General features: G+C 51.3%; 45 protein-coding genes and 1 tRNA gene. 20 read left to right on the top strand and 26 right to left on the bottom strand.

Translation table 11 applies throughout. From position 1 onward, the window contains the following. The first annotated feature begins 230 nt into the window (after positions 1–230). From SE18_RS15610 to SE18_RS15600, 3 genes are all read left to right on the top strand, one after another. A complete protein-coding gene (locus SE18_RS15610; RefSeq protein ID WP_054535403.1) occupies positions 231–1,397 on the top strand; it encodes a hypothetical protein in 1,167 nt (388 codons plus the stop codon). Positions 1,398–1,520: 123 nt separating this feature from the next. Beyond that, on the top strand, positions 1,521–2,972 hold the full coding sequence (gene gnd / locus SE18_RS15605; protein ID WP_054535402.1) for a decarboxylating NADP(+)-dependent phosphogluconate dehydrogenase: 1,452 nt from the start codon (positions 1,521–1,523) through the stop codon (positions 2,970–2,972). Between the two features lie 389 nt (positions 2,973–3,361). Then, the gene (locus tag SE18_RS15600; protein ID WP_054535401.1) at positions 3,362–4,153 is read left to right on the top strand and encodes an SDR family oxidoreductase; all 792 of its coding nucleotides are present in this window, start codon (positions 3,362–3,364) and stop codon (positions 4,151–4,153) included. A gap of 106 nt (positions 4,154–4,259) precedes the next feature. Here SE18_RS15600 and SE18_RS15595 read toward each other — a convergent pair whose 3' ends face one another. Both SE18_RS15595 and SE18_RS15590 read right to left on the bottom strand, forming a co-directional pair. Further along, a complete protein-coding gene (locus tag SE18_RS15595) occupies positions 4,260–5,435 on the bottom strand; it encodes an outer membrane lipoprotein-sorting protein (RefSeq protein WP_054535400.1) in 1,176 nt (391 codons plus the stop codon). Between the two features lie 95 nt (positions 5,436–5,530). Next, entirely contained in the window at positions 5,531–6,514 is a 984-nt protein-coding gene (locus SE18_RS15590) for a tetratricopeptide repeat protein (RefSeq protein WP_054535399.1), read from the bottom strand. 167 nt (positions 6,515–6,681) lie between these two features. Between SE18_RS15590 and SE18_RS15585 the strand changes: the two genes are divergently transcribed. Both SE18_RS15585 and SE18_RS15580 read left to right on the top strand, forming a co-directional pair. After that, positions 6,682–8,643, top strand: a complete 1,962-nt coding sequence (locus SE18_RS15585) for an acetyl-CoA carboxylase biotin carboxylase subunit (protein WP_054535398.1) — start codon at positions 6,682–6,684, stop codon at positions 8,641–8,643. A 195-nt stretch (positions 8,644–8,838) separates the two neighbouring features. Then, positions 8,839–10,338, top strand: coding sequence for a carbohydrate binding domain-containing protein (locus SE18_RS15580; RefSeq protein ID WP_054535397.1), 1,500 nt, complete (start codon positions 8,839–8,841; stop codon positions 10,336–10,338). A gap of 56 nt (positions 10,339–10,394) precedes the next feature. Here the strand turns inward: SE18_RS15580 and SE18_RS15575 are convergent, their stop codons facing one another. The 12 genes from SE18_RS15575 to SE18_RS15520 form a co-directional block, all read right to left on the bottom strand. Continuing rightward, entirely contained in the window at positions 10,395–11,108 is a 714-nt protein-coding gene (locus tag SE18_RS15575) for an HAD family hydrolase (RefSeq protein WP_054535396.1), read from the bottom strand. Then, the gene (locus tag SE18_RS15570; protein WP_054535395.1) at positions 11,090–12,100 is read right to left on the bottom strand and encodes an aminoglycoside phosphotransferase family protein; all 1,011 of its coding nucleotides are present in this window, start codon (positions 12,098–12,100) and stop codon (positions 11,090–11,092) included. Before SE18_RS15570 ends, SE18_RS15575 begins: the two co-directional genes overlap by 19 nt. A gap of 394 nt (positions 12,101–12,494) precedes the next feature. Continuing rightward, positions 12,495–14,855, bottom strand: a complete 2,361-nt coding sequence (locus SE18_RS15565) for a reverse transcriptase domain-containing protein (RefSeq protein WP_054535394.1) — start codon at positions 14,853–14,855, stop codon at positions 12,495–12,497. Positions 14,856–14,884: 29 nt separating this feature from the next. Continuing rightward, complete coding sequence (gene hisG / locus SE18_RS15560) at positions 14,885–15,886, bottom strand: ATP phosphoribosyltransferase (protein WP_083469936.1); 1,002 nt, start codon at positions 15,884–15,886, stop codon at positions 14,885–14,887. Next, positions 15,886–17,601, bottom strand: a complete 1,716-nt coding sequence (locus SE18_RS15555) for a copper resistance CopC/CopD family protein (RefSeq protein WP_054535392.1) — start codon at positions 17,599–17,601, stop codon at positions 15,886–15,888. The genes hisG and SE18_RS15555 overlap by 1 nt, the downstream gene beginning before the upstream one ends. Positions 17,602–17,864: 263 nt before the next feature. Further along, positions 17,865–18,389, bottom strand: coding sequence for a copper resistance protein CopC (locus SE18_RS15550; protein WP_054535391.1), 525 nt, complete (start codon positions 18,387–18,389; stop codon positions 17,865–17,867). A gap of 72 nt (positions 18,390–18,461) precedes the next feature. Further along, positions 18,462–18,863 carry a hypothetical protein gene (locus SE18_RS15545; protein ID WP_054535390.1) on the bottom strand — a complete coding sequence of 134 codons (402 nt, stop codon included), beginning with the start codon at positions 18,861–18,863 and terminating at the stop codon, positions 18,462–18,464. Positions 18,864–18,867: 4 nt separating this feature from the next. Then, entirely contained in the window at positions 18,868–19,326 is a 459-nt protein-coding gene (locus SE18_RS15540) for a c-type cytochrome (protein WP_054535389.1), read from the bottom strand. Next, on the bottom strand, positions 19,316–19,864 hold the full coding sequence (locus tag SE18_RS15535) for a hypothetical protein (protein WP_054535388.1): 549 nt from the start codon (positions 19,862–19,864) through the stop codon (positions 19,316–19,318). The genes SE18_RS15540 and SE18_RS15535 overlap by 11 nt, the downstream gene beginning before the upstream one ends. A 41-nt stretch (positions 19,865–19,905) precedes the next feature. After that, on the bottom strand, positions 19,906–23,484 hold the full coding sequence (smc, locus tag SE18_RS15530) for a chromosome segregation protein SMC (protein WP_054535387.1): 3,579 nt from the start codon (positions 23,482–23,484) through the stop codon (positions 19,906–19,908). Positions 23,485–23,499: 15 nt separating this feature from the next. Continuing rightward, complete coding sequence (locus SE18_RS15525; RefSeq protein ID WP_054535386.1) at positions 23,500–23,979, bottom strand: GNAT family N-acetyltransferase; 480 nt, start codon at positions 23,977–23,979, stop codon at positions 23,500–23,502. Between the two features lie 120 nt (positions 23,980–24,099). Then, a tRNA-Ala gene (locus SE18_RS15520) sits at positions 24,100–24,175 on the bottom strand. Between the two features lie 413 nt (positions 24,176–24,588). On the opposite strand from SE18_RS15520, the gene SE18_RS28355 reads away from it, so the two are divergent. Both SE18_RS28355 and SE18_RS15510 read left to right on the top strand, forming a co-directional pair. Beyond that, positions 24,589–24,813, top strand: a complete 225-nt coding sequence (locus SE18_RS28355; protein ID WP_054535385.1) for an aminopeptidase — start codon at positions 24,589–24,591, stop codon at positions 24,811–24,813. A gap of 27 nt (positions 24,814–24,840) precedes the next feature. Then, positions 24,841–25,689: an aminopeptidase gene (locus tag SE18_RS15510; RefSeq protein ID WP_407928482.1), complete on the top strand. Its 849-nt coding sequence runs from the start codon at positions 24,841–24,843 to the stop codon at positions 25,687–25,689. A 62-nt stretch (positions 25,690–25,751) separates the two neighbouring features. Here the strand turns inward: SE18_RS15510 and SE18_RS15505 are convergent, their stop codons facing one another. Together SE18_RS15505 and SE18_RS15500 are read right to left on the bottom strand one after the other, a co-directional pair. Continuing rightward, the gene (locus SE18_RS15505) at positions 25,752–28,169 is read right to left on the bottom strand and encodes a glycoside hydrolase family 9 protein (RefSeq protein ID WP_054535383.1); all 2,418 of its coding nucleotides are present in this window, start codon (positions 28,167–28,169) and stop codon (positions 25,752–25,754) included. A gap of 543 nt (positions 28,170–28,712) precedes the next feature. Next, positions 28,713–28,961: a hypothetical protein gene (locus tag SE18_RS15500; protein WP_054535382.1), complete on the bottom strand. Its 249-nt coding sequence runs from the start codon at positions 28,959–28,961 to the stop codon at positions 28,713–28,715. A gap of 126 nt (positions 28,962–29,087) precedes the next feature. On the opposite strand from SE18_RS15500, the gene SE18_RS28255 reads away from it, so the two are divergent. The 5 genes from SE18_RS28255 (at position 29,088) to aroF (ending at position 33,686) form a co-directional block, all read left to right on the top strand. Continuing rightward, positions 29,088–30,035 (top strand): lytic polysaccharide monooxygenase, encoded by a 948-nt coding sequence (locus tag SE18_RS28255; protein WP_054535381.1) that lies wholly within the window; start codon positions 29,088–29,090, stop codon positions 30,033–30,035. Between the two features lie 214 nt (positions 30,036–30,249). Then, on the top strand, positions 30,250–31,224 hold the full coding sequence (locus SE18_RS15490; protein ID WP_054535380.1) for an MBL fold metallo-hydrolase: 975 nt from the start codon (positions 30,250–30,252) through the stop codon (positions 31,222–31,224). Positions 31,225–31,254: 30 nt separating this feature from the next. After that, positions 31,255–31,941, top strand: coding sequence for an LppX_LprAFG lipoprotein (locus SE18_RS15485; RefSeq protein WP_054535379.1), 687 nt, complete (start codon positions 31,255–31,257; stop codon positions 31,939–31,941). Between the two features lie 128 nt (positions 31,942–32,069). Beyond that, positions 32,070–32,516, top strand: coding sequence for a hypothetical protein (locus tag SE18_RS15480; protein ID WP_152976668.1), 447 nt, complete (start codon positions 32,070–32,072; stop codon positions 32,514–32,516). 126 nt (positions 32,517–32,642) lie between these two features. After that, positions 32,643–33,686 carry a 3-deoxy-7-phosphoheptulonate synthase gene (gene aroF / locus SE18_RS15475; protein WP_054535377.1) on the top strand — a complete coding sequence of 348 codons (1,044 nt, stop codon included), beginning with the start codon at positions 32,643–32,645 and terminating at the stop codon, positions 33,684–33,686. A 192-nt stretch (positions 33,687–33,878) separates the two neighbouring features. On the opposite strand, the gene SE18_RS15470 is transcribed toward aroF, so the two are convergent. Then, entirely contained in the window at positions 33,879–34,604 is a 726-nt protein-coding gene (locus SE18_RS15470; RefSeq protein ID WP_054535376.1) for an SDR family oxidoreductase, read from the bottom strand. 71 nt (positions 34,605–34,675) lie between these two features. Next, complete coding sequence (locus tag SE18_RS15465) at positions 34,676–35,269, bottom strand: Crp/Fnr family transcriptional regulator (RefSeq protein ID WP_083469935.1); 594 nt, start codon at positions 35,267–35,269, stop codon at positions 34,676–34,678. 291 nt (positions 35,270–35,560) lie between these two features. On the opposite strand from SE18_RS15465, the gene mfd reads away from it, so the two are divergent. From mfd to SE18_RS15425, 8 genes are all read left to right on the top strand, one after another. Continuing rightward, positions 35,561–39,184, top strand: a complete 3,624-nt coding sequence (gene mfd, locus SE18_RS15460) for a transcription-repair coupling factor (protein ID WP_054535374.1) — start codon at positions 35,561–35,563, stop codon at positions 39,182–39,184. Positions 39,185–39,469: 285 nt separating this feature from the next. Then, positions 39,470–41,323: a peptide ABC transporter substrate-binding protein gene (locus SE18_RS15455; RefSeq protein WP_054535373.1), complete on the top strand. Its 1,854-nt coding sequence runs from the start codon at positions 39,470–39,472 to the stop codon at positions 41,321–41,323. A 505-nt stretch (positions 41,324–41,828) separates the two neighbouring features. Next, complete coding sequence (locus tag SE18_RS15450) at positions 41,829–43,085, top strand: metallophosphoesterase (RefSeq protein WP_054535372.1); 1,257 nt, start codon at positions 41,829–41,831, stop codon at positions 43,083–43,085. Positions 43,086–43,212: 127 nt separating this feature from the next. After that, positions 43,213–43,410 carry a 30S ribosomal protein S21 gene (gene rpsU / locus SE18_RS15445; RefSeq protein WP_012190199.1) on the top strand — a complete coding sequence of 66 codons (198 nt, stop codon included), beginning with the start codon at positions 43,213–43,215 and terminating at the stop codon, positions 43,408–43,410. A gap of 104 nt (positions 43,411–43,514) precedes the next feature. After that, a complete protein-coding gene (locus SE18_RS15440; RefSeq protein ID WP_054535371.1) occupies positions 43,515–43,961 on the top strand; it encodes a GatB/YqeY domain-containing protein in 447 nt (148 codons plus the stop codon). A gap of 3 nt (positions 43,962–43,964) precedes the next feature. Then, positions 43,965–46,118, top strand: a complete 2,154-nt coding sequence (locus SE18_RS15435; protein ID WP_054535370.1) for an HD family phosphohydrolase — start codon at positions 43,965–43,967, stop codon at positions 46,116–46,118. Between the two features lie 30 nt (positions 46,119–46,148). Next, positions 46,149–46,673, top strand: coding sequence for an rRNA maturation RNase YbeY (gene ybeY, locus SE18_RS15430; protein WP_054535369.1), 525 nt, complete (start codon positions 46,149–46,151; stop codon positions 46,671–46,673). A 100-nt stretch (positions 46,674–46,773) separates the two neighbouring features. Next, the gene (locus tag SE18_RS15425; RefSeq protein WP_054535368.1) at positions 46,774–47,148 is read left to right on the top strand and encodes a diacylglycerol kinase family protein; all 375 of its coding nucleotides are present in this window, start codon (positions 46,774–46,776) and stop codon (positions 47,146–47,148) included. On the opposite strand, the gene SE18_RS15420 is transcribed toward SE18_RS15425, so the two are convergent. From SE18_RS15420 to SE18_RS15385, 8 genes are all read right to left on the bottom strand, one after another. Continuing rightward, a complete protein-coding gene (locus SE18_RS15420; RefSeq protein ID WP_054535367.1) occupies positions 47,125–48,204 on the bottom strand; it encodes a M14 family metallopeptidase in 1,080 nt (359 codons plus the stop codon). The two genes, SE18_RS15425 and SE18_RS15420, sit on opposite strands and share 24 nt — an antisense overlap. Positions 48,205–48,221: 17 nt before the next feature. Then, positions 48,222–50,276: a VanW family protein gene (locus tag SE18_RS15415; RefSeq protein WP_054535366.1), complete on the bottom strand. Its 2,055-nt coding sequence runs from the start codon at positions 50,274–50,276 to the stop codon at positions 48,222–48,224. A gap of 233 nt (positions 50,277–50,509) precedes the next feature. Continuing rightward, positions 50,510–51,118 carry a phosphatase PAP2 family protein gene (locus tag SE18_RS15410; RefSeq protein ID WP_054535365.1) on the bottom strand — a complete coding sequence of 203 codons (609 nt, stop codon included), beginning with the start codon at positions 51,116–51,118 and terminating at the stop codon, positions 50,510–50,512. Positions 51,119–51,120: 2 nt separating this feature from the next. Next, the gene (locus tag SE18_RS15405; RefSeq protein WP_054535364.1) at positions 51,121–51,729 is read right to left on the bottom strand and encodes a thymidine kinase; all 609 of its coding nucleotides are present in this window, start codon (positions 51,727–51,729) and stop codon (positions 51,121–51,123) included. 111 nt (positions 51,730–51,840) lie between these two features. After that, a complete protein-coding gene (gene rpmE / locus SE18_RS15400) occupies positions 51,841–52,158 on the bottom strand; it encodes a 50S ribosomal protein L31 (protein ID WP_054535363.1) in 318 nt (105 codons plus the stop codon). A gap of 23 nt (positions 52,159–52,181) precedes the next feature. After that, positions 52,182–52,448, bottom strand: a complete 267-nt coding sequence (gene rpmA, locus SE18_RS15395; RefSeq protein ID WP_012190209.1) for a 50S ribosomal protein L27 — start codon at positions 52,446–52,448, stop codon at positions 52,182–52,184. A 41-nt stretch (positions 52,449–52,489) separates the two neighbouring features. Beyond that, positions 52,490–52,807, bottom strand: a complete 318-nt coding sequence (rplU, locus tag SE18_RS15390; RefSeq protein WP_054535362.1) for a 50S ribosomal protein L21 — start codon at positions 52,805–52,807, stop codon at positions 52,490–52,492. 352 nt (positions 52,808–53,159) lie between these two features. After that, positions 53,160–53,856 (bottom strand): IS982 family transposase (locus SE18_RS15385; RefSeq protein WP_054532803.1); only part of this gene is annotated, 697 nt, incomplete at its 5' end.

Raw genomic sequence — 53,856 nt, 5'->3', positions numbered from 1 at the left:
ATCAGGTCAGAAAATGCTATACTAGCCATGGACGGAACTCCTTCGGATGGTGGGTAAGCACTTCCATCGTGGGACTTCCGTCCTTGTTTGTCAAGCAATGCTTTCATCATAACTCACATCAAGCGTATGGTAATTAATATATTCCATCAAAAGTCGCTACATTAAGCTGCAAAGCAATGCTATACTAGGGCGATTATTGAGCAAAGGCTCCAACCATTGAGGGAAGAACAATGCACATCGCCGAATTATTAACCGAGGCTCGTAATGCCTTGCATGGAGGAGATCGCGCTAAAGCCAAGCAATTGGCTTCACAAGCTTTACGCCTTGATAGCAAACACGTCGAAACATGGCTGTTCTTAGCTGAAGTTGTCGAAGCTACAGAGCAAAAACGCGATTGTTTCCAACGCATCTTAGCGTTCGATCCAACCAATGCTGCGGCCAAACACGGTTTGCAATTGCTTGATGCTCCGACAGCACCGCCAGCAGTTGCCAGCGTTGAATTGCCAAAATCAACATGGTTTAGCAACAATGCAACTGAAGCAGCGCCGACTAGCAATCCAATTGCCACGCCACCACTCCCGACCAGTGCGCCGAACACAGGCATTCGGCCATTAGCTCCAAGCGCAACTCCATCGTTAGCAGAATTAAGCAATCTGTCAGCAGGCATATCAGCTGCGCCACCAAGTTATGTTCAGCCAATCCAAGCTAGCTACCCGCAAGCGCCAATGGGCTATGTCCAACCGATTCAAGCTGGCTATGCGCAGCCCAACCAAGCCTATGCGCCGCCAATGCATGGGCAAATCCAGCCCCAATATGGGCAAGTTGCCTATCCTCATGTGCAGCCAAGCAGGGCAGCCAAGGTTTTAAAATGGTTGGTTTTTGCTACACTTGGCTTAGTTGCGCTGTGTATTGGGCTTAGTTATTTAAGCAATGCAGTCAAAACGCCGCCCCCAACGCCAAAGGTCAGCGCCCAAGACCGCACCACGGCAATGCTCGATGATCTCTTTAAAATGCTCGTTAATCCACAAACCTATACCGCAAATGGGCATCAGATTACCGGAAAACCTTTAATCGAACGCTACTTTAGCCGCCAATATCGGAATAACTCAGAAGCATATGCTGATCAACTAATGGAAGGATTTAACGGCGAATTTAGCGGAGATATGGCAGCATTTGCCCCCATGATCACCAAAGCCTATGTTACTCCAATTGAATACGAAGTTATTTCAGAAGATAAAGATCGAAAAATTACGCTTAAAATTATTTCAGGCGAAATGGTATTGATTACGAAAGCAAATCGGATTGCCCGATCACCACTGATTAAACTGTATGAGTCAATCACCTTAGTTAATGAAGATGGTATCTGGTACGTTCACGATATTGAAGAATTAAACTAAACCATGTCTCAAATGCTAAGATTGGTATAGAATAGAATAAGCTGTTACTCCGCCCCAACGCTGTGGCTGGTATAGTTAAGCGAGAGAGTCGAAGGCCATTCTTTGTGCGGAGGCTTAGAACTCATGGATGCAACAGCCGATATTGGCTTAATCGGATTGGCCGTCATGGGCCAAAATTTGGTCTTGAACATGAACGATCACGGATTTGTGGTCGCTGTCTATAATCGTACCACCAGCAAGGTTGATCAGTTTCTGGCCAACGAAGCCCAAGGCACGAACGTGGTTGGAGCACACTCGTTGCAAGAGTTGGTTTCCAAGCTCAAACGCCCACGTCGGGTTATGTTGATGATTCAGGCTGGCAGCGCGGTCGATGCCACCATCGATCAATTGGTGCCATTGCTTGAGCCAGGCGATATTATCATCGATGGCGGCAACTCGTTATTTAGCGATAGCAACCGCCGCACCGCCGACCTCGAAGCCAAAGGCTTGTTATTCATCGGCACCGGGGTTTCTGGCGGCGAAGAAGGGGCGCGCCATGGCCCTTCAATTATGCCTGGTGGTTCGCCAGCAGCCTGGCCCCATGTCAAGCCCATTTTCCAAGCCATCGCTGCCAAAGTTGATGATGGCTCGCCATGTTGCGATTGGGTTGGCGAAGGCGGCGCAGGCCACTTCGTTAAAATGGTTCACAATGGCATCGAATATGGCGACATGCAATTAATTGGCGAAACCTACGATGTGATGCGTTCGCTCGGCCTCAGCGCCGATGAAATGAGCACCGTGTTTGGCCAATGGAACCAAGGCAAGCTCGATTCGTATCTGATCGAAATTACCAGCGATATTCTGGCCTTCCGCGATACTGATGGCGCGCCGCTGGTCAATAAGATTTTGGATAGCGCAGGCCAAAAAGGCACTGGCAAATGGACGGTTGTTTCAGCTTTGGATAATGGCATTCCGCTGACGTTGATTGGCGAAGCTGTGTTTAGCCGCTTCTTGTCGGCGCTCAAAGCCGAACGGGTCGAGGCAGCCAAGGTGCTCAACGGCCCCGCCGACCAACCAACTGCCGATCGCACGGCCTTGGTCAACGATCTGCGCGAAGCCTTGTATGCAGCCAAAATCGTTTCGTATACCCAAGGTTATATGCTGATGCGGGCCGCCGCCAATGAACAGGGCTGGAACCTGAATTATGGCGGCATTGCCTTGATGTGGCGAGGTGGCTGTATCATTCGCTCAGCCTTCTTGGGCAAAATCGAAGAAGCCTATCGCAATAATCCTGAATTGGTAAATTTATTGCTCGACCCCTATTTCAGCAACGAAGTGCAGCAATCGCAGGCAGCCTGGCGCCGCGTGATTGCCCACGCGGTCACTGCTGGGATTCCAGTTCCAGCCTTGTCGAGCGCATTGGCCTTCTTCGATGGCTATCGCACTGGCAATTTGCCAGCCAACTTGTTGCAAGCCCAACGCGATTACTTCGGCGCTCACACCTACGAACGGGTCGATGCAGAACGTGGCAAATTCTTCCACACCAACTGGACTGGTAAAGGCGGCACAACCACTGCCGGCACGTACCAAGCCTAAGCAATTATGAAGGATGAAGGATGAATTATGAGGGAGTCATTTCCTTTAATAACGATTCATCCTTCATTCCTTATTTTCGCCACAGATTACTGAACTATTGGCGTTTGGCTTGCATCCCTCATCCTTTCAACCATGTAACCTATTTGTTTAAATTGATCAATCCTTACTAAATTTCAGGACAATTTCATCCTTCATCCTCCATCCTTTTCAAATAGTATTTTTATCCTTCATCCCTCATCCTTTGTATCGTTCTTTCATCCTTCATCCTTTTCAGAGGGTTGGAACTTAGATGCTATGATTCGCTTCTATCGATAAAAATAGCTATCGCTAGCCAATAAAGTGTTCATCCTTCATCCCTCATCCTTCATCCTTTTCAAGGGGGGTTATCTATGGATTTAGGTTTAGCCGATAAAGTGGCATTCGTAGCGGCTGGTAGCCAAGGCTTGGGCCATGCAGCAGCCTTGGAATTGGCCCGCGAAGGAGCCAAGGTTGCAATTTGTGGCCGCAATCAGGCCACAATAAAGCAAACTGCCGCCGCAATTCAGGCCGCAACCAATAGCGACGTGCTCGCAGTTGTCGCCGATGTGACCGATCCAGCAGCAATTCAACACGCAATCGAACAAACCGTAGCCCATTTTGGCGGCTTGCACATTTTAGTGACCAACGCAGGCGGCCCGCCACCAGGCTATTTTGATAATCTCGATGATGCAGCGTGGGAGCAGGGCTGGAACCTAACATTTATGAGCGTTGTGCGGCTAATTCGGGTAGCCTTACCGCATTTAAAAACTGCTGGTTGGGGCCGAATTATCACCATCACTAGCGCCACCGTCAAGCAACCAATGGACGATCTGCTGATCTCCAGTGCGATTCGGCCTGGCGTGGTTGGCTTGGTACGTTCGTTGGCAACGCAGCTTGGGCCAAGCGGAATTACCGTCAACAACCTTGCCCCAGGCTTTACCTTAACCGAGCGAGTAAGCGAAATTTTTGCTGCACGCTCGGCCAACAAAGGCACAAGCTTCGAGCAAGAAGCTGCTGGCATTACCAACAACACCCCAGTTGGCCGTATGGGCCAGCCCGACGAAATTGGCGCCTTGATCGCCTTCATCGCCTCAACTCGCGCTGGCTATATCACGGGCCAAACGTTTTTAATTGATGGCGGAGCCTATCGCGGCTTAGCCTAATCAACCGTGCATTAGATGTTGGGAACTACCCAAATTCAGCCAACGATCAAAAAAGGCGTGCCCAACATATCGTTAGGCACGCCTTCGGTTTTAGAGTAATCGAGGTTTACTTGAGGCTTTCAGCAATCTTGGTGGCTTGTTCGCCATCGATGTTGCCAGTGATCACAAAGGTTACATCGGCTTCTTGCCAAGTCAAGACAACCCCAACATTACCACGGCCTTCAATCAAGGTGCCTTGAACGCCACGGACGGTTACTTGCGTGCCGCCACGTTCGATCTTAGCATCTGGATCATCGCCCTTGGCTTGAACCAAAGTCCATTCGAGGTCAGCGCCAGCGTAGGTTTGGATCACCGTGGTTGCTTTAGCAAGCTTCAGCAATTGAACATCGCTCAAGTTGGTGCCCAAGGTTTCGCTCGGAGCCAACAAGCTGAAGCCTGCTTGGGTCTTGGCTTGATCCAAGGTCAAATCGGTGGTTGGCGCAGCTTGTTCCATTTCCTTGATCATATCGGCAATTTTGACGACTTCAGCACCTGCTGGTGGCTGGGCGCTGAATACCGCTTTGTCGATGCCTTTGTTGACTTCGAGGGTTTCGGCAGCAAAGCTGACATTGCCCATATCTTTGGCATCAAGCACAAATTTGACAGGCATCCAGTTGCTATCTTCTAACCAAACATTGATATCAACCAAAAGATCGATTGGCAATTGTTGTTGGGTATCTGCCTTTGGGGCAATGCTTACTTTATAGGTATCAAAGCCAGCAACTTTTTCTTCGCCCAAGATGGTGATCGTCAAGGCATCCAAGCCTTTTTCAACCACACTTTGCAATTGACCAAGCATTGCGGTTTGGTCCATGCGACCGCGACCGCCTTGGCCTTGCTCTTGATCTGGTTGGCCCATTTGCGATTGGCTCAACTCAGCAGCGGTACCAACATACACTTTATTTTCAGCAGGCTCGTACAACCAGCCTTGGGTGCCATCGCTGACGACTTCAACGCCAACCATGTTGGCATCGTTGGCATCAAGGATTTTGGCGCGGAAGGCTTTGATTTCATTGCCATCAGCATCTTTGTTGCCGGTTTTGCTCGACCAAACTTCGGCCTTGATAAAGCCAGTCGCTTGATCCGAGCTGTAGTCGACGCGCATAACTGCATGAACATCGTTGGTATTGGCTTGGCCTTCTCGAATTTTGGTAACGATGTTTTCAGCAGTGATAGCTTCTTGACCACAGCCTGCTAACACCATTGTTAACGCGAGCATCAAGCTCCACATTCGCTTGAACATTGGGTCCTCCTAGCAGTATTGAACGGTTTTATAGTAGCACGGCCCCTGAGTACAAACTAGGTCAGCGATGTAATAAATTGATGAACAGCTATTAACTACCAAAGCCATGCCCCAATTAAGCTGACTGCCCAAACACAAAACCAAATCAAGGTGGCTTGGGTCATTTTGGCTGTAGCAATCCGATCAAGGTCGAGGCCAGGGATGGCTGGGCGCAAGAGTTGGGTCATCAAATTAAACACGCTCCAAGCCACAATCAATAATTGGGCCAAGCGTAACACCGCCAACCATGGCTCGCCCCACCAAAGGCCAATTAATCCTACGCCAATGCCTATAATTAAGAGCAAACTGCTACGCCAAAGCATAGCGCTTAGCAAGGCCAAATAGCTGGTACGGCCCAAGGTTTCGTGCTGAATGCGGCTTTGGTTGTTGAGCAATAGCCACCATGCTGGCAGTTGAATCAGCGCAATAATCAACCCAAACTGCGCGACAACGCCCACCGCTTGAACAACGCTTTGTTCGGCCAAATTCGGCGCGCGCAACAAAAGCATATGCACGGCAATCAACCCCGCCCATAGCCCAATATAGCCCCACGTTACCCGTTGGTGGCCTTGTAACACCCCCTGCACCGTGCCCGATTCAATCATCGATTCTGGGCGTGGGCGCGGCATCGCAGCAGTGCGGGCACGCGGTTTTGGCTTGGGCGGTTTTGGCGTTGCTGGGGCGGGAGCGTCAAGCCGCACGGTTTCACTGGGAAGTGGCACAGTTTCACTAGGAAGTGGCACGGTTTTGCTTTCCAAAGGTTGGGTTTGGTTGCGAAAACGCTGCTCAGCGAGATCATCAAAATCTTCTAGCGCCGAAAGCGCCAGCTGATTGCTTGGGTTAATCGCCAGCACGCGATCCAAACAATAGCGCATTTTATCGGCGGAATCGACCACGCCACTGAGCCAAAGCCAAGCTTGCTCATGGTTGGGATCGCGTTGCACAATGCTGCTTAATAATTTTCGCGCTTGTTCAATCTGGCCTTGATTCGCTGCCGCTTTGGCCGAGCGCAAGAGTTCATCAATTGATTGTTCGGTCATACTGCTTCCTCAATATTAACAAGCCTATTTTAACCGAGGTTAGCGACACACCGCACAAGCAGTAAGGGCGGTATAATGGTGGCAACCACTGATCAACGCTATCAATGGCTGCATTTGTCGTGAACGGTGCAAGCAACTGCCTGCATCGCTAGTGCGGAGTGTCAACGGTGACCTACTTCGACTCTTTGTTAATTGCCAATCGAGGCGAAATCGCGGTGCGGGTAATTCGGGCTTGTCGCTCATTGGGCATCGAGGCAATCGCCGTGTATTCCGATGCCGACGCGCGCGCCTTGCATGTTCGCGAGGCCGATCGAGCGATTCGAATTGGCCCAGCCGCCGCTGCTCAATCGTATTTGAATATCGAGGCGGTGCTGGCCGCTGCCCAACAAACTGGGGCGCAAGCAATTCACCCAGGCTATGGCTTTCTCTCAGAAAATGCCAATTTTGCCCGCGCCTGTAGCGCCGCAGGCATCGCCTTTGTTGGGCCGCCCGCCGAAGCCATCGAGGTAATGGGTTCAAAAAGCGCCGCCAAACGGCTGGCCGAATCGGTTGGCGTGCCCACGGTTCCAGGCTACAACGGCGACGATCAAAGCGAACAACGCTTGCTGGCCGAAGCTGAACGGATTGGCTTTCCTTTGCTTATCAAGGCCTCAGCAGGCGGTGGTGGCAAAGGGATGCGCAGCGTGCATAGTGTGGCTGAATTTTTGCCAGCCTTGGCGGCGGCCCAACGCGAAGCCCTCGCAGCCTTTGGCGATCAGCATGTTTTATTAGAAAAGCTGATCGAACGCCCACGCCATATTGAATTTCAAATTCTCGGCGATCAGCATGGCACGATGCTGCATCTTGGCGAACGTGAATGCTCAATTCAGCGCCGCCATCAAAAAGTGCTCGAAGAATCGCCATCAATCGCCTTAACGCCTGAATTACGCGCCACAATGGGTGCAGCAGCAGTGCGTTTGGCCCAAGCTGTTAATTATTCCAATGCTGGCACTCAAGAGTTTATGCTCGATGCAGATGGCAAGTTTTATTTCCTCGAAATGAATACCCGCCTGCAAGTTGAGCATCCAGTGACCGAATTGGTGACGGGTTTGGATTTGGTGCAATTGCAAATTATGATTGCTGCCGGCGAACGCTTGCCCTTTGATCAAGCGGCAATTCAGCAAACTGGCCATGCGATTGAAGTGCGTTTGTATGCTGAAGATCCAGTGCAAATGTTGCCCTCAATTGGCCAATTAACCAGCTACACACCGCCAGAAGGCCCAGGGATTCGGCTTGATACTGGGGTAACGGTCGGCGATCATGTGACGATTAATTATGATCCAATGTTGGCAAAATTGATCGTCTGGGGCGAGCAGCGCCAACAAGCGATTGCCCGTTTGCGCTATGCGCTGCAACATTTCGAGGTGGCAGGGGTTACTACCAATATTCCTTTGCTGCAAGCGATTATTAACACGCCAGCCTACCACGAAGGCGCAACCACCACCGATTTTCTGCAAACTCACGCGATTGGCGAGCAATTACAGCAGCAGCAATTGCCACCCAATTTGGCGTTAGCTGCCCGCGCCTTGTTTGATTTGGAGCCTGATCCTGCCGCTGCTTTAGTTGCCGACCCATGGAATGTGCCATGGCGCGCCGCGCAGATGCCCCATCACTTGCGCTATCAAAGCGCCGGAGAAACACTTGCGCTCAAAGCGCAGCCGCAAGCACCCCAAGAATGGCTAATCACGATCGGTGATGAGCAATTTGAAATCGTGGTACTACGTCGCCATCTGAATCGCATGGTTGTGCGAGTAGCCGACCAAATTTATCAAGCCCAGCTTGAGCAGCATAGCTTGGTTTGGCAAGGCGTTGGCTATCAGATTGCGCCTGCACCAGCACCCAACCTTGAGCAACAGCGCGGGCACAAAGGCGATGCCAGCCTTGAAGCGCCCATGCCAGGCACGATTATCAAACTCCTCGTTGCCGAAGGCGAGCACGTCAGCGCTGGTCAGCCATTATTAATTATGGAAGCCATGAAGATGGAGCACACCGTGACTGCGCCCCACGCTGGCACCGTCGCCAAATTGCCCTATCGTCAAGGCCAACAAGTCAGTGGCGGCGTAGCCTTGGCCGAAATCAGCGCTGAATAAGCGAATTTCAGCAAGCCACGCCTTTTCATGAAAAGGCGTGGTTTCGATTTAAAAGCCTCTTAACCAGCAAATCAGAGCAAAGCCCTGCAAGGTTTCCTACTATTCAGGCCATTCGACCCCAACTACACTAATCCTATCGCCACTACTACATTACAACCAAAGATCCCAATTTCGGATTGTTTGGAGGATTATTGTATGCACGCTGGAGCAAGAACACTCAGTTTTTTAGGCTTGCTGGCCTTGATGTTTAATTTGGTTGGGCTGAACTTTGACCAAAGGCAATTTCAAGCCCAACTCAATAGCACAAACACAACATCACAGATAGGGTTGATCAATCCTTCATTTGAAAATTCAACCCAAGGCTGGGCAACGAATGGCCTATGTAACATAACCACCTATGCAGGTTCGGCTATTCATGGCAATCACTATCTCGCTGCTAATCGCAATGGCACGGAAGCCTGTAGCTCGATCTATCAAGATGTAGCCTACTCACTCCAAGCCAACCATACCTATCGCCTAGCGGTATGGGTTCGTTCGCCAAATGGTACACCTCTGTATGGGACGCTGGCGTTATGGGGCATAGGCCCAACTTTAAATACGAATAGCCATAGCCATTTTAACACTGTGGGTATAGGCTGGCAGTGTGTCGAAACCACCTTTATTCCGACGAGCGCGTCTGCTAGCCTACGAACTGAGTTTTATCTGCGCTCGAATAATGGTGATTATCATTTTGATCATGTGCAATTAAGCGAGCAAGCAAATCCGCTTTGCCCTAGCATTCCGCTAGAAAATCCGTCGTTTGAGCAGGGAACCATCGGTTGGTCTAGCCAAGCATCTTGCTCCATATACACAACCTCAGGCTCGGCTCTTAATAACAATCGCTACCTTGTTGCCAATCGCAATGGGTCTGAAACCTGCTACTCGTTCTATCAACAAACGAGTCAGCTATTCAAAGCAGACCGTACGTATCGCTTATCGGTTTGGGTTCGTTCACCAAATGGCAATCCCCTGAATGGCACGGTTAGGTTGTGGGCATTTGATGGAATATCAAATGAAGATAGCTCTACAAATTTCACGACCAGCGGGACTGGCTGGCAATGTGTTGAAACAGTATTTCGGCCAAGTAATAATTATCCATCGCAGCAGGCAGAGTTTTATTTTAATGATATGGGCAGCAACTATCATTTTGATCATGTCCAGTTCAGCGAACAAGCAAATCCGCTTTGCCCCAGCATTCCAATACGAAACCCATCAATTGAACAAGCAACCGAAGGCTGGTTACCTTCAGGAGCATGCGCGATTAGTCGTGCCACCAATGGAGCCTATGAAGGCACTGGCTATCTCGTGGCTAAGCGCAATGGTTCGGGTATATGCAACTCAGTTGTTCAAGATATTGTCTATCCGGTCGAAGCAAATCATGTCTATCGGGCTGCAACTTGGGTTCGCTCGCCAAGCGGCGTGGCGTTGAATGGTACTGTCGCATTATGGGGAATTAGCCCACCGCCGATCAATCCAACCAATGGCTATAAGAATTTCACCACGGTTGGTTCTGGTTGGCAATGTGTCGAGACGGTTTACTATCCAACCAGCAATCATCCAACCTTGCGGGTTGAGTTCTATCTTCAAGATCAAAGCCGTGATTATCACTTCGATGCGGTAGCCGTTCGCGAGCAGGCAACGCCAATTTGCCCCTAAGCATAAGCATTAATCGCTAGCTTTGACGAGCGCAGTTGTTAACGACTGCGTTCGTTTTATGTTGAGTGCTGCTCGATGAGATGGCGAACAAAGCTCAGCAAATCGGGCACAATCAAATCGGGGGTGTGCTGCGAGGCTTCAGTGGTGGCTTGCGGGCGCTTAACCCAGGCTGCATGCAACCCAGCGAGCTGCGCGCCTTGAACATCGCGCAATACATTATCGCCAATATACCAAATTTTGGTTGCGGAAGTTGGCACTTGAGCCAAGGCATGGCCAAACAAACGCGGGTCGGGCTTGCGATAAGCATAATCCGAGGAAATGATAATTGGCGCAAAATACTCGCCTATGCCTAGTTCAGCCAATTCGGCCAGCACAATTACTCGTTGAGCATCAGAAACAATGCCAAGTTGGTAGTGCTGGCGCAAAAGTTCCAAGGCTTGCTTAGTTTCAGGAAAAAGCCGCAGATGCTTGATGCTCAGCACCCGCAATAATTGGCTCATGCTAACAGCCTCAGCAGGATCAAGCCCAAACTCGGCCAGCAAACTAGCCCAAACCTGTTCTGTTTGCCATTCGGGATAGCGTTCGTGAGCTGGCAAATTGGCTTGCATAGTAGCAAAATAGCGCGTATGTAAATATTCAGCAGTGCAAGCCACGCCTCGATAGCGCAACCACTGGGCCAAATGTTGCCACAGCGCTGGTTGATGCTCATCGGTGTGCACATCAACCAGCGTGCCATAGACATCAAACAAGACTAGCGGACGACCAGACATGCCTGCGCCTCCGCCACTAAGCGTTGGCGATAGTCCCAGCTAAACCATTCGTTGCGGGCAATCCGCAGCAAATAGCAGCCCATATAAAATTGACCACGCTGGGTAAATGAGGCAAATTCTGCCTGATCAAAATCATTCAACAAGCCATAGCGATCATAGACCCGCCGAATCAGCCACTCGGCAGCAGTTGCATCACCAAGCATGTTGAAGAAGGCATGCTTCAATTCGGCCACCATACAGCCAATATCAATCGCTGGATCATCGTGGCGGGATCGCTCCCAATCGATTAATGCAAGTTCAGCGGGGGCGGTAAACAGCATATTGGCTGGCGTTGCATCGCCATGAATCATCGAACGCAAGCCTTGTTCGAGCACGCCGCTGGCTGCCCAATGGGCTTGCAGCATGCGCAAATTGGCCAATGCAGCATGGTTCAGCAAACCTTGGCCACGCAATTGGCGTAGCAATTTTTCCCAATATTCCCATGCATTGGTTACATCAATGCTATCGGTGGTGGCAGTACGGCGGTGCAAGGTTGCTAGCCAACCAGTAATCGTATCGACATAGGCCATCAATGGGCCTAAATTGCGGGTTTGCAAGGTGGTTTCGAGAATCGCGCCCCAACTTTGGCCTGGCAACCATTCAGTAATCAGCAACAGGCGCTCAGGGTCGGTGGCAAGTGGGCGGGGCACAAGATAGGGTGCTTGGGCAAACCCAAGCGCGTGCAATTGGGCCAAGGTGGTGGCTTCGCGGCTCAATAAGGCTCGCGAATAGGCTGGCAAAAAACGGCGGCCATCTAAGCCAGTTTTATGCTCAAACGACTTAATAACCACGTGGACTCCGCTGTGGGCCTCGTGGACGCGCTGCACACTGGGAGTGTTCATAATTGGTTCGACATTGAACGTTGGGTGTAACGTGAAAATCCCCAAACTTGGCAGGGCTTGATCACGTAGCGCAGGAAATGCGCGATGATCTGAGAGCAGCATGATCGTCATCGTTCGCCCGCTCCTTCCTTTATACGAGTTCCACCACCATTGGTTAAGCGGCTCACATTGCCGCGCAGTGGGGAATGGCTAGAATGGACAGCGCCAAACTACTTGAAGCTTCGCTGTCACAGCCTATTCAGCAATGGTTGAATAGGCTTGACTTGCTCACAGTATAGTTAGGGCTTTTTAATATGTGTAAACGTTTACAAATACTAACATAGCTAGCTAGCGTTGTTAATCACAGGCAAGGGAGTAGAAAAAGGTGATTAAGCCTGCTATTCCGAGGTGATTAACTATCCCCTGTAGGAGTTATTAATCACCTTGCTAATGCTTGATTAATATTAATAAAGGCAACCATTAAATGGCAATCGGGTAGTGAATGGAGATTTGCCCACGTGGAATTTTATTCGAGCGTACCATGCAATCTATTGGCGGATTTACGAGCAATTAATTGGAGTGGCACAAGTTCTGTGAACAGAAACCGAAAACTTCCACAACGTTCAAGAATTTGCGGCCCATACAATGCCAAGATCCAACGCCAGTAGGCAGATAAACCAGCTTGTTCGCTTGCGCGCACTTCGCCGCCACGAGCAATAAAATCGTCAGTTAATGACGTAAGTACGCTGTTGGCTTCTGGTTCGCTTGGCTCAATTGTTTGCAACCAATGCCGATAAAAACTAGCCCATGGATTATCGTTTTGTTGCCACCAAGCTGAGCGTTCTGCTGGCGCGGTTGGTGCTGATAGTGTTTGCCACGCTTCTTGGTAGCTATGAGCGATGATCAACGGTTGTTGAATGCCCAAACCACCAGCCGTCATTGGCCAATGAAACCAAGCCTCTGGCAATTGCACACGACTCTGCAAACGCTGACGAATCAAATCACCAACATAGGCCACCATGCTGCCTTGTTGGATAACTTGTTGACCATAACGCCATAAGGTCGTGCGCACCTGCTCCCTATGCCTGGCGCCAAGGTTGACCCGTAGGCCAATTGCTTGGCATAGGTAGCTGCAAGCCCCATTATACACCTCAATTTTATTAAGAATTGCAGGTGTATTTGTGATCGCTTGAGTGGTTTGGTTAATATATTCGCGAATCAAGCGTTGATCAAGTTGCCACGAGCCAGCGTTATCAAGGGTCAAAAAGAGCCAATGCGGCGCTTGTTGCGGCAATTCACTTGGCAATTGACCATTAATCGCGATTGCGCCAGTTTTTTGTTGATTCAAAGCCAAGCCACAGCTGGCACACCAGGTTTGCAAGGCCCGCCAAGCTAGCACAAGTTCCTCGGAATCAGTGGCAATAATCGTCAGGTCATCAACGAAGCGCACGATTTGCACATGAGCATGCAGTTCAAGATATTGCTCCAGCAACCGCAACACCAATTCGCCCAAGATGTCTGAAATTGGTCGATGATTGGGCAGGCCAATCTGTTGTTGAGTCGCTTGCTGATTGACGTGCAACGGCACAGCCATATACTCAGCAAAAAAGCCAAGTTGCTGCTCGCTCAGCCCCATGCGCTGCAATATATCGAGCACAAATTGCTGATTGAGCGAAGGATAATAATCGCGAAAATCGGTTTTGAGCACATAGATTGGTTGATCGGGAGTGGCATGCAGGCCAAGCTGAATTTCGGCGTTGATCAAACGCAGGGCAATTTCGAGATTATGCGCATACTGCGCATCGTATTCGGCCAATTGGCTCCATTGTTGCAAACGCTGAATTTCGCTGGCCCGACTGGCAAAAATTGAACTGGAATTGCCATACAATTCGAGCTGTTCAGCAGCATCGTGGGCCAGCGGACGACGCAGGCGATGCCACAAATTCACACTTTTGGCAAGCGTGTAGCTTTCAGCAATTAGCTTATTCAAATCGCGATCATAGCCGCGATCTTGGGCAATGCGCTTGAGTTTTTTCAAGCGCAACGTGTTGTTGAGCTGGCAGAATTTGGCAAAATAGGCTTGCCACTGCTCAGCAACGAGGTAGTGCAAACACGCAGTCAGTAGATCTTCTTGCAAAAACAAGCGCCATTTGGTTCGTGCATATTGGGCCACTGCGGCAACGCCAGCCTTGGGCCAGCGCCAGTTAGCCAAATGCTCACGCAGCAACAACAAGGCATCGCCCAATTCTTTGAGCATAATCGGATCGCCCAAGATTTGGCGCGCCTCGGCGCGGGTGGCGGCGCTATAAAAGCTATCGTTGGCAATCCGCCGCAGCATCGCAGCGCGCAGATCATCATCAAGCAACGCTGGCTCAGCATGCAGCAATGTAGTTAATTCGGCGCGGCTTTCAGGATCAAGCTGATCGTGAAAAATCAGATCCAGCACTGGCCCGTGCTTGGTTGCCATCCCAGGCTGATTAATTCGTTCGACCAAGCGCTGGGCCTGCTCAGCATGTGGCGCATCAGTTTCAGCATTATCAAGCCACTCTTGGAATACTGCGCCAAATATCGAGACCAATTCAGCGCGCAGCTGACCACTGGCCAATTCACGCTCAAGCTCAGCCGACCACCAAGCGGTTAATTCTTGGCTCGCAGGCGTAGCCGGATCGCTTAATAAACGCATGTTGCTAATGCTCGGGTGCAGCGGCTGTTTGGCAAAGGTTAATTGTTGCAACTGCTCCTGGAGCAGATTGATGCGGGCATGGGGTTGTTCAAGTGTAGCTAATTGTTGGCTAATTTCAGCATAGGTTGCAAGGGCTTGCTCACGTTGCAAGCCCAACTCGCGCAATTTAATTGCAGTTACCAATTGTTCAGTTGCAGTTAACATCAGTGCCTCCAGCAAGGAGCCACATTCTGCTAGCTTTTGTGCATTAATTCGCTCAATGCGGCAAAACTTTGCGAGCGTTCAGCAAAAACATAGTGCACCGGCAAAACCGTAATCCCACTTGAGCCAATCGAGCGCAGGTGATCGATTGCTGGTAGAATGTTGGCGCTATCGACGACCAACGATACTGCGTACCAACCTTCGCCACCATCGCGGCTCCACACTGGCGAAACCGTTGGGCCTTGCAAGCCAGCCAAGGCTGGATGCGCGACCACCCGCGCGCCAACATCGGCGACATCAGCGCCTGGCACATTGGCAATCAGCGAAACATAGGTTTTGGCGCGATGGCGGGCCTCGATCAGCTCTAAAATCGATTGGACAACCCGTTGTTTTTGCGAACTTTCGCGCAGTGAGCGCCGATTGGCAATTAATGCAGCTTGCGCTTGCAGAATCGTGCCTCCTTGAATCATCTTGAGATGATTATCGCGGAGGGTTGTCCCAGTGGCTGTCAAATCGGCAATGATATCTGCATAGCCCAACGAGGGCGCGGCTTCGGTCGCTCCTTGCGAGTCGATCAAAGCAAACACGTTAATCCCTTGTTGGTGGCACCATTGGCGCACCAAATTGGGAAACTTGGTTGCAATCCGCAGTTGGCGGCCAGAGCGTGCATACTCTGCTGCCAAATCGGCCACATCGCGCCATGACGTTACGTCAATCCAGTGATCAGGCACTGCCAGCACCAAATCGCAATAGCCAAAGCCCAAATCTTTATAGACCACCACTAGATCATCGCTTTCGCCGCCAAGTTCCTCGACCAGATCGTAGCCGCTTACGCCCAAATCGATCGAGCCTTCGGCGACCTTCTCGACAATATCGGGCACGCGATTCAACAAAACCTCAACCTCGGGCAAGGCTTTAATCGAAGCGGTGTAGCGGCGCGGATTTGGCCGTGAGATTTTAAGGCCACAGCTTTCGAAAAAGCGAAACGTATCATCAGCAAGAGCACCTTTGGAAGGCACAGCAAAACGTAGCATTAGCGCGTTATCTCCACAGTCCATTCAGCAGTGACATCGGGCAGATTAACCCGCCGCACTTGCATTTCGATCTTCCAGCGCCCAACCAAGCTTAGCGCTCCCGAAGTTGCACTGTAGAGTCCATTAGCATCGGCTTCGAGAATTGCCACTTGTTGGCCAGCTTCGAGATCAAGCGATTCAAAACGTAAGCGTACTCGATCTGGCTGAATTACGCCATTCGCATCGCTGACGCTAGCCCTAAATCGACGCTCACCTGGACGGTTATCGTCAATAGAGAGGGTCATGGTCAAGCCTTCTTGCTGGGCCGACAAATTCAAGGGCTGGGGCACGCGCAGGGTTGGCGTAGGCAAGGTTGGTTGGGCAGTTCCTCCTGCACTGGGAGCGGCCTTAACCGGATGCGGCGTTTGGGTCAGGGCGCTAGCAACCAAAATCACGCAAATTGCCAATGCACTTTCCAAGCCCAAGGTCAGGCCAATGTTAACCACGGTTGCTTGATCTTTGGCAGCTTGCAAGCGCGGATTAAGCTTGCGCCAATGCCAAAAACCGAGCACCAGCGTGGCGACCATCACTGCCAACTTAACCAACAATGTTTGGCCGTAGCGCGATTCCCACAAACCAGCCAAGGTTGGCAGCTGATCGAAGGTGCGCATCGTGCCTGTCAGCACCACCAAGGCAATGCTAAACAACGCCAATGGGCTAAAGCGGGCAATCAGCCACGCCAAAGCGCTGTTGCGGGCTGCGGCTTCAGTGTTGCGCAAGACCCACGCACTCAAGGCCATGCCAATCAAGCCGCCAAACCAAACCGCCGCCGTCAACATATGCAGCCAATCAGAGGCAACCGGCGTAATTGGGTCGTCGATATTAGCCGCAGCATGGCCGCTCATGCTAAACGTCAACAAACTTAAACAGGCCAAGCCCAAGGCCAGATAGCCCATTGGCTTGCGATAGGCAGCCAAGAAGGTCAATGGAATCAAGAGCGTAATCGCAACCAAGCGCATCAACGCCAAAATGCCCCAACGGCTAATTGCCATCGACGACAGCACATCTGCATATTGAATTGAGGCCAAGCTGCCATCGCCAAAATCGCTGGCCCGCACCACAAATTCCCAAATCGAGCCAATCAGCAACAAGACCAAGCTTAATTGAGTAAGCCAAATTGTTGGCCGCAGCAGCATTGGCAAGCGTGATTCAGGATTGTGCTGAATCGCTGGCAAGAGCAAAATCAACAACCACGCCAAGCCGCCGATTGCCCCCAAACCGCCAGTTAAGGCGATCGAACGGCCACTGACCACGCCCCAACTGAGGCTAGCATCAGCAGTTGCACTGACTTCGACCGAAGGCGCGGTTGGCACGATTCCTGTGCCAATGCTAAACAGCAATGAGCCAGCAGAACGATGGCCATCGGCAGTCGAAAGCACCTTGTAAATTAAGGTATATTCGCCTGGACGCAGCTCGGCAGGCAAGGCCACTTGCATACTATCGGCGGCAGGAAAGGTGGTTTGCTCAAGCCCAATTGGCTGCGATTGCTCATTGTAGAGCGTCAACGAGCTATAACTTTGATCAAGCGGCTCGCTAAATCGCAGCACAACCTCAGGTGGCGCAACATCGAGCGCCGCGCCATCAACAATGCTGCTCTCGATAACCAACGCATGGGCCGCCGCCACGCTTGGCCATAAACCGAGCAACAACACAGCTAAAACTAAAATCCGCTTCATATCTATCGTTCCTTAATAGTGGGTGTCGGGGATTGGGGATCGGAGGTCAGGGGTCAGTATCCTGTTAATCCTACTACCCAATTTAATAGCCCATAGCCAACAGCCAATCCCAACGAGGGGTCGGGGGTCAGGGGCTAGGGGTCGCGATCTGTTCAATCGCACCACCCAATCCCCAACCATCCAATCCCCAACCATCCAATCCCCAATAGTAAAAAAGCGTGCTAGGCCTAAACCTAGCACGCAGGATCAGCGAGAATACTCGTTTAGGCACGGACTGAGCGGCGGCGCAAAGCCACGCCAGCAGCCATGAAAATGATGATTGCGGCCAACAGCATGCCGACGTTGAAGCCATTGCTGCCAGTTGCTGGCAAGCCAGGGGTGTGATGATCTGGTTCGGCAGGAGTTACAGGCAGAGCAGCATCGCCCACTGCAAAGCCAATTGAGCCAGTTACTTCGTGGCCATCATCGCCAACTACGCTCCAAGCAACTGTATAGCTGCCAGTGCCCAAGCCCGATTTCAGCGAAACGCGCATGGTCTTGCGTTCGGTATCAGCCAAATCCACCCGACCATCGCCAGTGTCAACGACTGCGCCGCTTGCATCGGTCACGCTTAATTTCAAGCCTTCCGATTCCAACTCGTCATTGAAGGTCAAAACGACTTCGCTTGGCGCGCTTGCCAATTTTGAGCCATCTGCAGGAGTAGAACTGACCAATTTGGAGTGGGCCGAGCTAACCCCAGGCTGAGCAAAAATAATCACCAACGCCAACAAAGCAATTAAACGTTTCATGAGGTAAATCCTTGGTTGCAGCAGATCAGAGTGATCTGCCAAAGAATGCTAAACCGATCAAACGAACCTGTATTAAGCATTGCAACCAAGGTAGCGTGGTGGCGGGGCAAGCGGGCGTTCAATCCACGAGCGGCCAAGCATGCCCAAAGCGTGGTACACCCAACGCGCAATTCGCATTGAAACGAGCACAAGCAGCATTGTGGCTAAAGCAAGCGGCACTTCATGGCCCTGCTCAAGCACTCCCGAACTGAAAGGCGCTGGTTGAAGATGCTGAAAATCATCAACAATCAATTGAATTGGCTGTTGATGGTGATGATGGCCATGGTGGGCGATTAATGCGGTATCCGATTGAATTACTGCACAATACACAATACAGGCCAGCGCAATCCCATGAGTTAGGATCAAGCCAACCAAGCTGCCGACAATCGGCAACCACGCCTGTTTAGTGGTTAATCTGTGCCAGTGGTGTTTCATGAATTTAGCGCATCAAGGTTGGAGTAGGTCCCGGTGAGATCAAACACAATTGGCGTTGCTCGGAAAGCTTGCCCGGCCCCCACCATGCTTTGACGCGGGCGATAATTGTAATAATTTCGTCTTCGCTCAGTTGCGAGCCAAAAGCGGGCATTGAATTTTTGCCATCGCGAATCAATGAAATTAATTCCCAATCGGGGTGTGAATAGGCATGCATGCCATCGTTGAGCGCAGGAAACGGCCCCATGCCCTCGCCACTTTGGCCATGACAATTGGCGCAATATTGGCCAAATAAGGCTTGGCCGCTGGCTAATTTCTCGCCAAAAGCTGGCTCGATATAGGGTACAGCTGGCTCGCCTGTGGTTAGCGTTGCTTGTTGGGCCACCTCGCCACAAGCAATCAAACCTGGGATTGCAATACTCAACAACAAGCCAATCAGTCGCCAGCGCTTAAATTTAGGTTGCATGGGAATCCGACTCCAGCGCTGCCTTGCGCAACATCCGATTGCGTAACGCAGCCAAGGTAATTAAGATTGCAAGCACAATGATTGGTACCATGTAAAGAATGACGTTGAGCCAGCGCATGATGCCACCAGCAACACTAACCGTTGTGCGAAATTCTTGGGTTTGGCCTGCCTCAGTCAAGCGCAGCAAAAATTGCCACTCGCCGCTGCGCGAAAAATCAAGGTCGTGCGAGCCATAAATTGCATCTGCTGGGCCGCTTTCGGGCGCTGGCGTGTAGCCAAATTCCTCGCCATCAGGATCAATTAAGACCACACTGATTGCGTCGACTGGCAAAGCCGCAAAATCGTTGCTGTTACGCACAGCAATGCTTGCATCGCCACGGCCAACGCTCATCGGCCCAGGAGCCAACGAAACAACCACAAAATATTGATCGCGGGTTTCACTGATAATGTAATTGCCGCCATGGGCTGCCGCTAGATTTGTCCACCACAAACTCGCCAGCAGTACCCAACAAACCACCAAACATAGGCGTTTCAGCATAGAGTGTATCACAATCTTTGGCCGGATAGTGTGGTAGTTTCTTAACCAACAGTCTCAACAATACGCACTGCCCCACCATCATCGACCAACTGATCCAAGCGAATCGATAAAACTTTCGAGGCTCCATCGGGATTCATTGTAACGCCATAAAGTGTTGAAGCCGCTTCTACAGTACCACGATTATGCGTTACCAACACAAATTGGGTATGTTGGCTCATCTCAAGTAATTGTTCACGAAGTCGCACAACATTAGCTTCATCCAAGGCCGCGTCAACTTCGTCCATCACGCAAAACGGCGTGGGGTTAACTTTCAACAACGCAACCAGCAAAGCCACTGCGGTCAACGAACGCTCGCCGCCGGAGAGCAACGACAACGGTTGGCGGCGCTTGCCTGGCGGTTGGGCAATAATATCAATCCCACTTTCGCTACTATTTGGGTCGTTCAAAATCAACTGGGCCGTACCGCCGCCAAACAAACGAGTAAACGCTTGGCTAAATTCCTCGGCTACCGCGCTAAATGTTTGGGCAAAACGGCTGTTCATGGCTGTTTCAAGCTCGTTAATCAACTCGCGCAAGCCATCAGCAGCGTGGCGAATATCCCGCACTTGCTCGGTTAAAAATTGATGGCGTTCGCCAAGTTCTGTGTATTCTTGCGGCGCAAGCGGGTTAATCGTGCCCATGCGACGCACTTTATTGCGCAATTGATCAATGTGCTCGTTGAGGGCTTGGGCCGAAAGTTCAGCTTGCTCGAATGCAGCAGTTTGGCTGACATCCAACTGCTCAATATCGATATTTTCTTCGGCGCAACGTTCCCACACATGGTCGCGGCGAGTGTTGGCGCTAGCAACCTGACTTTCAGCACGGCTGAGGCTAGCTTGGGCTTGAACAAAGGCTTGTGCTGCTGCTCGTTCATGCTGCTCTGCTTGCTGCAAGGCAAGATTGATTTGACTCAGAGCTTCGAGCACTGGCGCTTGTTCGGCGTTGGCGGCCTCGCGTTGGGCGCTAGCCTGCTGGCGACGCTCAGCTAAAACGACGCTCTGGGCCTCAGTCAAGGCCAATTGCTCGGCCAATTCGTGTTGGCGTTGTTGATCATCGCGGCTGCGCCGAACTAAGCCATCGATGAGCTGCTGCTGATCACGTTGCGCGCGTTGGGTCGCTTGCAAGGTGGCATCGCTCGACACAATCGCTGCACGGGCAGCAGCAACCCGCTCTTCGCTAGCCCGACTAGCATCAGCAGCTATTTCCGCCTGATTGCGCGCGGCAGCAACCGCGCTTTCATGCTCGGCAACAACTGTTAGATGGCGCTCAATTTCTGCTTGGCTAGCAGCGATTTGCTCGCTAAGGCTCGCTTGCTCTTGCTGAACATTGGTGCTGCGTTGCGCTTGCCATTGGTGCTCTTGCTCACTTTGTTGCAGGCCACGTTGGCGTTGGGCGAGGCTATCGCGGGCTTTTTCCATGGCACTGCGATTGGTACGCCGCACCTGGTCTGCCTCACGGACAGCTTTTTCAGCAATGCCAATCGCGTCAATCGCTTGTTTGAGAGTTTGCTCGTTGTTGGAGAGTTGCTGTTGGGCGCTTGCAAGTTGGGCAGGCAATTCGCGCAATTCACGTTCGCGGCGCAGTGTGCCAGCTTCGCGGGTTTTGGCGCCACCAGTCATGGCCCCAGATGAGCCAACTTGCTCGCCACCAAGCGTCACAATCGTCCAACCACCATCCAATTCGGCTAAAATACGGCGGGCTGTGGCTAAATCTTCAACCACAATTGTACGGCCAAGCAGGTGCTGGACTGCACGCTCATAATTTTCTGCATAGTTGACTAACTCGCTAGCCACCCCCAAAACCCCTTTGGCTTGGGGAATGCGGCTTGGGCGCGGCGAGCGCAGGCTATCTAGGGGCAAGAAGGTCGCGCGGCCTGCATCAGTCCGTTTGAGTTCGGCAATCGCTGCTTCGGCATCGTCCCATTGGGGCACGATAATATTTTGCAAGCGTGCGCCCAAGGCCACTTCCAAGGCGGTTTCTAGCTCGGCAGGCACCTCGATAACGCTGGCAACCACAGCAAATTGGCGTTGCTGTTTTTCGGCCCACTGCAACGCTGCGCGCACCCCAGTAAACATCCCAGCCCCAGCAACAGCAGTGCGGCGCAAAGCATCCAAGCGGCTGTGTAAAGCATCGGCTTCGCGGCGGGCATAGGCTACAGCTTCTTCGTGTTCGCGGCGCAGATTACGGGCTTCGAGCAAGCTTTTTTGGGCAGCTTCTTCATTGGTTTGGGCTTGGTTATATGCTAGCTCTGCTTGTTGATACAACGCTTGGGCTTGTTCATGTTGGCTCTGGGCTTGCTGGATGCGGTCTTGGCTAGCGGCAAGTTTTTGTTGATTGGCAGCTAATTCGTTATCCAAGGCTTGCCAGCGCTCGTGCTGGAGTTTGGCTCGCTGCTCGGCCTCGTTCAAGGCTTTGCTGGCTTGCAAGGCTGCTGCTTCAGCCTGTTTCAGCGCCTGCTCTGCATCGCGGCGGGCAGCAATTGTGGCTTGTTCGCCTGCTTCAATCGTACTCAGTGCTTGGCGTTGAGCCAGCAATGCAGCCTGCGCTTGAGTCGCTTGTTCGGCCAATTCAAGGGCGCGAGCGTGGGCTTGGGTTTGCTCGTGCTCAAAGGTTTGTTGGCGCTCGTTGGCTTCATCGCGGCGGGTAATCAGCGCTTGTTGGCGTTCGCTCAAGACCGCCCACTCACGCTCGATGGTTTCCCATTCACGTTCAAATTGGGCCAATTGCTGTTGTTTGTGCTCGACAACCTGCTGCTGGGCATCGCGCTGCTGGCGAAGTGCGCCAAGCTGATGTTCGCTTTGCGAATGCTCAATTTGAGCTTGGGTCAAAGCTTGTTCGGCAGCGGCAAAGGTTGTTTCTGCTTGGGCTACCAGGCTTTGGGCTGCTTGCCACTGGCGGCGATAGGCCACGAGCAAGGCTTGCTGCAACGCAGTTTCAATTTCGTGGACTTGCTCTGCTTCGCGGGCTTGGCGGCGCAATACCTTCAAACGTGGCTCGATTTCGGCCAAGGTATCCAAGATACGACCCAAATTGTCTTCGGTTTGTTTGAGCCGCCGTTCGGCCTCGGCGCGTTTGCTGACCGAAAGGCTAATCGAGGCCGCATCTTCAAATAAGCTGCGGCGCTCTTCTGGGCGTAAGGTCAGGGCTGCATCAACGAGTCCTTGATTAATCAGGGTGTAACTTGAAGCCAAGGGCGAGGTTGCTTCTTGAATGTCGCGCAAACGAACTTTATTTTTATTCAAGAAATATTCGTTCTCGCCAGACCGAAACGAGCGCCGCATAATCGTCACTTCGTTGAAATCGAGTGGCAAGGTGCGATCAGTGTTGTCGATCGTCAAAGCTACTTCGGCCATACCTTGGGCGGCACGCTTGCCACCGCCACTGTAGATCAAATCTTCGGTGCGGCGGCAGCGCAAGGCCGAAAAACTTTGCTCGCCCAGCACCCAGCGAATTGCATCGGTCACGTTGGATTTACCGCTGCCATTTGGGCCAACAATCGCGGTTACACCCAAGGGAAACTCAATCACTGTGCGATTAGCAAAGGTCTTAAATCCCTGAATTTCAAGTCGTTTGAGATACATGCAAAACCCTACTCTTTAGGCTGTGGTCGGTGCTAAATGATGCTGCATAGTGACATAGGTTGGCTCGGTGTAGCCTTGGTGGCTATGATATTCGGTAATTGTATAGCCTAATTGTTGATACATGGCGATCAGCTTGGGCAAGGCTAAACGCACACCAATTTGAATGATCTGGCGCGCTTCTGCTTGGGCAATTGCTTCAACCGCCGCCACCAACTGTTTGGCCAAGCCTTGGCCGCGATAGGCAGGCAAGACCGATAAACGCCCCAGATACAGCGTATCGTTGCCTCTCCGTTCGTAGAGCACACAGCCAATTAATTGCTGGTTGGATTCAAGCACCAACACGCCGCCATCGCCCATGCGCGCGCGAAAGCTCTCAACTGTTTCCCAACCAACGCTCGATGGCGGGTCAAGCAGCGTTGCATATTCAACAAAGGCTTGGCGAATAAGCTCCAACGCTTGGCTATGTTCATCAAAACGAGCTTCACGAATCTGCATCAAACAATCCTTAATTCAACAACGGACTGGTGGGCGTGACAGAGGCCTATTATACCCGCAGCAGCAGGCGTTTTTGCAACGCTAAAACAAAAAACTCAAGGGATTAGCCTTGAGTTAGTTTGGTGGAGGTGAGGGGGATCGAACCCCTTACCTTCGCAATGCCATTGCGACGCTCTACCAAGTGAGCTACACCCCCATTTGTTGACGTTGTGTGTTTGTTCACAACGCGGGCGATTATAGCACAGACTGTTTTGGCTGTCAAATTCACTTCAAACTGGAGTAGAGGCTCTATGGTTTTTTAATTGAATTTTCGATGCTTCATGATTCGCCACCCTTCCGTCCCTCCGCCGGAGGGAAACGCCGGGGGTTTTCAGCCCCCAGCACCCCCAAATATGTATCCTGTGGATTGTTGAAATGAACCGTGCAGCCCAGCCTTATGCCAAAGATTTATTCGTGGAATTCGTGTAATTTGTGGCTAAATAACTCACTTTTCGGGTGCTTCTTACACCAATTCTGTCTTTAATAAATAGAGATACGCCCTACAATCAATGTACGTTGACAAACCCACTATATTCAGTTGAATCTTGTTTTGTTGAATTGGAGGCGGGTGTGTTTGATCAGCGTTGGCAGCAGTTGGCTAAAATTATTGTGCAGCATTCCTTAGAGCTGCAACCAAACGATTTGCTGCGAATTCAAGGCGAGGCGATTGCCAAACCATTGTTATATGCGCTCTATCGCGAGGCTCTCCACGCAGGAGCCATGATTATTCCCAGAATTATCGACCCTGTATTTAGCGAAATTTTGTTTAAAGAGGGCAACGATGCTCAGCTGTAATTTAGCCCCAGCACGCTAACCCACGAAATCGAAACTATGAGCGCTTGGTGCGATATTTACAGCGAAATCAATACCAAACAATTCAACCACATTGATCAACAACGCCAACAATTGGTAAGCCAAGCTGCCAGTTCAGTCCAAGCCTTATTCAACAGCAAAGCGGCGCAAAACCACTTGCGCTGGTGCGATGTGCTCTATCCAACCCAAGCCTTTGCCCAAGATGCAGGCATGTCGCTGTGGGATTTTGAGGATTTAGTGGTTAAAGCCTGTCTGCTCGATCAACCTGATCCGGTCAAAGCATGGCAAGCAATCGATCACCAACAGCAAAAAATTAGCGATTTTCTCAACACATGTCGCACAATTCGCATGCACGGGCCAGGGGTCGATTTGAGCTATCGCTGCGACAATCGCATCTGGATTAATTGTGCTGGCAAGCGCAATTTGCCTGATGGCGAAGTTTTTACCGCGCCAATTGAAGATTCAGTCAATGGCCGATTAAGCATTAGCTACCCGAGCTTGCATCACGGTAATTTGGTGAGTGGCATTCAACTGGTGATCGAAGCTGGCAAAGTTACCCAAGCCAGCGCTGAACAAGGCCAAGATTTTCTGCACGCTATGTTGGAGCTTGATCCAGGCGCACGCTTCATTGGCGAAGTTGCCTTCGGCCTCAACCCAGGCATTACCCAGCCAACTGGCCAAACGATTTTTGATGAAAAGATGGCTGGCACAATGCACCTCGCGCTAGGCAACGCCTATCCTGAATGCGGCGGCACAAATCAATCAACCTTGCACTGGGATTTAGTCTGCGATTTGCGCCAAGCAGAAGTCTATGCTGATGCCGAATTATGTTATGTCAATGGCAAGTTTATCATTTAGTAGTTAAAAAATCCCCGCTCCTTGCTAAGCAAAGAGCGGGGTATGATGCGAGAGAAGGTTAGTTATGGCGCAAGGCTACAGGCAACGCCATTCAAGTTGAAGCTGCTTGGTTTGGCATTCGTGCCGCTAAAGCTAGCTTGCATACCAAAGCTCGCCGTGCCGCCAGTTGCTAAATAGCCGTTCCAGTTAACGTTGGTCACATTCACTGCTTGGCCAACTTGGCTCAAATTGCCATTCCACAAATTGCTAATTTGCTGATTACCAGCGAATGTCCAAGCTAAATTCCAGCCATTGATTGCCGCGCCATTGTTTTTAATCGTCACATCAGCAGTAAAACCAGTTGGCCACTGATTAGAAACGGTGTAGCTCACTTGGCAGCTGCCATTGGTTTGGGTTGGCACAACTGGCGTATTGCTCGGCACAGGCGTGGCGGTTGCTGGCCGTGGCGTAGCCGTTGGCACGATTGGCGTTGCCGTCGCTGTTGGGCCAATCGGGGTCGCAGTTGCCGGAATTGGCGTAGCCGTCGCTGGCCGTGGGGTAGCGGTTGCCGGAATTGGCGTGGCGGTTGGTGGCGTTAGCGCGCCAGCTTTTTCATCAAGATAGGCTGCAACCCAAGCTAGCGGCGCATTCCAGTTGATCGTAATTTCGTTGGTTGACCACGACTCAATATGATCAACAAAACATTTTTGGGCTTTACAGCCAGGCAAGCCAATGCTTTGAGCATATGGGTCTTGCAAGGCCGAGTTTGGGCCACCAGAAACAGCCCCAGCTGGCGGGCGTGGAAAGCTGCCATTAGCTTGAAACGCCCAGAAACGGTGATGCGGGTTTTGCAGTGGATTTTCGCCATAGCCCGTCACATACGATTTATCCATGGCGTTGCGCCCAAGCAAATAATCCATGCCTTGGCTCATTGCATTCAGATAGCTCGCATTGCCAGTGAAATCGTGGGCCAAGCCAAGAATAATCCCATTATTCAAGACAAACGAGTTGGAGCCCCACGGGTAGCCAGTGCTTGGCGCGCTCAACGGCGTGCCATAGCCTTGGGTCGATGTATTATTAGCAAACACCGTCGCAGCGCTGATGATTGCATTACGCACGCCAGCCAATTCGCTGCTGGTGAAATTGTTGGGTACAACTGCCAACGAAATCGTGCCTAGCGCTTCGGTTGTACCCCACGTCATGGCTGGTTCGCGGCTGCTATAGTCGCTCGGCACATCTTGATAGTAGCTTGAGCTTTGCAAATAGCTCTTGTACTCGGCTTTGCCAGTGGTGATGTAGAGTTCGCTGGCGGCCCAATAAAATTCGTCGCCAACTTGCGGATCGCCATACGAACCGCCGCCAGTGCCATCACTATCCAACGCAATTACGTTGGGGTTGGCGCGGGCAGCAGCCCAAGCAGTTTCGGCAGCGCTCAACAAACGCGCAGAATAGGCTGGATCAAGCGAGCGCCAAATCCGCGAGCCTTGGGCCGCCGTCGCTGCCAAATTCAAGGTTGCAGCAGTGCTTGGTGGCCGTAACACACGATCTTGCGAATCTTGATCAGGCCGCAGTGGAATGCCAGTCCAGTTGGCATCGTGCATTTTGTGGTGCACCATGCCAGCACGGGGCTGATCAGCAGGCACTTGCATACGCAGCATAAAATCCAATTCCCAGCGTGCTTCATCGAGCAAATCGGCGACGCCATTGCCATTTTCGGGAATATTCATGCGGCCATCGCCAAAATCTGCTGCCGACGAACCAAAATATTGGTTGCGTTCATATTGATTGAGCAATGTCCAGACGGAAATCCCGCCATTGACCACATACTTGCCATGGTCGCCAGCATCGTACCAGCCGCCAACCACATTCAGCGAATAACTACAGCCAGTGCCGCCAGCACATGGCACATTGGTATCGCCACGATTGGGAGCGATGCCAATATGGCCGGCAGGCCGCGTCAAATCATTGCGCCCAGCATAGGGCATGGTAATCGCAATCCCGCTGCGGTTATGGTAGAAATAGGCCAGCGCATCATATTTTAATTGGCGATAAACCGTTGAGCTAATATCAAATGGATGGCTAACATTGCCTGCGGCAGCCAAGGTAAAGCTGCTGCCAGTGCCAGTGTAGCCCGAAAAATCGATGATGTGGAGCGTATCGCCCGAGCTAGCATCATAGCCAAAAACCGTAGTATTACCCGAAAGCACCGTCGTGCCTGAGCTATTGCGCAATTGCCAAGCCACTGGCGAGTTGCTGCTATTGACAAGGCTAGCCCGCTTGAGTGCATTCGGCACATAGCCATGTTGATTAACCCGAATCAGCGAGGAAGCCGCTAGGGCAGCAGAGGGCAGATTTGCTGGGGTGGTATTGGAGGATTCGTGCTGAACAACGCCAAACACCGAGGAAATATTACCAAAAGCCACGCTAGCAGTCAGGGCAACTGTGCTACAAGCCGCTATCAGCGTGCGCGATCGTTTCCGCCGTTGGAAATGAAGCTTCATTTGGTTGATCCTTTTTTGGGCTATTGCAGCAGCACATAAACCTGCTGCAATAGTGCAACGTAAGCGATTAGAGCAGCCTCTGGAATCGGTCTCACTAAATCAAAGAGCTAAATTCTATTGTTAGCTGATTGATTATGCCTAATACTTGAGAGCGTTCCCAAATTTATTGAAGCAAAGATTAAATGATTTTTACAATTCTGTCAATCTTCTAGCGCTAAAATAGTTAATTCATGCTAGAGGCAAAAGAAGAACAAAGAACAAAGAGCATAGAACATATGCGGAAGGAAAAAATGTAGCAGGCAATGCCGAGGGATTATGGTTAGGGGCTTTGTGTTACAAGCAAATAATCAAAACAATCTGTGCCAATCTGTGGCCAAAAACGTAACCTTCGTGTTCTTGGTGAGCTTCGCGGTTTCAAGGCTTCGTGTCCTTTGTGCGCTTCGTGGATAAGCTTTTAACGCAGCGGCGCAGAGAACTGTGGGCTGTGGGAAGTTAATCAAAATAATCTGTGCCAATCTGTGGCCAAAAAACTTAACCTTCGTGTCATGCGGGCAATTCATGGCTAAAAATCTTCGCGGTTTCGTTTTTATTAATCGCTGATTGCTTAACATTCGTTTCGCCTCCCGTCCGTCCCTCCGCCGGAGGGAAACGCCGGGGGTTTTCATCCCCCAGCACCCCCAAATGTTTGTGTTGTGGATTATTGCGATTGATGCTAGTCCCCCAGTGTTCGTCTTCGCGTTCTTCGCGACCTTCGCGGTTTCCGGCTAATTCTTTTGATTTCTTAAAAATCATTGACTTTTAGTTCAATATCTTTATAATTTCACTGGAATTATAAAGATATACTAGGCAGTTGGATGAACGGGAGACCCATTGAAATGGAGCCATGCGGCTCCACATAGGTATAAGGGGGAAAATCCCATGGTACAACGTCGTATCCTTCGTTTCGCAGTTGGTTGTTGTTCGTTGGTAGTAGGGTTGGTTGGATTGAATCACGTCCATGCCCATGGTTCGTTGCAAACGCCAATGAGCCGCACCTACGCTTGTTTTCTTGAAGGGCCAGAAACGCCTGCTACCGCCGCATGTCGCGCGGCAATCGAGCGCGGTGGAACTCAAGCGCTCTACGATTGGAACGAGGTTAATATTGGCGATGCTGCTGGCCGCCATCGTAGCATTATTCCTGATGGCAAGTTGTGTAGCGCAGGCCGCGAAAAATATGCAGGCTTTGATCTACCCCGCGCCGATTGGCCAGCAACACCACTCAATTCGGGCAGTTCGCTCAGCTTTTTGTATAAAGCAACCGCACCGCATCGTGGCACATTTGATTTTTACCTCACACGCAATGGCTATGACCCCAACCAACCGCTAAAATGGTCGGATCTTGAGGCTAGTCCATTCGCATCGGTCACGAATCCAGCGTTGGTCAATGGCTCGTATGTAATCAATGCGACCTTGCCGAGCGGCAAAACTGGGCGGCATCTGATTTATGCAATTTGGCAGCGCTCGGATAGCCCCGAAGCGTTTTATAGCTGCTCGGATGTGAACTTTGGTGGCAGCAACCAAACCACTATGCCGACTGCTACGCCGCGTCCAACTAGCCAACCTAGCACCACGCCCCGCCCAACCAGCACCAACGTCCCGACGATAACCGCTGTGCCAACCAACACGCCAGTTGCAACCCCACGCCCAACCAACGTGCCAACCGCCACCCCTAACCCAAGCACCCCAGCATGGCAAGCCTACACCAGCTATGCTACTGGTGCAGGTGTGACCTACGCTGGCCACACCTATATTTGCCGCCAAGCCCATACCTCGTTGCCTGGCTGGGAGCCAGCTGCCGTGCCAGCATTATGGCAATTGATTAATTAAATCTAGCAACCAAAAGCTCTTGTGGTGTAGCTACACCGCAGGAGCTTTCTTTATTTAGGCATAATAATCGGCAGCAAGCTAACGCTCTATTGCACAGCCCAATCAATAGCTGCACTCAAACAAGCCTTGGTGAGCACGATCTAACATTCTGCTAACATATGCCAAGCCAAAAGTAACGGATAATACTCCTAGATTATCATATCGAGATAGCCGCATGTTTGAACCGATCACCGCTGATCTTTATCGCATCCCGATTCCCGTTCCCTTGCCACTCAAATATGTTAATTGCTATTTGTTGCGCGCCGATCATGGCTGGGTCGTGATCGACACGGGCATGCGCTATGGGCCAGCAGAGCAAACTTGGCTCGCAAGCTTTGAACGCTTGGGCATCGAGTGGTCACAGATTAAGCAAATTATCGTGACCCACTATCATCCTGATCATTATGGGATGGCAGGCTGGATGGCTGAACGCAGCGGAGCCAGCGTCTGGATGTCGCCAACCGAAATTCAGAGCGTGCAACGAGCGTGGTTTCAACCCTTGCCCGATGCAGCCGATCGCTTGGCCGATTTTTTCGAACTGCACGGCATGCCCAACGATCTCAATCGCCAGATTTGGCAACACACCATGGATGCCAGCCAATATGTTGATCCCAAGCCTGTCTTGCAGCCGCTGGATATGACTCAACCATTGCAGCTTGGTCAACGCTCGTGGCAATTGCTGCACGCACCTGGCCATGCAGACGGCCAATTATGTTTATATGATGCAGCAGATCAATTATTAATTGTGGCTGACCATGTGTTGGCTGATATTACGCCCAATATCAGCCTTTGGCCTGAAGCCAAACGCGACCCATTGGCCGATTATTTGGCCTCGCTTGAGCAGTTTGCGGCGCTCGATGTGCGTTTGGCCTTGGCTGGGCATCGCAAGCCAATCGTGGCCTTTCGTGAACGCTGCCACGAAATCGTCCAGCATCATGATCAGCGGCTCGATTTGATGCAGGACTATGCACGCACTGGCAAAACCGCCTTTGAAGTCTGCGAATTTGCCTTTGGTGTCAGCACGCTTTCGGCGCATCAGCTGCGTTTTGCGATCACCGAAACCTTGGCCCATTTGGTCTATCTCGAAGGCCAAGGCCGCTTGCGCCGCGAACAACGGGCTAGACAGATTATCTTTCTTGATCAACACTAACGCCGATTCGCAACGTTTTTTGGAGGGTGTATGCGCTGGTGGAAAAAACTAAGCTTATTGGTGCTGGCAATGGCGTTGGTGGCCTGTGGCAACGCCGATGTTGACGCAGCCAAAGTGGCAAGCGAAGGCGCAACCGCCTTTGAAAGTGTCAATAACTTTCACTTTAAACTGACGGTCAGCGACGGCGAAGCAGCACCATTGGGCGATATTATCATCATTGATGCAGATGGCGATAGCATTCGGCCCGATAAAATTCAGGCCAAGATCAAAGCCAAATTGGCTGGCGCGCCCATCGCCGTCAATATCAATGGCATCATCATTGGAGCCGACGCTTGGATTACGCCAAACCCATTTAATGCAACGACCTATGAAAAATTGGCTGATACTGGCGGGCTTGAAACCTTTTCGCCAGCCAAAGGCATTAGCGACGTGCTGCGCGGACTGAAAAACCCAAGTTTTGTCGAAGAGGCAGAGATCGACGGCGTGGCGACCTATCATATCAGCGGCGAGGTTGATGCCCAAAGCGTCTCGGCCCTGACTGGTGGCGTTGCCGAAGCTGGCACGATTAAACTCGACCTTTGGATTGGCAAAGACGACAAATTATTACGTCAACTCGTTGCGGTTGGCCGTTTGGTCAGCAGCGAAAAAGAAACCATCAAGCGCACCTTGGTCGTTTCCCAATTCAATCAATCGATTACGATCACTCCACCACAATAGCATAGCTTTTCGTAGGCTGGTTCGTTATGTCGAACCACGATGCTATGACTAGAGCAACCATGCAATCGCGAGGTATCCAAAACATGCTTGATCAACCATTAAACGATATATTTACAGGGTGGGCTGCGATGACTGAACATAATAGCGATCGAGTGGCTGATCGTTTTGGCATGCCACGCGCTGAACTCGACGAATTAGTCCATAGCTCGGTAGCACAACTGGCGCAAAGCCACTACTACCATTATTTGGCGCGGCCCAAGCCACAGTTTGATGATGAGCTTGACGAGAACACCGCTGCGCCAAGCAAGCCCCGTCATGTTGTGCTATTTCGCACGCCAGACGACGCACTTTCGTTTGCCCAACGCATTCGCATCGGCGAAACGCCACGGGTACGCTCGATTAGCCGCGAAAATATGATTTGGCAGATGCTCAACGATGAAGCCATTGTGCGCGTGATTTTCTTTGAGCAACCACTCGAAGAATTGCCAACGGGCCTGAATTTGCAAACCTTGGCCGATTTGCCAGGCGCAATCGCCATCGAACGCAACGATGTATTAACATCGCGCCAAATTTGACCCTTCCCTATCTGGGTGTTAGAATCCAACTAGGCGGAATATTAAACTAGTAACGATTTCTACTAAGAGCTACGAGTGTATCGTAGCTCTTATCGTATGCCATGCGTTACCCCAATGCGAGGTTGTATGTTAGTCGTCATGGATGCACACGCTACACCTGAGGATATTCAAGCTGTTTGTACGGTGATTGAGGATATGGGTTTGCAGGCTAACACCATGCCCGGCCCAACCCGCACCGCGATCGGAATTACAGGCAATCAAGGGGCGATTGCCGAAGCTGCCCGACTCAAATTGATGCCCGGCGTGCGCGATGTGATTCGCGTCACCGCGCCCTATAAATTGGTCAGCCGCGAGTATCGCGAAGCAGACACGATTATCGAAATTAATGGCGTGCAAATTGGTGGCCCTTCGTTGGTCGTTATGGCTGGGCCATGTTCGATCGAAGGCCGCGAGCAATTGCTGAGCACTGCCGAAGCAGTCAAAGCTGCTGGCGCAACCATTTTGCGCGGTGGCGCATTCAAGCCACGCACCTCGCCCTATAGCTTCCAAGGCATGGGCGAAGATGGGCTGAAACTCTTGGCCGAAGCCCGCGAACTGACCGGTATGCCAGTCATCACCGAAGTGATGGATACTGAGCAAGTTGATTTGGTGGCCGAATACGCCGATATTTTGCAGCTTGGCGCTCGCAATATGCAAAATTTCGCTTTGCTCAAGCGGGTTGGCCGCACGCGCCGCCCAGTTATGCTCAAGCGAGGGCTTTCGTCAACCGTCAAAGATTGGCTGCTGTCCGCAGAATATATTATGGCCGAGGGCAATCAGGCGGTCATTTTGTGCGAACGCGGCATCCGCACCTTCGACGACCACTCACGCGGCACCTTCGATCTGAGTGTGGTTCCAGTGTTGCGCGAATTGACCCACTTGCCAATTATTGTTGATCCCAGCCACGCCACAGGCCGCTGGCAGAGCATTTTGCCAATGTCACGGGCTGGCATCGCCTCAGGCGCTGATGGCTTGATGATCGAAGTCCATCCTAACCCAGCAGAAGCTTGGTCGGATGGTGAGCAATCGCTTTTGCCAGAACGCTTTGTTGAATTGATGGAGCAAGTCGAACGCATCGCCGATGCTATGGATCGCCCAATTCAAGGCCGCACAAAAGCAGCAGCTATTTAACGTGCTATTCAACGGCTATGGGCGGGAATAGCAAGGGCCACAACTAGCTACAAACCCATTTTTAGGGGGTGCAGGGGGCTTTAATCCCCCTGCGTTTCCCGCCTTGCGGCGGGACGGAAGGGTGATGATCACGCATGTTGCTGTCTAACTCGATTAATTTCTACCCTCGAAATAGGAGCGTGAGGGCATCGCCTAGCGCCCATAGCGCATTAATCGATCGGCCACGCGGGGCAAAAAGCGCTGAAGTTGGATTAAAAGTTTAACTTGGCCAATCGCCAACTGATATCTATCACGGCTAAACCCTCGCCAAAACTCCTCAACCAAGGCCTCTGGGCTGATTTTGCCCTTGCCGCGCCCCGCCGTCATCGCCGTATCAACCAGCGGCGGAATAATTTCAAACACCCGCACCTGAGTTTGTTCTAGTTGCCAGCGCAGCGCCTTGGTAAAAATATGGATTCCAGCTTTGGTAGCACAATAAATTGGCGCTTGCTGCTTGGGAACCAAGGCCAAGCCAGATGACACATTGATGATCGCCGCTTCGGGCTGCTGCTGAAGTTTGGGCAAAAACCGCTGAATCAAATCGATCGGCGCAGTTAAATTAATGGCAATTTCCTGATCACGATCAACCTGGGCAGATTGCTGCTCAACTAAATCGCCATGATATTGCACGCCTGCATTGTTGATCAGGATCGATAACGCAGGAACCTGATCAGCCAAATGCTGACGCTCGCTTGCTTGCGCCAAATCGGCCTGAATTGTGCTGATCGTTGGCTGCAAAGCCTTAAGTTCGGCCAATTTTTGCGCATCGCGGCCAACAACAATAACCTGATTGCCTGCTTGAGCAAAACGCAACGCCAACGCCCGCCCAATCCCTGCCGCGCCGCCAGTAATCAACACTATGTGGCCTGTGGTGTGCATCGAAACTACCTCGCTAGCTAAATTCCTGCGAATACTCTAGCGGGTTCAAAGTTGCAATGCATTATCATAGGTTAATCAGCCCGTAATTGGCGCCGAATGCGGCTTAAACTGACTGGCGTAATGCCCAAATACGAGGCAATATGATATTGCTTAATAACGCCAGCCACCGCCGAGAAATCAACCAAAAAGCGTTGATAGCGAGTTGTCGCATCATCGAGCAATAGGCTGCTTTCACGTTGTTCTTTTTTGATAAATAAGCTTTCGGCCACCCGCCGCAAGAGGTGATCCCAACATGGATGTTGGTTGACCAAGCCAGCAAAATCTGCATACTTGGCAACTAAATAATGGCTTGGCAAGAGGGTTTCGATCGTAAATTGGCATGGCTCATTCAGCAACAACGCTCGATAGCCACCGATCAAATCGCCAGCCAGGCAAAACGATTTCGTCCATTCTAGGCCATCGGCGGTTAAATAGTAGAAACGCAGCAAGCCATCGACCAAAAATCCAACTTGGTCGGTCGCCTCACCAGCATGCAACCAAACCTGCTCTGCATCCAAAAAACGCGGCTTGAACAAGCGCAAACAGGCCTGCATCTGCGCAGGTGGAATCGGCGCAAGCTGCTGAAACGTGCGGGCCATTAATGCATAGCCATCAATTGGCATCATTCAACTCCTAGCGATTTTTTAACCACGAAGAACACGAAGAACAGAGAGCATAGAACATAGAACATACAAATTTAATCATATGCTCAACTATTTAGCCACCAATTACCCTAATGCTGGCTATTGGCTTTGGGCTTTTGACTTTACCCCTATGTTCTATGCTCTCTGTTCTCTGTTCTTTTTGACTTCTGATTTTTGACTTCTGCCTTCATCCCTCATCCTTCATCCTTTGCTTCTGCCTTTTGACTAGGGTACAATAGCAATATTTGAATTGTTTAAGCGGTGGCGTACACAATGACAGATCATGCAGATAGCGTATTAGCAGATATTCAGGTGCTTCTGGCAAATGAGCCACAGCTTAAAGCGGCTCTGGCAGCAGCCAAACCCAATACAACCCTCACTATCACGCCTGTGCCAAGCGCAGCACGGCGGGTTGTAGCGGCCATTGCCACGCTTCAGGCGCGCAGTAGCCTCTTAATTGCCGCCACACCCGATGCAGCAGTGCGCATGCACGCCGACCTCACCGCATGGCTCGGTGAAAATGTGCTGCTTTTCCCGCCAACCGATACCTTGCCCTATGAGCATATGTCGGCAGATATTGGGATTGTGGCTCAACGCTTGGCGGTGCTAGGCCGTTTGCATGCAGGCGAAAGCGTCTGTGTGGTAGCCTCGGTCAAGGCATTAATGCAACCAACAATGACTCCCGAGGAGTTTGGTTTTGCCACCCGCCTATTGCGCCAAGGCGACCAGCATGATCCACGAAAATTATTGGCCCACTGGGTCAGTTTGGGCTATCGCGTTGGCCCAACCGCCGAACAGCCAGGCGACCTCAGCCAGCGTGGCGGGATTATCGATATTTTTCCGCCAACCAGCGAGCGTCCAATTCGGCTTGAATTTTGGGATGATCAGCTTGAAAGTTTGCGGATTTACGACCCAATTTCGCAACGCTCCGACAAGCGAGTGCGCCAAATTCAAATCAGCCCAGCCCACGAAATTCCGTTTTGGCGCCGTAACGAGGCGGTCAAACGCATCGATCAATTGCAAATTGCTAGTTTGCGCCGCGAAGTCCAACATGAATGGGCCACCGCCCGCGAACATCTCGAAACAGGCCAACGCTTTGAAGGTCGGGCATTTTATGCGCCGTTCTTTCGCACACCGCACGAAGCGGTTGAAGCTGGTTTATGGCAACATTTGCCAAGCTCAGCAGTGGTGCTGCTCTCGGAAGAGCATGAATTGAACGCCCAAGGCATCGAACTGCAAAGCCATGCCGACCAGGTACGCGCGACCCAAGTTGAAAATAACGAATTACCAGCAGATTTTCCCTTTCCATTAATTGCTTGGACGTTTATTCGCAAAGCAATTCAACGTTGGAGCTGCCTCAATCTAAGCAATCAGCCAATCGCCGATGATCAAAGCGATGCCTTTATACGCGAAATTAATACCTTCAGCCAAGCGCCATCGTATGGCGGCCAAACTGATCGCTTGTTTGAAGATTTGCGCGAACGCTTGGTTGGTGGCGAACGGGTCGTGCTAGTTTCGCCCCAAGCTAGCCGCTTGCGCGAATTGGCCAGCGAGCATAATTTAGCGCTCATCGGCGAAGAAGATGGCCCCGATGTTGATGACCCAGCTTTCCAAAGTGGTACGATTATTATTCGCCATGGCAACCTATCTGGTGGCTTTAGCAGCGATCCCTTACGCCTGACCTTGCTCAGCGATAGCGAGATATTTGGCTGGCAACCACGGCGGGCAATTTCAACGCGCGCCCGCAAACAGCGCAGCGAAAGCGATCGCACGGCGTTTTTGCAATCGCTCAAAGTTGGCGATTATGTGGTGCATATCGAGCATGGCATCGCCCAATACGAAGGCTTATCACGGATTGAGGCCAGCGGTGCTGAACGTGAGTTTTTGGTCTTGCGCTACGCTTCTGGCGATAAATTGTATGTGCCTGTCGATCAAGTTGATCGAGTTTCGCGCTACATTGGTGCTGGCGAAGGCAAACCAACCCTCACGCGCTTGGGCACGTCGGATTGGGAGCGAGCCAAGCGCAAAGTGCGTGCTGATGTCGAAGAGCTTGCTACCGAATTGCTTGATCTCTACGCTGCACGCCAGTTGGTTGAGGGATTTGCCTACAGCAGCGACACCTCGTGGCAACGCGAACTGGAAGATAGTTTTCCCTACACCGAAACCGACGATCAATTGCGGGCGATCGAAGATGTCAAGAGCGATATGGAGAACACCCGCCCAATGGATCGGCTGATCTGTGGCGATGTGGGCTTTGGCAAAACCGAAGTTGCCCTCCGCGCCGCCTTCAAAGCGGTGCAAGATGGCCGCCAAGTTGCCGTACTGGTGCCAACCACGGTGCTGGCGCAACAACATTTTGAAACCTTCTCGCGGCGCATGCAGATGTTTCCTGTGCGCATCGAAATGCTTTCGCGCTTTCGCTCGCCAACCCAGCAAAAAGCAATTATCGAACGCATCGCCAAGGGCGAAGTCGATATTGTGGTTGGTACACACCGGATTTTATCCAACGATTTGCATTTTAAGCAGCTTGGCTTAGTCATTATCGACGAAGAACAGCGCTTTGGGGTCAAGCATAAGGAACAGCTGAAACGCCTACGTCATGAAATTGATGTGCTGACGCTGACCGCTACGCCAATTCCGCGCACGATGCACATGGCCTTGTCGGGTATTCGTGATCTCAGCGTCATCGACACGCCACCAGATGATCGTATGCCGATCAAAACCTATGTGCAGCCCTACAACGAAATGTTGGTGCGCGATGCGATTCTGCGCGAGTTGGGGCGCAATGGCCAAGCCTACTTTGTGCATAATCGGGTTCAATCAATTTACACTGTTGCCAATCGCATTCAAAAATTAGTGCCCGAAGCCCGCATCGGCGTTGGCCATGGCCAGATGCCCGAAAAAGCGCTGGAAAAAGTTATCCTGCAATTTTTCGAAGGCATGTTTGATGTTTTTGTGTGTACCACAATTATCGAAAGTGGCATCGACGTGCCAAGCGCCAATACGATGATTATTGACGATGCGACGACCTATGGCTTGGCCCAATTGTATCAACTACGCGGGCGGGTTGGCCGCTCAACTCAGCGTGGCTACGCCTATATGTTCTACAATCCAACCAAATCTATGAATGAAGAAGCGCAAAAGCGGCTTGAGGCAATTCAAGAGGCAACCGAGTTGGGCGCTGGATTCCGGATCGCCATGCGCGATCTTGAAATCCGTGGCACTGGTAACTTGTTAGGCGCAGAGCAATCGGGCAATATCACCACAATTGGCTTTGATCTCTACTCGCGCTTGCTCTCGCAGGCAGTCGAGCGGGTGCGCGAGGAGCGCAAACGCGGCCAAACCCAAAAGTCAGGCGAGCAAAAAGCCCAACGGGCGCGTGCCGTCGAAGCGCTCCGGCGGGCGGCGGTGGTTTCAGCACGTAGTGGTTTTAGCAGCGATGCTGAAGATCCAGTATTGCCCGATGCAATGGTCAGCATCGACCTGCCGATTAATGCCTATCTGCCGCAAAATTATGTCGACGATGAGCCGCTGCGTTTGCGCGTTTACCAACATATTGCCGAGGCCCGCTCGACCCGCGACATTCGCATGCTACGCCAAGAGCTAGAAGATCGCTTTGGGCCAGTGCCTGAGCCAGCAGCACGCCTGCTTGATTTATTGACGCTCAAAGTTTTGGCCTTGCAAGCGGGCGTGGTTTCGATTATCTCCGATGATAACGAAATTACCGTGCGCCTGCCCAAGAGCGTTTATCTCGATCGCGAGCAACTTCAGCGCGAATCGCCGCGTGGCGTGGTGATTGGCCCACAATTGGCCCGGCTTGATCGGCGGGTGCTGCGCGATAATTGGGAAGTCGTTTTGCGCCAGTTGCTCGAGGCTTTAAATAAAATCAGCAGCTGATATGCTGAATTAAGCATAAATATTAATGAAATTTTGAGCTTTTTAGCCTATAAATATCACAGAAACCGCATATTTGCATAAAACTATGAAACCTGCTATAGTTTTAGGGAATGCAACATCTTGAGCTTGCACAACCAATGTGCATTCATGGTCAGGTAGCAATACCTGCTCAACAAAACAGGCCACAGCGAAAAAAAGCGAGGCATGCGTTCCGGGAAGACGCACGCGCAGCTTTTTTCGTTTTTAGCCTGCTCGTTTTTGGATACAGGAAAGAGGATTCCAGTCATGTTCGAACGAAGCAAACGCTTAGCCGCCATCGTGCTTACTGGCGCGATTTTGGCAGCCTGCGGAAGCGGCACCAGCACCACGCAACCTACAACTGGCAGCACAAACCCAACGGCGGTGGTCGAGCCAGGTACTGATACTGGGGCGCAACCAAGCAGCGATGGCACGGTGATTATTGGCATGAGCCAATCGCCAGATACGCTGTTTGGGATGGAATCGCAATCAAGCGCCACCACCCAAGTTTTGAACTCGGTGCAACCAGTTTGTATTACAACCTTAAGCTACGATTATCAGCCAGTCTGTTTTAGCGAATTACCAACCTTCGAAAATGGTGGCGCCGTTGAAGAAACCGTCACCATCGACGAAAGCTACACTGGCCCATTCGTGCTCAATAATGAAATCGTAACTGATACCAGCATTTTGACCGGGCCAATCGAATTGCCCCAAGTCAAAGTAACTTGGAAGTTGGTTGATGGCATTGCGTGGGAAGATGGCACGCCAGTAACTGCCGACGACTTCTTGTTTGCAGCTGAGTTGTATGCCAACCCAGGCACCAAGGTCGCCAGCCGCTTTACCATCGAGCACACCGCCAAATACGAAAAGGTCGATGATCAAACCTTCTCGTGGTATGGCTTGCCTGGCTATCAAGATTCAACTTATTTCTTGAATTATGCAGGCGGCGCGCTTGGCCCTGAGCCAAAGCACGTGCTTGGCAATGTTGATGCAGCAACCATTGGTGGCAGCGAGTATGCGAGCAAACCATTGGCCTATGGCGCCTACAAAATCGATGAATACGTGCCACAAGAGCGGGTTGTGCTGAGCACGAACCCAAATTATTGGGGCGCAAAACAAGGCTTGCCCAAGATTACCAATGTGATTTATAAATTCGTCACCAACGAAGATCAAATTTTGCAACAATTGCAATCAGGCGAAATCGATGTGGTCGGCCAAATTGGCTTATCCTTAGCTCAAGCGCCATCACTTGATGAATTGCAAACTGGCAACGAATTTGATATTCAATATGTGCCAGCCACGGTCTGGGAACATATCGACTTTGCAGTTGAGCGTGGCGATGGGATTGCAACGCCGTTTGCTGACCCCAAAGTGCGCCAAGCAGCTGCCTATGCTATCAATCGCCAAGAAATTATCGACCAGATTTTGTTTGGCAAAACTGTGGCCATGAACAGCTTCATGCCCGAAGATCACTGGGCTTACCCCAGCGATGCAAGCGCCATCAACAACTACGATTTTAATCCAAGCAAGGCGATTGAATTGCTAAAAGAAGCAGGCTGGGTTGCTGGCGATGATGGTATTTTGGTCAAAGATGGCCAACCATTCAAAGTCGAATTCTTCACCACCGAAGGCAACGATACCCGCCAAGCAGTCGCTCAATTGGTGCAAGAATACTTGCGCGATGTTGGGATCGATGCTGAATTGCAGTTTGTACCTGGCACCGATTCATTGTTCAAAAATGGTTCGGAAGGTATCTTAGCTGGTCGGCGCTACGATTTGGCCTTGTATGCATGGGTCAGCGGCCCTGAGCCATCAACCCCATTGTATTTGTGCAGCCAAGTGCCAACCGCCGAAAACGGCTACGCTGGCCAAAACAACACTGGCTACTGTAACCCAGATTACGATAAAGTGGCGCTCGAAAGCCAAAGCATCGTCGAACGGGCAAACCGCTTGCCATTGCTCAGCCAAGCCCAACAAATTTTCAACCGCGATTTACCAACCTTGCCGTTGTATCAACGGATCAATGTTGGGGCTGCCCGCAAAACCATCAGCGGCTTCAAACTCGACCCAACCAGCCAACAAGATTTCTACAACATCGAAACTTGGGAATTGGCGCAATAACGTTTTGATCCGCTAACCACGAAGAGCACGAAGGATCATCTTTCGTGCTCTTTACGATTAACGATCCACGAAGCGCACGAAGGATTGGAACCACGAAGAACACGAAGAGCGCGAAGGTTAAGGTTTTTTGCCACAGATTCGTATGATTATTCTTCGCTGCCGATCCCTGATCCCTGACCCCCATGCTGATTTTAGCCACGAATTGCACGAATTGCACGAATGAATGATGATTTTTTCGCCACCGATTCCACAGATTTGTTTGATTAGCTTCCCCATAGCTAATAGCCAATAGCCAGCTCTTCTCTGCGCCTCTGCGTTAAAACGTTGCTCCTTTTTTGCCTTCTGACTTTTGCCTTTGGCCTTTCATCCCTCATCCTTCTGATTTCTGACTTTTGATTTTTGCCCTGTTAACAATTGCTCATCAAATGCTTACACCAGGTTTGCAGATTTGTTAATCAATTCAGGGTAGGCTAGATATAAACAAGCTATCAGGAGCTATTTGGGCATGGCGCAAGCAATTAAGCAACCGATTCATCCTTGGGCAAAGCGGCTTTACCAAGCAGGACGCTGGGCTGGCAACACAGTCCTTTGGTTGCTACTCTGGCTCAGCTGTATTGCTAGTATGTTTTTGATGATTCGCTATTTCAGCGCTGCTGAATGGCTCAGCAATTTGCAAGGCACGCCGCACATGCTGGCCGAATTTGGCATGCGATTGTTGATGGCGCTGCCATGTACGCTCTTGCTGGTGCTGCTGCTACGGCCCGTGCGCACTCGGCGTTGGATTATTGGCCAGTTGATTAAGCTCGCTCAACGCTTGCGCCGCAAGCCAATCAGCCAACCTAGCGAGCAACCAGCAACCCCAATTGCCAACGAAATCGCGCCAGCAAGCCCCAGATTTGCTGCCAAACCACTCACCAGGCGGCGTTTTTTGATCGAATCGGGCTTGGTTGGTGGCGTGGTTGGCTATGCGATGTTGATTGAGCCATACCAAATTCAAGTGCGCGAAGTGAACTTGCCAATTGCCAATTTGCCCGAACGCTTTCGCGGCATGCGTATCGCCCAAATGAGCGATTTGCACATCAATGCCTACACCACCAGCGCCGATTTGGCCCGCGCAGTGGCCCAAATTAATCAACTTAACCCTGATATGGTGCTCTTGACTGGCGATTTTGTGGATTGGGATGCGCGCTTTGCTGATGCGGCAACCGAACCGTTTCGCCAGCTACGTGCACCCGAGGGCATTTATTCAGTGCTGGGCAATCACGATTACTACAGCGGCAAGATTGACACAATCAAACAAGCAATTCAACGCCACGATTTAGGCTTGTTGGTCAATCAACATACGGTTTTACGGCGCGGCGCTGATCAATTGGTACTGGTTGGGTTTGATGATCCACGGCATAATCGCAACGGCGGGCCACGCCTCAGCCCAGAGAGCATCAATCCTGAAGCGGCCTTGAAAGGCACGCCCAAGAATGTGGCGCGCTTGGCAATGGTACATAACCCGGTGATTGTGCCGCATTTTGTGGCCAACTATCAGCTTGATGTAATTTTGTCGGGCCATACCCATGGCGGCCAATTTCAAGTGCCAATTCTGACTGATCAGCTCGTTGGCAACGCTGAATATTTTGTACGCGGCCATTATGATCTTGGTAAATCGCAGGTTTATGTCAACAGTGGCTTTGGTTTTACTGGGCCACCGTTGCGTTTTCGGGCAGCACCAGAAATCACATTAATCAATTTGGTTAATGCCAAAGCCTAGCCCGACCTGAGGCGGAGGCCTTACGAGGCCAATGGCTGAGCACAATCTTGGTTTTTGCTGTATAATGGTTATTACGTGTCAATTTTTATGATTGTACGAAACGCCAAATAAAAGGGGGTGAATTCTAGTGGCAAGCATTTCGGTAGATTCAAATGAATCAATCGACAAAGCACTGCGCCGTTTTAACAAGGCCGTGCAAGCTGATGGCATTTTGACGGAAGCCCGTCGCCGTGAGCATTATGAAAAGCCTAGCGTTAAACGCAAGCGCAAGGAAGCTGCTCGTCTGCGTAAGTTGCAAAAGATGGCTCGTGAGGCCAACAACTAAGCAAGTCGCATGACGCACCCCGAATCGCCGCAGCTTGTGGGAATACCACACTGCGGCGATTTTCATGTATCATGAGAGTTGCAGATTATTAAAGAGGTTCAAAAATGTCGATTCAACAACAACTGCAAGAAGATATGAAAAATGCCATGCGCAACAAAGAGCAACAACGGCTCGATACCATTCGCATGATGCTTGCATCGCTTAAAAATGCTCAAATTGATCTTCGGCGCGAGCTTGATGAAGTTGAAGCAGTTGGCGTCATTCAAAAAGAAGCCAAGCGTCGCCGCGATGCCATGGCCGAGTATAATAAAGCGAATCGCCCAGATTTGGCGGCTAGCGAAGAAGTTGAACTGGCGATGATCGAAGCCTATTTGCCTACCATGCTCAGCGCCGATGAATTGCGGCCAGAAATTGCGGCAATTATTGCCGAGCTTGGGGCAACCAGCATCGCCGATCTTTCCAAAGTAATGCCTGCGGCTATGCAACGCTTCAAAGGCAAAGCAGAAGGCCGCGTGATCAACGAGGTTGTGCGCTCATTACTTAGTGCCTAAGCCATGATAGTTCGTTCATATCGCTTAAAAACCTTGTTACGATCCCTGATCGAGCATCACCACCATTGGGTGTTGGTGCTCTTCGGGATCGGGCTGACCGTTATCTTGACGGTGATTTTTACGTGGCGCTCAGCCGTCAACCAAGATATTATGGTTGGGCGGCCAAGCCCACGCACTATCAACGCCGATCGCGATTTGACCTTTGAAAGCCAGTTGCTGACCGAGGCTAAACGCCGCGAAGCCGCCAATGATCCGCGTAACTTGGTCTATAACGAAGATACCCAAATTCATGGTCAGCAACGTGAGCAACTGCAAGCAACCTTCAGCGTGATCAATTCGATTCGCGATAATCCCAGCCTCAATCTTGATCAGCAGCGAGGCCAACTAACCGAATTGCCATCGTTGCCGCTCTCCGATACGCTGGCGATTACGATTCTTGAGGCCGACGACGATACTTGGCAACGAATCAAAGATCAAACCAATGCCCTGTATGATCGCACGCTGCGCGAAAATAATTACTCGCTTGATCAAACAACCCTTGCCGATATTAAAATTCGCTATTTGCCCTATAACTTGCCGAGCAGCTTGCAGCAAGATCAGCGAGCAGTTGTGCTCTATTTGGTCGAGCAAACCCTGCATGTCAATCGCACGCTCAACCAAGAAGAAACCGAGCGCCGCCAACAAACCGCGCGTAACGCCGTCCAATCGGTCTCGAAAGATGTTGTGAATGGCGAAAATATTGTGCGCCAAGGCGATACAGTTTCTGCAGAACAATACGAAATCCTGGTCAAAATGGGCCTGATCACGCCAGAATTGGGGCTTGACGGCTTTATGGGGCGCTTACTTTTGGCGCTCTTAGTCGCCTTGGGGCTTGGCATGGCGCTGTATATCGATCAGCACAATCTGCTGACGTGGCCGCGCGCCTTGCTAGTAATCCTAATTTTAACTGTGATTCCGATTCTCTTTGGGCGGGTATTTATCAACACATGGTTGAACTTCCCCGAAACCTTCGCCTTGGCAATTGTTGCGATTCCGCTGGCGGCGCTGTTTAACACGAATTTGGCCTTGATAGTTTCGGCCTTGGTTTCGATTGTGCTTATGTTTTTGGGCGAAGGCGCGCTGCAAGTTGGCATGATTAGCTTTGCAGGAGCCTTATGCGGCATCTACGCCATACGCCGCGCCGACCGCGCCATGGCCTTTATGATGGCTGGGGTTTGGATTGCGCTGGGCGTGTTTGCCACGGCCATGGTTTGGCGCTTGATTCAGCCCCAAGGCGTGACTTGGCAACAAACCATGTTTACCTTGATTTTTAGCGTACTCAACGGCGGCATTACCGCCATGATGTCATTGACCTTGCACAATGTGCTTGGGCGGGTTGCTGGCATCGTTACGCCTATGCAATTGCTGGAGTTGGCCCACCCCAACCAGCCACTCTTGCGGCGCTTGATGCAAGAAGCCCCAGGCACCTATCATCATTCGGTGGTAGTCAGCAATTTGGCCGAACAAGCAGCAGAACGCATTGGCGCAGATACCTTGTTGACTAGGGTTGGCGCCTATTATCACGATATTGGCAAGATGCTACGCCCATTCTTCTTCACCGATAACCAATATGATCGCTCGAATGTTCACGATAATCTTGATCCGCAAACCAGTGCCAAATTAATCGCCGACCATGTGATCGAAGGCGCGAAGATCGCGCGCCAGCATAAAATTCCTGAGCAAATTGTCAATTTTATCGTTGAACATCATGGCACCGATGTGATTCGCTATTTCTATCAACAAGCTTTGCAAGCAGAAGACAGCGTTGATATTAACAACTATCGCTACCCCGGCCCCAAGCCTCAATCCAAAGAAACTGCAATTTTGATGCTGGCTGATGGCGTGGAAGCCACCGTGCGATCCAAAGAGCAATCGGGCATGCTAGTCGCTGAGCGCCACGAAGATGATGATCATCAAGCGCCTAAGGGCTGCCAGAGCATCGCCCAAGTGGTCAATCAAAGCATCGATATGCGGATCGCCAGCGGCCAGCTTGATCAATCGCCGCTGACCCAGCACGATCTGAATACCATTCGCCAATCGTTTGTCAAAACCCTGCAAGGGATCTATCATCCACGGGTTGAGTATCCCAAGTTGATTCGGGAAGCCCAGCCAAAATAAACCAACCTACCAATAAGGAAATAACGCGGTATGTTAGAACTAACAGCCCATATTGAAGTTGTGCCTGCCGATCTGACGCTTGATACCAGTTTGCTAGAGCAGGTCGTGACCCAAGTGTTAAACGACGAAGGCCAAACTGGCACATGGGAAATTGGCATTCGGATCACCAACGATCAAGAATTACAGGAACTCAATCGCCAATATCGCGGCATCGATCGCCCAACCGATGTGCTTTCGTTTGGCGAATACGAAGACGATGATGATGATTTTATCGTGCCCGATGGCGTCTACGATGATGATGAATTTGATGATCCTGAGGCAGATGAAGCTGCCTATCTTGGCGATTTGGCAATTTCCTATGAGCGCGTGCTGGCCCAAGCCCAAGAGTACGCCCATTCGAGCCGCCGCGAATTATGCTATTTGGTAGCCCATGGTACATTGCACCTGCTTGGCTACGACCACGAAACCGACGAGGAGCGCGAAGATATGCGCCAACGCGAGGAAAAAGCCCTACAAACCCTTGGCATTACCCGCGAAGCGGAGCCGTTTGTTTAGGGGCTAGGGGTCAGGGTATAGAAACGAGAAGTCTTAACGCAGAGGAATTTTAGATTGATAATCCTCTGCGTCTCTGCGTTAAAAAACAGGAACGAAGCCAATGTTTCAGGCGATTTGGAAATTTATCTGCGGCTTTGGCTATGCCTTTCGCGGCATTTGGATCTTAATTCGCAGCCAGCGCAACGCCCAAGTGCATTGTTTGGCGGTGGTGGTTGTGGCAAGCTCAGGCTGGCTGCTGAAGATCAGCGCTAATGAATGGCTAGCAGTCATATTAATTAGTGTGGTGGTTTTGGCGCTTGAAGCAGTAAACACAGCGATTGAGAGCGTGGTCGATTTGGTTTCGCCAAGCTATCATCCGCTTGCAGGTCGCGCCAAGGATCTAGCAGCAGGCGCAGTGTTAATTGCGGCAATCGGAGCCTTGCTGATTGCCGCAATCATCGTTTGGCCACGCTTAGCGCACGTGATAGCTGGTTGAACGCTGATCAAGCAAATACTCTTGCCAGAGCGTTTGGCCAGCCTCGCCGCGCGCCACTGGCTGCATACGATCAGCGCCATTGGGCACAAGACTCAAGGATTGCTCAGCAAAAAAGACCGTTGGTTGACCTTCGTATTCAACCACCGGCGAGATTGGCAAGCCAAACACATCAGGGCCGCCATGAGCGCGCCAGTAGCGCCACAAGAGGGTTGGCATCGTGATTCCAGTGGTCGATTCAACCGTGGTCGTCACCAAGGGCAATAATTCCTCAGCGCGCGCCATCACTGCTTGCACAGCTCGCAAGTTTTGTTCAAAATCAGGCAATTCGCCAGTTGATAGTTCTGGTGTGATCGAGGCAATGCCTAACGCACCCGCCCAATCGTGCATCCCGCCAGTAATCATATAATTGCCCCAATAGCGGTCGTAGCGATAGCCACTGGCTGCTGCATACGCTTGGGCCAAGGCAATCGACGGCGCATGCTCGCAGAAGGCTGGAAACACATCGCCACCATCGCTATGAATCCAAACCACAGCCGAGGCATCAAGCACCAAATCGCGCACCAGTTGGCTTTCTAATTCCGATTCGACAAAGGCGCCGCCTGTATCCGAAACGATGCCATACGCGCCCTCGACCGTTTGATTCCAATCGTTCTCAGGGCAGGCATCGAAGTTGGTATCCATATTGCGGTTGAGATCAACGCTGCGGCTATTGAAGCGGGTGCCAATTGCCAAGCCATCGGGATTGACCGTGGGAATGATGTACAAGCTCACATCAGCTGGCACTTCGTTGGGGCGTTGGCGAAAATGCTCAAGCAAGGCCATGGCCAATTGATAGGTGTTGGCTTCAGGGCCGCCATGGGTGTTCGACACCAGAAACAGCTTGCGCGGGCCATTGCCAAAGCGTGTGCCAGTAATCGCCCGCCCTTGCAATGAGCTACCAAAGGTCAAATCGACAATTGGCACAGCGCTAGGGCTTGGCGTTGCTTGGTTGGTTGGCGTTTGGGCAACAAGCGTGGTCGCCGGAATGCAAAGCAATCCAGCGACCATACTTAACATCAGCAGATATTTCTTCATTAGGGATTTGGCGTTGGGACCACAAGTTCAGGTGTTGGCTCTGGTTGTGGTTCAGGCGTTGGCTCCGGCTGTTGCGGCGGTGCTGGCTCCGGCGTTGGTGTGGGCGGCTTCGCACATGCATCGGTTGGCCGACAACCTTTTGGCGGCAATGGCGTTGCCGGATTATGCACAAAAATGTCGGGCCATGGCTTGAAGTGGGTAAAGAATGGCTCGCGCAAAATCACTTGGCCATTTTGGCGAATAATGCGATAGACCGTAATATCCATACCATCGCGCGCGGTATCAGTTTGATTGAAAACCCCAACTGGCTCTTTAGGATCAGCGATAAAGGTTGGCTCGGTTGGCTTAGGATATTCTTTGGTAACATATGGCCCATCGAGCACAACTTCGCGCTGAGGAGCAGTGCCATACAAGGCGTAGGTAACGGTAGCAGTTGAATCGTTGACATAGGTGTTGAGCAACAACCAATTGCCAGTGTCGTTAACAAAACGGAAATCTAATGCCCCAGTGAAGATCGCCGCATCCATGCCATAGGGTTCGTAGACTTCGTACCACGAGATCCGGAAGGAGTGGGTATGGCGCTCGGTAATGGGCAAACCAGCGTGGAATGCAGCCCGAAACAAGGTGGTTGAATCTTGGCAAATCCCGCCGCCCCATTCTTCTTGGGTGCGATTGCCAACAATTGCATAGCCCTTGACAAAACCATTTGATTCGTCGATTGAGCCAACCGCATTGTTGAACGAGAATTCCTCGCCTGGCTTTATCAAGATTCCATCAAGCAAGTACGAGCCAGCTTTGATGTTGGTGATCCGATATGAGGCTGAGCCTTTGTAGGAGCTTTGGCCGACCCCAACCGTTTCAACAATCCCCAAGCTATGCAGATTTTCAGCGGTTACATCGGGCTGTACTTCTTTAATCACCAATTCGATGGTACGAGTTTCGCCAATCGTGGCTTGCTCGATAATTCGAAGTGCTGAGGCTTCTTCATCGAGGCGCAAGCCAGTACGGCCTTCGCGCACAATCGTCAAGGCCCCACCATCCCACGCCACGCGAGGATTGACCGAACCACGCCCAATTTCGTCGGCAAAGCTTGCGACCCGTTGGCGAATCATTTGTTCGTTCAATGAAGCCACCATTTTGGTGTTGCCATTCGCATCGGTGTGGGTGTCGAGCCGAATCAAAGCGCGGAGATCATCAACGCTCAATTCCCATTGCAAATCGCCAGCAACCAAGGTCAACGGCGATTGCAAGACAGCATCGATGGTTTGTTTGGCTTCAGCAACGCCATCATCAAGCACGGTTGGCACAACCATTTCGGTGCGCAACACAACTTGAGCTGGCGAGAGGGTTTGGAGCTGGGTCAGAATATCTTGCGCAGTTTCATCAATCAAAATCAACCGGCCTTCACGGGCAGGAGTCATGGTGGCGTTATTGCCAGCCACAATCAAATTGGCATTGACTGGCGCAGCAATCAAATCGTTGGTTGCAGTGCTCAGATACTCGCCCAATTTGGTTTGATCGATCGTGACTTGTAATGGAATATCATAGCCATTTTGCCAAATGCCTGAGACGGCTTGCAAGGTATTGATGATATTGCCGCCGCGCCCAAGCTTATAGGCTTCATCGACCGCTTGATCGACCAAGAGGCTGATACCTGCATCTTGCGCTGAAGGCTCCCAGGTTTGGCCATTGAAACTCAGGGCTAAAGGCCGCTTGAGCAAATCGGCATATTGCTCGTTGAGCAAGGCTTTGGCTTCTTCAGGCGTTTTTTGGCTCATATCGATGCCTTGAATCGCCACATTTGGATAAATGCGGCCTTCAAAGGTACGGTTGAGATACCACAAGCCTAGGCCAAACAGCAAGCCAACCAAGCCCAAGGTAATGCCAGCGCCCCAGATAAATGTCCGCATGCGGCTGCGGTTACGGCGTGGTGGCGTAGCCGATCGAACGGGGAGATCGTCGGCCAATGGAGCAGTTGCTTCGTATTGCTCAACATCGCCATTTTGGCGGCGACGCTCCATGGGGCCATATTTTTGATAAAATTCATCTGCCATGCCAAACACTCCTAGCGACCAAACAGCACAATAGTTTTATAAATCAACAAACTCATGCCTAATGTGCTTAGATATTGATGAAAATACTGGCAATTAACGAAAATACCAAAACTACCACCAGAATGATGGAAACAATTCGGTAAATTTGTTTAAGCTGCTGATTATTCACCGCAGACTCTCCTAGTTAAACATTGTGGCTATTATACCATTGCTCACCTATTATGTCGTTCAATTTAAAGCTGATGTTTTGCTGAAAAATTGGCAAATAAACGCTTTGCAACCATGCGCGCAAGCAGCATGCCAGCAAGCACATCCCAGAGGCGATGTTGTTTGGTAGTGAGGGTGCTGATGATAATTGCCACCGCCCAAACCGCTACCAGCCAGCGCCACGGCGAGCGCAAACGCCAATGGGCCTCCGCTACCACCACCGCATATGCTGTATGCAAACTGGGCAAAGCATTGTATGGCGGGTCGATGCGCCACAGCCATGCAAGCAGGCGGTTGCTTGCTGGTTCTGGGCGGGGCACGGTGGTGCGCACACTACAAAAAAGCATCGAGCCAAGCCCATTGAGCAGGCTAATGGCCCAAAACACACGGCGGGCTTGGGCTGGTTTTGGCCAAAAATAGACAGCGTTCAAGCCTAAAAAGGGGTAGAGCGAAAGATAGGGGAAGACACTTGCAGGTAGCAGGGGAATCAGCTGATCAAGCGCGGTTTCGGGCACAACGTAGGCTGGCTGATCAGGAACATGGCTTGCAGCAAAGTAACCGCCAAACGACACCAAGGCAAGCGCCAGATCGGGGCTTGGTGAGGCCATCGGCGATTGTTGCTGCAAGCCTAGCATATTTAGCTATTCACAGCCGATTCGCTGTAGTGATTGCCATTGCGGATGGTGCGTGGCACTTCATGGCAACGGCGGCAGCGCGCTTCGTAGGCTTCTTGCGCCCCAACCAAAATAATTGGGTCATCATACGAGGCAGGCAGGCCGTTGATCAAGCGTTGAGTGCGCGAAGCAGCCTGACCACAAATGACACAAATTGCTTGCAGCTTGGTCACTTCTTCTGCTTTGGCGAGCAACATGGGCAAGGGGCCAAATGGCTCACCGCGAAAATCTTGATCTAAGCCAGCGACAATCACCCGAATGCCGCGTTGGGCCAAAATATCGCACAAATCGATCACCGCAGGGTCAAAAAACTGAACCTCATCGATTGCCACGACGGTTGTTTCAAGCACAATCGCCGCCGCAATATCGGCAGCAGTTTGGACTGGGGTTGCCAGCACGCGCACGCCATTATGTGAAGTAACTTCTTCATCGGAATAGCGAGTATCGATGGCTGGCTTAAACACTTGGATTTTTTGCCGGGCAATTTGCGCACGCTTGACGCGGCGAATCAGTTCCTCGGTTTTGCCGCTAAACATACTGCCGCAGACAACTTCAATCCCACCACGTTGCATGAGAACTCCTTATCGCATCAAGAGGAAGTGCAGGCCGCAAGGCAACAAAAGAGCCACGCGAAGCCTGGTGGTATCGCGTGGCTCTTTACAGTTCAGAACAACGATCAAACCTTATTCTTCGGTTGAAGTTGGTTCTTCGCCGTAGACTTCATCGTAGAGGCTGCGCTTCTTGGGAGCTTGTTGAGCGCGAGCTTCGCGGCGGCGTTGGGCATCTGATTGCTTTTCTTGGCTTGATTGCAAGCGCTTCATAAAGCGATCAACTTGACCAGCGGTATCCAAGATGCGTTGTTCGCCGGTGTAGAACGGGTGGTTGCCTGACCAAACGTCCAAGCGCAATTCAGGCTTGGTTGAGCCAGTGATCAGCACTTCTTCGCCGTTCACCACAATTTTGGCATTTGGATAATATTTTGGGTGAATGTTCTTCTTCATGATAACTCCTCGATGGTGATGCTTTAGGCTTCAGCTTCAGCAGGTACAACGCTCACCATTTTTTGGGTGCGGCTGTAATCTTCGAATTTGACATGACCATCAATCATCGAGTAGATGGTGTAATCGCGGCCAAGGCCAACATTTGCGCCAGGGCGCACTTTGGTGCCACATTGGCGAACGATGATTGAACCAGGCTGAACCAACTCACCACCGAAGCGCTTGATACCACGCATTTGCGGCTTGCTGTCGCGCCCGTTTCGCGAGCTACCTACACCTTTTTTATGTGCCATTTGCAGGCTCCTTTCAGACGCGGGCCAACCGCGCGGTCAGATTACTTGTTGGGAACTACAATATCGTTGATGGTGATTTCAGTGTATTTTTGGCGATGGCCGGTGCGGCGGCGATAGCGTGCTTTTGCTTTGTAGCGGAACACGACGATCTTTTCGCCCTTCACAACTTCACCAACGGTTGCTTTCACAACCGCGCCACTGATCAAGGGAGCGCCGACAAAGGTGTCAGCCCCACCAACCATCAAGACTTCATTAAATTCGATAGTGCTTCCATCTTCAGCGTCGGTCAAGGCAATTTGTAATGTTTGGCCTGGCTCAACGCGATACTGTTGGCCACGGTCTCGAATAATGGCGTACACGATGCCGCTCCTTCTGGCGGTTTGGTCCGCCGCCGATAAAAAAGAGAGGGGCATCTGCCCGCCCTCTTTTAATGATATTTTTTCTTTACAATACGGCGACGAATTATAACAGACAGCCTTGATGCTGTCAACCACGGCGATTTGGTTTTTTAGACCGCTTGCATGAGCCAAATCAGGCTCGATTGGCCTGATACCCTGACCACCCAAGCCACCTCTTCCTCGAAAATGTGGGCGATGGGATGCACCCCTACTCACCTCTACGAGCTAGCTCAATGGTCGTTGTTGGATTTGCCAAATATAACTAGCTTTTGACCATGCTTTAATAAATTATTAAGTATACGCTTGATGTGAGTTAGGCTTCTTTAAGAATGGTGAAGGTGAGCACATCGATCCCAAAGCGTGCACGCAACACGGCTTTTAAGACCAGATGGGTCACCTTGCTCGCAATACGGGTCGCCAAGCCTTCTACGGTTTTGGCCAACAAGCGCTCGACATGCCGTCCGGTGTTTTGCAGTTCATGAAACGTCCCTTCGATCCGTTCACGGATCGACCCGAGGAGCGCATCAAATGGCGCGGGATTCCGTCGTTGATTGTGGCGTTTGGCCGTCCAGATGCGATTCGTAGTCGTGTTCCGCACCGCCTGCTGCCATTGTTGACCAAGAAAGCCTTTATCCGCCCAGACATCGGCATTCGTGATTCGGTCGAGTAGTTCGTCCGCAGCGGCTCGCTCATCGGTATGGGCAGGAACGAGATCATAGGCGACGGGAATGCCATCCAGGGTCGTGAGCATGACCAGTTTATAGCCAAAATAATGCAATTTGCGGCTAACACAGTACCCATAGCTGGCACTGCCAGCAAAATCGCTGCGGGTTTTGGGGCGGGCATACCCAACCACGGGAATCGGTTTGGTATCCAGAATGACCTGCGGACGAGTAATGGTTGCCCAGGAGCGGAGCCACGACTGGCGTAATGGTTCAAGCAGGCCACACAGGCGGCGAGCATGACGATTGAATTGGCTTTGATGCGGCAGGGTCGGAAATAAATCGGCA

Origin of the sequence: Herpetosiphon geysericola, from assembly GCF_001306135.1 — a bacterium.
Classification (GTDB): domain Bacteria; phylum Chloroflexota; class Chloroflexia; order Chloroflexales; family Herpetosiphonaceae; genus Herpetosiphon; species Herpetosiphon geysericola.
The sequence above is the reverse complement of the archived record's forward strand: the minus strand, read 5'-3'. Positions and strand labels throughout refer to the sequence as shown.

Bases quoted from the DNA above. Each gene is read 5' to 3' on its own strand.
- SE18_RS15610 (WP_054535403.1), top strand. From the start codon at position 231: ATGCACATCGCCGAATTATTAACCGAGGCTCGTAATGCCTTGCATGGA.
- gnd (WP_054535402.1), top strand. From the start codon at position 1,521: ATGGATGCAACAGCCGATATTGGCTTAATCGGATTGGCCGTCATGGGC.
- SE18_RS15600 (WP_054535401.1), top strand. From the start codon at position 3,362: ATGGATTTAGGTTTAGCCGATAAAGTGGCATTCGTAGCGGCTGGTAGC.
- SE18_RS15595 (WP_054535400.1), bottom strand. From the start codon at position 5,435: ATGTTCAAGCGAATGTGGAGCTTGATGCTCGCGTTAACAATGGTGTTA.
- SE18_RS15590 (WP_054535399.1), bottom strand. From the start codon at position 6,514: ATGACCGAACAATCAATTGATGAACTCTTGCGCTCGGCCAAAGCGGCA.
- SE18_RS15580 (WP_054535397.1), top strand. From the start codon at position 8,839: ATGCACGCTGGAGCAAGAACACTCAGTTTTTTAGGCTTGCTGGCCTTG.
- SE18_RS15575 (WP_054535396.1), bottom strand. From the start codon at position 11,108: ATGTCTGGTCGTCCGCTAGTCTTGTTTGATGTCTATGGCACGCTGGTT.
- SE18_RS15570 (WP_054535395.1), bottom strand. From the start codon at position 12,100: ATGACGATCATGCTGCTCTCAGATCATCGCGCATTTCCTGCGCTACGT.
- SE18_RS15565 (WP_054535394.1), bottom strand. From the start codon at position 14,855: ATGTTAACTGCAACTGAACAATTGGTAACTGCAATTAAATTGCGCGAG.
- hisG (WP_083469936.1), bottom strand. From the start codon at position 15,886: ATGCTACGTTTTGCTGTGCCTTCCAAAGGTGCTCTTGCTGATGATACG.
- SE18_RS15555 (WP_054535392.1), bottom strand. From the start codon at position 17,601: ATGAAGCGGATTTTAGTTTTAGCTGTGTTGTTGCTCGGTTTATGGCCA.
- SE18_RS15550 (WP_054535391.1), bottom strand. From the start codon at position 18,389: ATGAAACGTTTAATTGCTTTGTTGGCGTTGGTGATTATTTTTGCTCAG.
- SE18_RS15545 (WP_054535390.1), bottom strand. From the start codon at position 18,863: ATGAAACACCACTGGCACAGATTAACCACTAAACAGGCGTGGTTGCCG.
- SE18_RS15540 (WP_054535389.1), bottom strand. From the start codon at position 19,326: ATGCAACCTAAATTTAAGCGCTGGCGACTGATTGGCTTGTTGTTGAGT.
- SE18_RS15535 (WP_054535388.1), bottom strand. From the start codon at position 19,864: ATGCTGAAACGCCTATGTTTGGTGGTTTGTTGGGTACTGCTGGCGAGT.
- smc (WP_054535387.1), bottom strand. From the start codon at position 23,484: ATGTATCTCAAACGACTTGAAATTCAGGGATTTAAGACCTTTGCTAAT.
- SE18_RS15525 (WP_054535386.1), bottom strand. From the start codon at position 23,979: ATGCAGATTCGTGAAGCTCGTTTTGATGAACATAGCCAAGCGTTGGAG.
- SE18_RS15505 (WP_054535383.1), bottom strand. From the start codon at position 28,169: ATGAAGCTTCATTTCCAACGGCGGAAACGATCGCGCACGCTGATAGCG.
- SE18_RS15500 (WP_054535382.1), bottom strand. From the start codon at position 28,961: ATGATTTTTAAGAAATCAAAAGAATTAGCCGGAAACCGCGAAGGTCGC.
- SE18_RS28255 (WP_054535381.1), top strand. From the start codon at position 29,088: ATGGTACAACGTCGTATCCTTCGTTTCGCAGTTGGTTGTTGTTCGTTG.
- SE18_RS15490 (WP_054535380.1), top strand. From the start codon at position 30,250: ATGTTTGAACCGATCACCGCTGATCTTTATCGCATCCCGATTCCCGTT.
- SE18_RS15485 (WP_054535379.1), top strand. From the start codon at position 31,255: ATGCGCTGGTGGAAAAAACTAAGCTTATTGGTGCTGGCAATGGCGTTG.
- SE18_RS15480 (WP_152976668.1), top strand. From the start codon at position 32,070: ATGACTGAACATAATAGCGATCGAGTGGCTGATCGTTTTGGCATGCCA.
- aroF (WP_054535377.1), top strand. From the start codon at position 32,643: ATGTTAGTCGTCATGGATGCACACGCTACACCTGAGGATATTCAAGCT.
- SE18_RS15470 (WP_054535376.1), bottom strand. From the start codon at position 34,604: ATGCACACCACAGGCCACATAGTGTTGATTACTGGCGGCGCGGCAGGG.
- SE18_RS15465 (WP_083469935.1), bottom strand. From the start codon at position 35,269: ATGATGCCAATTGATGGCTATGCATTAATGGCCCGCACGTTTCAGCAG.
- mfd (WP_054535374.1), top strand. From the start codon at position 35,561: ATGACAGATCATGCAGATAGCGTATTAGCAGATATTCAGGTGCTTCTG.
- SE18_RS15455 (WP_054535373.1), top strand. From the start codon at position 39,470: ATGTTCGAACGAAGCAAACGCTTAGCCGCCATCGTGCTTACTGGCGCG.
- SE18_RS15450 (WP_054535372.1), top strand. From the start codon at position 41,829: ATGGCGCAAGCAATTAAGCAACCGATTCATCCTTGGGCAAAGCGGCTT.
- SE18_RS15440 (WP_054535371.1), top strand. From the start codon at position 43,515: ATGTCGATTCAACAACAACTGCAAGAAGATATGAAAAATGCCATGCGC.
- SE18_RS15435 (WP_054535370.1), top strand. From the start codon at position 43,965: ATGATAGTTCGTTCATATCGCTTAAAAACCTTGTTACGATCCCTGATC.
- ybeY (WP_054535369.1), top strand. From the start codon at position 46,149: ATGTTAGAACTAACAGCCCATATTGAAGTTGTGCCTGCCGATCTGACG.
- SE18_RS15425 (WP_054535368.1), top strand. From the start codon at position 46,774: ATGTTTCAGGCGATTTGGAAATTTATCTGCGGCTTTGGCTATGCCTTT.
- SE18_RS15420 (WP_054535367.1), bottom strand. From the start codon at position 48,204: ATGTTAAGTATGGTCGCTGGATTGCTTTGCATTCCGGCGACCACGCTT.
- SE18_RS15415 (WP_054535366.1), bottom strand. From the start codon at position 50,276: ATGGCAGATGAATTTTATCAAAAATATGGCCCCATGGAGCGTCGCCGC.
- SE18_RS15410 (WP_054535365.1), bottom strand. From the start codon at position 51,118: ATGCTAGGCTTGCAGCAACAATCGCCGATGGCCTCACCAAGCCCCGAT.
- SE18_RS15405 (WP_054535364.1), bottom strand. From the start codon at position 51,729: ATGCAACGTGGTGGGATTGAAGTTGTCTGCGGCAGTATGTTTAGCGGC.
- rpmE (WP_054535363.1), bottom strand. From the start codon at position 52,158: ATGAAGAAGAACATTCACCCAAAATATTATCCAAATGCCAAAATTGTG.
- rpmA (WP_012190209.1), bottom strand. From the start codon at position 52,448: ATGGCACATAAAAAAGGTGTAGGTAGCTCGCGAAACGGGCGCGACAGC.